The following is a 55,838-nucleotide window of genomic DNA, read 5'->3' on the forward strand; positions in this document are numbered from 1 at the left end:
GCGCCGCGCTGCGCGCGGGCAGGAAGCCGAAGGTGATGCCTATGAGCGAGGAGCAGGCGACGGCCAGCACGATGGAGGCGGCCGAGAACGACAGCTGGAAGCTGGAGCCCGACAGGCTCACTGCCAGGCCCAGGCTCAGCGCCAGAGAGACACCCAGGATGCCGCCCACGATGCAGACCAGCACGGCCTCGATCAGGAACTGCTGAAGGATGTCCGACTGGCGCGCGCCGATGGCCATGCGCACGCCGATCTCGCGCGTGCGCTCGGTCACCGACACCAGCATGATGTTCATCACGCCGATGCCGCCCACCAGCAGCGCGATCATGGCGATGGCCGAGACCAGCAGCGTCAGCGTGGTGCTGGTGCGCGTGATGGCCTGGCGGATCTGGTCGGAGTTCCAGACGAAGAAGTCCTTGGTGCCGTGGCGTTCCGTGAGCAGGCTGGTGGCCGCCTTCAGTGCGATCTCGGCCGGCACCTCGTCCTTGATGCGCAGCGTGATGCTGTCCAGGTGGTACTTGCCGACCAGGCGCGTGGCGGCCGCCGTGTAGGGCACGAAGAAGGTGGGCGTGGAGCCGCCGAAGCTGTTTTGCGCGGGGCGCAGCACGCCCACGATCTCCACGGGCATCTCGCCCAGCATCACCACCTCGCCCAGCGGGCTGGGGTTGCCGGGAAAGAGCGCGGTGGCGGCCTTCTGGTCGATGACCGCGACCTGGGCGTGCAGGTCCACGTCGCGCTGGTCGAAGAACCGCCCTGACGCCAGGCGCAGGCCCTTCACGCGGAAGTGCTCGAAGCCCACGCCCGTCACCTGGGCCATGGCCGCGTTCTCACGGTACAGCGCCGTGACGCTGACCGACACATTGGGCGTGGCGCTGTCCACATAGGGCTGCTCGGCCAGGGCCTGGGCATCGGCGGCGACCAGGGTCTCGATGGCGGCGGCGCGCGTGTCTCCGAAGTCCTTGCCGGGGAAGATGTCCAGCGTGTTCGTGCCCAGCTCGCTGATCTGGTTCATCACCTGCTGCTGCGCACCGCGCCCCAGCGCCACCACCGAGACCACGGCAGAGATGCCGATGATGATGCCCAGCATGGTCAGGAAGGTGCGCAGGCGGTGCGCGTTCATGGCCCGCAGCGCCATGCGCAGCGCTTCGCCGAAGCGGTCGCCGAACATGCGCCAGGAGGCGGCGCGCGGGGCGGCTGTGGCCTCCAGCGGGGGCTTGCTTTCATGCGGGGCGCTGCGCCGGTCCGCGATGATGGCGCCGTCGCTGATCTCGATCACGCGCGAGGCGTGGGCCGCCACGGCCATGTCGTGCGTGACCAGGATGATGGTGTGGCCGTCGGCATGCAGCTCCTGCAGGATGCGCATGACCTGCTCGCCGCTGGCCTTGTCCAGCGCGCCCGTGGGCTCGTCGGCCAGGATGACGGCGCCGCCGTTCATCAGCGCACGGGCGATGGACACGCGCTGCTGCTGCCCGCCCGACAGCTGGCCCGGCCGGTGCTGCATGCGGTCGGCCAGGCCCAGGCGTTCGAGCAGGGCGGCCGAGCGCGCATGGCGGTCCGTGGGCGCCGTGCCGGCGTAGACCGATGGCAGCTCCACATTGCCCTGGGCCGTGAGGTCGGCCAGCAGGTGGTAGCGCTGGAAGATGAAGCCGAAATGCTCGCGCCGCAGCGCGGCCAGCGCATCGGGGCCCAGCTCGCCGGTCTCGCGGCCGGCGATGCGGTAGCTGCCCGAGGTCGGATGGTCCAGGCAGCCGAGGATGTTCATCAGCGTGGACTTGCCCGAGCCCGAGGCGCCGACGATGGCCACCATCTCGCCGGCCTCGATGGTCAGGTCGATGTCCTTGAGCACGGCGACCGTGGTGTCACCGGCGGGGAACTCCCTGCGCAGTCCCCGCATCTGCAGCAATGGCTGGTCCATGCTCACATTCCCATGGGGTCGGCGGCGGGGGCGTTGTTCGGGCCCGCCTCGCCTATCACCACCTGCTCGCCCGCCTCCAGGCCCGACAGCACCTGGGCCTGGGCATTGGTGCGCAGGCCGATGCGCACCTTGCGCTCGGCGACCTTGCCTTCGCCGTCGCGCACGCGCACGGTGTAGCTGTCGTCCTCTGCCCGGCTGCCCAGTGCGGCGGCCGGCACCAGCACGGCCTTGTCGGCCTGGGCCACGCGCACGGTGACCTGGGCGGTCATGGAAGGGCGCAGCTTGCCGTCCGGGTTGGGCACGTCGAACTGGGCGTTGTAGTAGATGGCCTTGGCGGCTGGCGTGGCCGCAGCGGGCGAGGCGCCGCCGCCCGCGTCATTGACGATGGAGGTCGGTGCGGGCTCGATGCGCTCTATCTTCGCCATGTGCTTTTGGCGGTTGCTGCCCAGCGTGGTGAACCATGCGGTCTGGCCGAGCTGGATCTTGTCCACGTCGGCCTCGGCAATCTCGGCACGCACGGTCATCACGTCGAGCTTGGCCAGCATGACGATGGTGGGCGTGGTCTGGAAGGAGTTCAGGGTCTGGCCCTGCTTGGTGACCACGGCCACGATCACGCCGTCCATGGGCGCCACGATGCGGGTGTAGCCCAGGTTGATGCGCTCGGTCTCCACCTGGGTGCGTGCCTGCTCGATCTGGGCCTGCAGGGCGCCGACCTCGGCCTGGGCCGTGTCCAGCGCCGCCTTGGCGGCCTCATGGTCGGCGCGCGAGGTGGCGTCGGCCTGCAGCAGTTCCTGCTGGCGCTGGAAGGTGAGCCGGGCCTGGACGAGGGCCGCGCGCCGCGCGGCCAGCTGCGCCTGCAGCGCGGTGACCGAGGCTTCGGCATTGCGCAGCTTGATGCGCTGCGGCTGGGCATCGACTTCGGCGATCAGGTCGCCGGCCTTGACCTGCTGGCCCAGTTCCACATGCAGGCGCTTGACCTGTCCGGAGACCTGGGCGCCCACGGCGACCAGCTCCTTGGCATGCAGCCGGCCTACGGCCAGCACGGTCTGCTCCAGGTTGCCCACGGTGACGGCGGCCGTCGCGTACCGGGTGGCGGGCTTGGCGCTGGCCTTCCACAGTGCGCCCCCGGCGATGATGCAGGCGCCCACCACGGCGCCAATGGTCCACTTGCGATTGAACTTCATTCTTCCCCTGCCGCGCGGTCGGCCGCAGGGGAAGAAGTTCCTGCCCGGCGCCGCGCCCAATGCTCGAACTTACCAGTCTGGCGCGGTTCGATGTCCCGGCATTGACCAAGGCATGGAGATTCAGTGGAGAAAAGCGAGGGGCGGGAGCGGCCGGGCTGCCCCCCGGCTCACCGCAAGTTCAGCGCCAGTATTGGCACTTGCTCTCTGCCTTCGTCGTCCAGACCTGCTCGGCCGGCAGCTTCTTGACCAGCTTGTAGTAGTCCCAGGTGCCCTTGGATTCGGCGGGGGATTTCACTTCCATCAGGTACATGTCGTGCACGTAGCGGCCGTCCTCGCGCAGGTAGCCGCTGCCGAAGAAGTCATCCATCTTCATGCCGCGCCAGGTGGCCATGACCTTGTCGGCGTCCAGCGTGCCGGCCTTCTCCACGGCCTTGAGCCAGTTCATGGTGGCCGAGTAGTCGGCCGCCTGGATCTCGCTAGGGCGGCGCTGGGTCTTGGCCATGAAGGCATCGGCGAACTTGCGCGAGGCATCGTTCATGTCCCAGTACCAGCTGGTGGTGAACTGCATGCCCTGGGTGTTCTTCAGGCCCAGGCTGTGCACGTCGGTGAAGAACACCAGCAGGCCGGCCAGCTTCATGTCCTTGGTCACGCCGAACTCGCGCGCGGCCTTGATGGAGTTGATGGTGTCGCCACCCGCGTTGGCCAGGCCCAGGATCTGGGCCTTGGAGTTCTGCGCCTGCAGCATGAAGCTGGAGAAGTCGCTGGCGTTCAGCGGCGTCTTGACCGAGCCCAGCACCTTGCCGCCGCGCGCCTCGATGATCTTGGTGGTGTCCGCCTCCAGCGCATGGCCGAAGGCATAGTCGGCGGTCACGAAGTACCAGCTCTTGCCGCCGGCCTCCACCACGGCCGCGCCCGTGCCCTTGGCCAGGGCCACGGTGTCGAAGGCGTAGTGCACGGTGTAGGGGCTGCACTGCTCGTTGGTCAGCGCCGAGCTGCCGGCGCCGTTGTCGATGAAGACCCGCTTTTTCTCCTGCGCCACCTTGGCCATGGACAGGGCCGTGGCCGAGTTCGTGCCGCCAAACACCAAGCTGATGCCCTGCGTGTCTATCCACTCGCGCGCCTTGCTGGCGGCAATGTCGGCCTTGTTCTGGTGGTCGGCCGTCAGCAGCTCGATGGGCTTGCCCAGCAGCTTGCCGCCGTAGTCGTCGATGGCCATCTGTATCGCCACGGCGCCGTTCTTGCCCTCGACATCGGCATAGAGACTGGACATGTCGGTGATGAAGCCGATCCGAACCTTGTCCTGCTGCGCCAGGGCCGGCGTTGCCAGTGCGGCGGCGCACAGTGCCAGGGCCAGCGGTGTCATCAGCGATGTCTTGGGGCGTTGCTGCATGAAGTCTCCTTGCTTTGGATGGAAAAAGCCCGCTGCTGTTGCGCAGGGGCCGGGGTGATTCCATGCTGGCAGGGACAGGGGCCTGCCGCATTGGGGCAAGCACGGGCTTGGTGGCCCCGGTGCGACAGTACAGCCGCTCATTCTTGCAACGTGGCTGGCCCGTTGATTGAGCGCCATGCGCTGCGCATCCCGGCCGTGGCTTGTGCGCGCGTCAGGATCTGCTTTTCCGTTCCGTGACTTGGAGATGCGAAAGCACTGGACTTGAATTAATTTGTCTAGAAAAACAATCAAAAATTCAGGTTTTGCTTAGAATAATGGACAAATGAAAACGCCAGAAAAGTCCACCCTTCTTCAGCGCCAACTGCTTTTGCAGTTCGGTGACCGGCTCAAGCGTCTGCGCAAGGAGCAGGGGCTGGGCACGGTCGAGATGGCCTCGCGCGTAGGCATATCCCGCAGCACGCTCGCTGCGGTCGAGTCCGGCGATCCCGGGCCATCCATGGGCACGTACCTGCGAGTCATGTCGGAACTGGGCATAGGGGGAGAATTGGCATTGCTGGCGGGCGACGCCCTGCAGCCCGCGCCCGCAGGAACTGCCGCAGCCCGTTCGCGCCATGCCAGGCCCGTCGTACAGGTTCTGGTGCGTGCGCAGGATGCGCGCCATGAAGTGCAGGATCTGCAAAGCTTGGCATTGCATGAAGAAGCCGTGCGCCTTGTGCGATCTGACCCGGCATTGCTGCAGCAGGCACAGGACACGTTGGAGAGGTGGTTGAGCCAGGGGGATTCGCATTCCGCCAGCCTGTGGAGGCAGTGGCAGGATGTCTTGCAAAATGGCCGCTGGCGCACCATCCTGGCCCGCACGCGAAGGGCCCAGGAACTGCGCCAGGCCTCGCCCCTGACATCGGTTCTGCCCGAACAGGTGCGCCAGCAGGTACTGGCGCAGGTGGGGGATCTCAAGCGGGGCGTTGCATTGGGAGATACAGGGCGGGCCTATGAACCGAGAGGATCTTGAGCACATCATTCGTGCGAGCGGGGATGTGACGAATGAGTATGAATTCGTCATCGTGGGAAGCCAGGCAATCCTGGGCTCCATCCCGTATCCCGAGCCGGTTTTCAAGATGTCCGCAGAGGCGGACATCTATCCGCTCAACGCTCCGGATCTGGCGGACCGGATCGATGGATCCATTGGCGAAGGCTCTCGCTTCCACGAGTCCAATGGCTACTACGCGCAGGGCGTGGGCCCGGACACGGCAGTGCTTGCCTCAGGCTGGCAAAACCGTCTGCACCGTATCCAGAACGGCAATACCAACGATCGCGTCGGCTATTGCCTTGATGTGCTGGATCTCTTCCTCTCCAAGGCCCAGGCGGGGCGCTATAAGGACCGGGTGTTTTGCATGGCACTGATGGAGCATGGCCATGTACAGGTCGATGCGGCACTGGAACTGGCAAGCGGCATGCCGTTGGGTGATGACGGCAAGCGGCAGTTGCGGGCCCGGATTCAGCGCTGGTTCAAGGGGCTGAAAAAATAAAAAGCAGCCCGCAGGCTGCTTGTCGATTGCCGTGTCCGCGCGCTCAGGCCGCAGGTCGCGCGGTGCGCACTGCGCTCTTGGGGCGGAACGCCTTGCAGACGCTGTCATCCGTTTCCAGATAGGGCCCGCCGATCAGGTCCACGCAATAGGGCACGGCCGCAAAGATGCCGTTGACCGTTTGTGTGCCATCAGGGTTTTGCAGGCCTTGCAGAGTCTCGGCAATCGCCTTGGGCTGGCCCGGCAGGTTGATGATCAGGCTCTTGCCACGGATCACCGCCACCTGGCGCGACAGAATCGCCGTGGGCACAAAGGCCAGGCTGATCTGGCGCATCTGCTCGCCAAAGCCCGGCATTTCCTTGTCGGCCACGGCCAGGGTGGCCTCGGGCGTGACATCGCGCGGGGCGGGGCCGGTGCCGCCCGTGGTCAGCACCAGGGAGCAGCCTGCATCGACCAGTTCGATCAGCGTGGCGCTGATGCCGGCCTGCTCGTCGGGGATCAGGCGCGGCTCGAAAGTGATGGGGTTCCTGAGCGCGCGGGTGAGCCAGTCCTGCAGGGCCGGCAGGCCCTTGTCCTCATAGACGCCGCTGCTGGCACGGTCGCTGATCGAGACGATGCCGATGCGCACAGCGTCATGGACGGGTTCACTCATCGTCAGCTTCCTCGCCAGCGCCGTCACCGTCCTCGGCGGCCTCGCGGCCCGTACCGCCCAACTGCTGGCGAACCAGCTGGAAGAGATCGCGGTAGGCGCGGCCCTTGCGCTGGGCCAGGCCGGTGGATTCCTGCACATTGGCCTCATGGGCGCCCGGCATGTCCTTGCGGGCCTGGCGGATCAGGGCGCGCAGCTGCTGGGTGTCGGTGTCGGGGAAATGGTCCAGCCAGATGGACAGGGCCGATTCCTCGGCAATCAGGCGGTCGCGCCATTGCTCGGCGGCGTGCAGGGCCATCTTCTCGGCGGCCGAGCCGTTGTGCTGCTCGTCCAGCGCCGCGCGCACGGCGGCGATCTCGGTCTCGTCCAGCTTGCGCATGAGCTTGCCGACGAATTGCATCTGGCGGCGCTTGCCTTCGAAATTGGTGATGCGCTTGGCTTCGGCCAGGGCATCGGCCAGCTGGTCGGGCAATTGCAGGCGCTTGAACAGGTCGGAGCGCAGCGTCAGCAAATCCTTGCCGAGGTCCTGCAAGGCGTCGGACTCGCGCTTGAGATCCGTCTTGCTGGAGTCGGGGGTGCCTTTGAGTTCGGCCTTGAGCTGCAGGTCGAGTTCGCTGCCTTCGGCAACGAAGTGACCTTTGACGTAGTAGCCTTTTTTGGGTTTGCGTGACATGGGGTAGGGGACAAATGCAGTGGCGGCGCGGAGAGCGCTGCAGTGGCGGCTATCATAGCCGCCGCTATGAAAAAACCCCGTCCCCGCTCGGCAAGCACCGCCAAACCGCAGGCTGATTCCGGCTTCAGCTACAGCCAACCGTTTTTTGAAGACTTGGTGGACCGTGCCCTGGTCCACGCCAAGAAGCTCGGCGCCACCAACGCCGGGGCCGAGGCTTCCGAGGGCTGCGGCCTGAGCGTGAGCGTGCGCAAGGGGGCTTTGGAGACCGTGGAGCGCAACCGCGACAAGTCGCTGGGCGTGACCGTCTACCTGGGCAACCGCCGTGGCAACGCCAGCACCTCGGACTTCTCGGATGCCGCCATCCAGCAGACCGTGCAGGCCGCCTACGACATCGCACGCTTCACGGCCGAAGATCCCATGGCCGGTCTGCCCGATGCGGCCGACATCGCCCAGCCCGGCACCCACCGCGACCTGCAGCTGTTCCACCCCTGGGACCTCACCAGCGAGGCTGCGGCCGAACTGGCGCTGCAATGCGAGGAAGCCGCGCTGCGCACGCACAAGCGCATCACCAACAGCGAAGGCGCGGGCGTTTCGGCCCAGCAAAGCCATTTCTTCAGTGCCCACACCAATGGTTTCCGTGGCGGCTACGCGAGCTCGCGCCACAGCCTGTCGGTGGCGCCCATCGCCTCGCTGCCCGGCCGCAATGGCGAGATGCAGCGCGACGCCTGGTACAGCTCCATGCGCAACGCGGCCGACCTGGCCTCGCCCGAAGCCGTGGGCCGCTACGCCGCCCAGCGCGCCCTGAGCCGCCTGGGCAGCCGCAAGATCCCGACCACCGAATGCCCGGTGCTGTTCGAGTCCACGCTGGCCGCAGGCCTGCTGGGCAGCTTCGTGCAGGCCGTCAGCGGCGGCGCGCTGTACCGCCGCAGCACCTTCCTGCTCGACTCGCTGGGCAAGCCCGTCTTCCCCAAGCACATCGACATCACGGAAGACCCCTTCATCCTCGGCGGCAAGGGCAGCTCGCCCTTCGACGAGGAAGGCGTGCGCGTGCAGGCTCGCAAGGTGGTGGATGCCGGCCGCGTCGAGGGCTACTTCCTGTCCAGCTACTCGGCCCGCAAGCTGGGCATGAAGACCACCGGCAATGCCGGCGGATCGCACAACCTGGTCATGACCTCGCGCCGCACCAAGGCCGGCGACGACCTGCCCGCCATGCTCAAGAAGCTGGGCACGGGCCTGTTCGTGATCGAGCTCATGGGCCAGGGCGTGAACTACGTGACCGGCGACTACTCGCGCGGCGTCAGCGGTTTCTGGGTGGAAAACGGCGAAATCGCCTTCCCCGTGCATGAGATCACCATCGCCGGCAACCTCAAGGACATGCTCAAGGGCATCGAGGCCGTGGGCGCAGATGCCTACAACTACGGCGCCAAGACCGTGGGCTCGATCCTGATCAACCGGATGAAGGTGGCGGGCAGCTGAGCGCTGGTTCAGCTCAGGAATAAAGCGGCTTTTTGAAGCCGCTTTTTTGTGGATCTACACCACTCGCTGCCTCTGCACCCCCAGCCCCTCGATCCCCAGCTCCATCACATCGCCAGCCTTCAGATAGCGCGGCGGCTTCATGCCCATCCCGACTCCCGGGGGCGTGCCGGTGATGATGAGGTCGCCGGGCTCCAGCGTCATCACGCGGCTGCAGTGGCTGATGAGTTCGGCGCAGCCAAAGATCATGGTGCGCGTGCTGCCGCTCTGGCGGCGCTCCCCGTTCACATCCAGCCATAGCTGCAGGGCCTGCGGGTCGGGCACTTCGTCGCGCGTGACCAGCCAGGGGCCGATGGGGCCGAAGCGGTCGAAGCCCTTGCCCTTGCTCCATTGGCCACCGCTGCGCTCGATCTGGTATTCGCGCTCTGACACATCGTTGGCAAGGCAGTAGCCGGCCACATGCTCCAGCGCATCGGCCACGGACACATTGCGCGCGCGCTCGCCGATGACGATGCCCAGTTCCACCTCCCAGTCCATGCGTGTGCTGCCCTCGGGCAGGGGGATGTCGTCGTCGGGGCCGCAGGCGCAGCTGGGCCATTTGGCGAAGAGGATGGGCTCCTTGGGAATGGGCATGCCGGCTTCCTCGGCATGGTCGCGGTAGTTCAGGCCGATGGCAACGAACTTGGACATGCCGCTCCACGGCATGCCGATGCGTACCGGACCTTGTACCAGGGGCAGCCTGGCGGGGTCGATGGCGGCCAGGGCCCGCAGCGCCTCGCGGCCCAGCAGGCGGGGCGTGTAGTCGTCCAGCAGGGCGGACAGGTCGCGGATCCGGCCTTCGGCATCCAGCAGGCCGGGCTTTTCCTGGCCCTCGGGGCCGAATCTCAGCAGTTTCATGGAGTCTCCTTGGAATGCTCTGGAATGTCTTGAAATGGGCTGGCTGCTTAGTCCACCTGGATGCCTGCCTGCCGGATCAACTGGCTCCAGCGTGCCAGGTCGGCTGCCGTCTGCAGCCGCAGTTCTGCAGCGGTGGGGGCGTAGACGCTGGCGCCCATTTTGCGGAATTTCTCGCGCAGTCCGGGTGATGTCTGGGCCTTGTGCACGGCCTGGCGCATGCGCTGCACTTCCTGCGAGGGTGTGTCCTTGGGTGCGTACAGCGCAATCCACAGGTCGCCAACCAGGCCGGCAACGGTGTCGCGGGCCAGGGGCAGGTCGGGCAGGAACTCGCTGCGCTGGTCGGAGAACACGGCCAGGGCTTTGACGTCGCGGCTTTGCAGGTAGGGCATGGCCGAAGGCAGGGTGCTGATCAGCATCTGTATGCGCCCGGCCATCAGTTCGGTCATGGCCGGGGCCACGCCACGGAAGGGGACATGGGAGGCATCCACCTTTTCGGCGCGCTTGAGGAATTCCATGAGGATGTGCGAGTAGGTGCCGTTACCGGCAGAGCCGAAGAAGTACCTGCCCGGCTCCCTGCGCAGCAAGGCCAGCAGCTCGGGCAGGGTGGACGGCGCAAAGTCCTTGTTGACCAACAGCACATGGGGCACGCTGGCAATGCCGGCCACGGGCACGAAGTCGCGCAGCGTGTCGAAGCCCGGGTTGGCGAACAAGCCGGGGTTCATGGTGACGATGCTGGCAGATGTCAGCAGCCAGATGTTGCTGCCGGCTTCGGCGCGTGCCACGTAGGCTGCGCCGACATTGCCCCCGCCGCCGCCCCGGTTCTCGACCACCACGGGCCGGTCGAGTTCGCCGCGTAGCAGCGGCTCCATGACGCGCGCCACGATGTCGTTGGAGCCGCCCGGCGCGGCAGGAACCACCAGGGTGACCAGTTGCGCAGGGGCCGCGTGGGCTGGCAAAGAGAGCAGGGCGGCGTGGCCCAGGGCTGCCGCCGTGGCGACCCTGGTGAGCAAAGTCCTGAGAAAGGCCATGGTATGTCTCCTTCGTTGTATGGGCTGAGGGTTCATTCGGTCGGGGCAGGGTGATCGCTCCAGGCGCCCGGTGGCACCAGGTGCTGGTGCTCTCCCAGCGCAGGGCCCAGGCTGCGGATGGACCCCGGTGTGCGCGACAGACGCGGAAAGACGTTGTGCATGGGCAGGGGCTGGCCGTCGGCATCGGGGATGCGGGTGATGCAGGCCCTGGCGCGCACATGCTCGTCGGCCAGCAACTGCTCCACGTCAAGCACCGGCCCCACGGTCACCTCCCATTGGCCGAAGTGCAGCAGGTTGTCCTGCAGGCTGCGCTGTGCCACAAAGCCGGCTATCAGCGCGTCCAGCGCATCGACATGTCGCAGCCGTGCCGCGTTGGTGGCGAAGCGGGGATCGCTGCACAGGTCCTTGCGGCCCATGGCCTGGAAAATCCGTTCGGCCATGCGCTGGGTGGAGCCCGACATCACCAGCCAGCGCCCGTCGGCGCACTGGTAGGCATTGCGCGGTGCGGCGATGTCGGCACGGTTGCCCATGCGCCGTGGCCGCCGGCCGGTGCGCTGGAAGATGGCGGGGTCGGGGCCGAGCACGGCCAACATGGGTTCCAGCAGCGACAGGTCCACCACCTGGCCGCGGCCACCATTGGTTTCCACTTCGCGCAGTGCGAACATGGTGGCGCCCACGCCCGCCAGGCCCGCGATCATGTCGGCCAGGCCGAGGTTGGGCAGGGCGGGCGGCTTGTCGGGAAAGCCATTCTTCTGGGCAAAGCCCGAGAAGGCTTCGACCAGGGTGCCAAAGCCGGGCCGTTGCGCATAGGGACCGGTCTGGCCCCAGCCTGAGATGCGCACGATCACCAGGCGGGGATTGCGCTGCAGCAGGACATCGGGTCCCAGTCCGAACTTTTCCAGTGCGCCGTGGCGAAAGCTCTCCACCAGGACCTGTGCCGATTCGGCCAGCTGCAGAAGACTTTGCACATCGGCCCCGTCATGCAGGTCCAGGCAGATGCTTTTCTTGTTGCGCGCGTAGATCTGCCACCACAGCGGCTGGCCGTCGTTCTTCCAGTCGCGCAGGGTATCGCCGCCCGGCGCCTCGACCTTGATCACTTCGGCGCCGAAGTCGGCCAACTGCAGCGTGAGCATGTTGCCTGCAGCCAGGCGCGACAGGTCGAGCACGCGGATGCCGCGCAGGGGCAGGGCGCCTGTGTTGTCCGTGGCGTTCATGCGGCTTCCCCGGTGCTGCGCAGCAACTGGCGTGCGCGCTCTGCAATGGGTGCATCGACCATGCGGCCGTCAACGGCCGCGGCGCCCTGTCCCTGCGCCAGCGCCTGTTCATAGGCCAGCACGGTGTCGCGCGCCTGGCGCAGATCCTCTTGGCTGGCTCCGAAGGCTGCGTGCACGGCCGCCAACTGGGCCGGGTGGATGCAGGCGGCACCTTGCATGCCCAGTGCGCGGGAGATCCGGGCCAGTTCGCCGAACTGCGCAAGATCCGCATAGCCGCCGATGCTGCCTGCCAGCCCCATGGGATGCAGCCCGGCTGACACGGCTGCGATGACCACGGCCTGTGCCGGCATGGCAAGGGCCTGGGGTGTGGGCGCCACGCCCAATGCAGTGGCGAAGTCCTCGCCGCCAAAGGCCAGCGACACCAGCCGGGGCGAGGCCCGGGCAATGTCCTGCAGACGCATCAGCCCGGTGGGCGTCTCCACGATGGCCTGCAGCAGCACCGGCGGGCTGCCGTGGATATCGACCAGGGCTGCGATGCGCTGCACATCGGCGGCAGATTCCACCTTGGGGATGACCAGGCCATCGCAACCAGCCTGCAAGGCGGCCTCGGTATCGGCCTGTGCCAATGCCCTGTCCGCGTTGATGCGCACCAGCACGGGGCACTGCCCGCGCAGGCTGGCGATGGCCGGTTGCAGCATGGCGCGGGCCTGCTGTTTCTGCGCGGGGGCAATGGCGTCTTCCAGGTCCAGCACGAGGGCGTCGGCACCGCGCCGCCCTGCGCTGGCCAGCATGCGTGCGGAGGTTGCAGGAACATATAGCAGGGATCGGGGGTGGAACGGCATGGGGCTTGGGTAGCGGAGTGGCGGTAAGCACAATGTAGGCAGCACCTCGCAGCGCATGGCTGAGGAATTCAGAACCGGCCTTCGTGCAAATCGAACCCCTCTTCGGACCTGACATGGAATTGCGCCAGCTCAGATACCTGATTGCCGTGATCGATGCCCAGAGCATCACCCGCGCCTGTGATGTGCTGCACGTGGTGCCATCCGCCGTGAGCCACCAGCTCAAGCTGCTGGAGCAGGAACTGCAAAGCACGCTGCTGGTACGTGGCGCGCTGGGCGTGCAGCCCACGGCCACGGGCCGGCTGCTGTACGGCCAGGCACAGGCCATCCTGCGGCAGGTGGCCGATGCGCGGGCCTGCGTTCAGGTCGAGGAATCGCAGGTGGCCGGTTCTGTATCGGTGGCCATTGCGGGCAGCATTGCCCAGGTGCTGGCCGTTCCCCTGCTGGCCGCCTGCCGTGAGCGCTGGCCGGCCGTCATCCTGTCCATCCACGAAGGGCTGAGCGGCCATCTGGTGGAGGGCGTGCACAGTGGCCGCTTCGACATGGGGGTGCTCTATGCCTCGGAGGCCACGGCCAAGCTGGAGACGCGGCCCGTGGTACGCGAGCCTTTCTTCTTTGGCTGCGCCCGCGCCCTGGCGCCCGAGGCGGATGGCAAGCCCATGTCGCTGCAGGATCTGGCACGGCATCCACTGCTGCTGCCCAGCCTGCCCAATGCCACACGCGGTGCGCTGGACCGGGCCTTTGCGGCGCTGGACACCGGCTACCAGGTGGCAGGCGAGGTGAACTCCACTGCCACCCAGATCGGTGCGGTGCGCGCAGGGCTGGGCGCCAGTGTGCTGCCGTGGATCAGCCTGCGCATGCTGCGGCCACGGCGCTCCACGGTGATCCGCCCCCTCGATGTCGAGCACCTCTACCGCGACGTGCTCACGGCCACGAAGCCGCAGGCCGTCCGCAGCCGCGCCAGCGCCATGGTGCTGGCGCAGTTGGAGCACCTGCTGCGGGATATCTACGCGCCCCTGGCTTCCCATCGCTGACTGCGGACCGCTGGCAGCCCCATGCCTGCATGTCGGCAAGGCGCTGTCCTACCGGATGAGCAGGGTTTGGGAAGGCGACACGACTGATTCAAATTGTCAAATTTGTTCCTGAATGTGTTTCTTCCGTGCCAGCAGTCTGGCCGGTTTGCGTAGGTGGTTCGAGGGAGAGCGACGTGGGTTTTCTGAGGCGTATGAAGTTGGGAACCATGCTGGGCATGGGTTTTTTCGCGGTGATCGTGGTTTGCGTATGCGTGGCAGCCTTCGGCTGGATGAAGTTGCGTGACCAGGGCGAGCAGCTGCGCGTGCTGGCCGAGGACCGCATGGGCAATCTGGCCCGGCTGCAATCGCTCAAGGACAACGCCAATGCGTCGGCGCGGGTGGTGCGCAATCTGGCGCTGATCACCGATCCGGCGCAGATGACCGAGGAGAGCCGCCGGCTGGATGAGGTGGTTGCCAGGAACGGCCTGGTCATGAAGGAGCTGGACCAGCGCCTGCAGACCGAGCAGGCGCGCCGGCTCTTTGCCGAAATACGTCAGGCGCGCCAGCCTTTCGTGGAGACCATGCGCCAGGCCGGTGACCTGGGCCTGGCCAACCAGGGCGATGCCGCCAGGGATCTGATCATGGGGCGCCTGCGCTCCTTGCAGACGACCTATTTCGATGCGGTCGAGGCACTGGTCGATTACCAGAAGGCACAGACGCAGGCCACGGTGGACGGCTCCCTGCGCCGTGTGGCCGAAGACGGCGTGGCCATGCTGGTGCTGACGCTGCTGGCCGCCGCGCTGGGCGGTCTGGTGGCCTGGATGATCACCAGGACGGTCAAGCAGCAGCTGGGCGGCGAGCCCTCCTATGCCGCCGGGGTGGCGCGCCAGATCGCGCAGGGCGATTTGTCCGTGCGGGTGCAATTGGCGCCCGGAGACACCTCCAGCCTGCTGCGCGCCATGGAGGACATGCGGGCCGGCCTGGCGCGCGTGGTTGCCGATGTGCGGCAAAGCAGCGAATCCATCGCGACCGGCGCCAGCCAGATTGCCTCGGGCAATGCGGACCTGAGCCAGCGCACGGAAGAGCAGGCCAGCAACCTGGAGCAGACCGCCGCCTCCATGGAGGAGATGAACGCCACCGTCAAGCTCAATGCCGATACGGTGCGCACGGCCACCCAGCTGGCCGCGTCGTCGAGCCAGGCCGCCACCGGCGGCGGCAAGATCGTGGACCGCGTTGTGGCGACCATGGAGCAGATCACCGCCAGTTCCCGGAAGATCGAGGACATCATCGGCGTGATCGACTCCATTGCCTTCCAGACCAACATCCTGGCGCTCAATGCCGCCGTGGAGGCGGCGCGGGCGGGCGAGCAGGGGCGAGGCTTTGCGGTGGTGGCATCCGAAGTGCGCAGCCTGGCCCAGCGCAGCGCGGGGGCAGCCAAGGAGATCAAGGCCCTGATAGGCGAGAGCGTGTCCAAGGTGGACGAGGGCTCGGGCCTGGTGGGCGAGACGGGTTCCGCGATGAAGGACATCGTCCAACAGGCGCAGCGCGTTGCCGACCTGATCGGCGAAATAGGCGCGGCCACGGCCGAGCAGGCCGACGGTGTGGCGCAGGTGGGCGATGCCGTCGTACAGCTTGACCAGGTCACGCAGCAGAACGCGGCCCTGGTCGAGGAATCGGCGGCGGCTGCCGCAAGCCTGAACGCGCAGGCTGCCAGGCTGGTCGATCTGGTCAGTCTGTTCAAGCTGGACGGGGTGTCTTCGTCCGTGCCCCTGCCCGCGTCCTCACCGGCCCAGGCGCCAGCGCCGGCCGCCGCAGGCAGCAAGGGCGGCCAGCGGACGACGGCGTCCGCAGCGGCACCCAGGGTTGCTGCAGCGCCTGCCAAGGTCACCCCGCTGCGCAATGCGGTCGAGCGTGTGGACGAGAACTGGGAAGTGTTCTGACCGCGAGCTGGGCAATGCCGCGCTGTGCGCGTGGAACCGGGGGACTTGCCGGCCTCATGCCGTCGGATGGGGTGGGGTCTGCCCAGGTGCATGCCCCGGCGCCTGCCCAGATGCCTGCCCCGGTGCATGGGCCGGCATGTTGCGCACATGCAGGTCCAGCTGCGGGAAGGCCACGGCAATGCCAGCGTCCTTGAGCCGGTCGTTGACGCGGCGGTTGAGGTCGTGGCGCACGGGCAGGCGGTCTTCGACCTTGCCCACGTAGGCGCGCAGCTCGAAGCGCTGGCCGTTGCCTTCCAGCGCCATGAACCAGCAGTTGGGCTCGGGCTCGCGCAGCACCTGGGGGTGTTCCCTGGCAATGCCCAGCAGCATGTCGCGCACTCGCTCGGGGTCATTGCCGTGGGCCACGGGCACGTCGATCACCAGGCGGGTCACGTCGTCGCTCAAGGTCCAGTTCGTCACCTGGCCCGTGATGAAGGTCTTGTTGGGGATGACGATTTCCTTGTTGTCGAAGTCCAGCACCGTGGTGGCCCGCGTGCGGATGCGCGTGACGGTGCCGGTGAGGGTGTCGATGGTGATGACATCGCCCACGCGGAAGGGCCGCTCCACCAGCAGGATCAGGCCCGAGACGAAGTTGGCGAAGATCTCCTGCAGGCCAAAGCCCAGACCCACGGTGAGCGCCGCCACCATCCACTGCAGCTGGCCCCAGCGCAGGCCCAGCAGCGTGAAGGCGCTGACCGTGCCCGCGATGGTGATGGCGTAGCGCGCCAGCGTGGCCAGGGTGTAGCGCGCGGAGCTGCTGATGCGGTTGGAGGCCGACAGCGTCACTTCCAGCAGGCCCGGCAGGTTGCGTGCAAAGCTGAAGGTGAGCAGCAGGATCATCACGCCCAGCAGCGCATCCATCAGGCTCACGGGGGCGGCATGCGCGATGCCGTCGGCGCCGGTGTTGGTGGTGTACCAGAGCACCACGCCTTCGGAGCGCAGCAGCGCAGGCAGCACGGGCAGCCAGGCGTAGACCAGGGTCAGCACGACCAGCACCTGCTGCAGCAGGCCCAGCAGCCGGTGCGCCTGGGCGCCCACGGTGACCAGGGCCATCTGGGTGGCTTCGTCGGTGGGTGCCTTGCCGGTGTCCACGCCCGAGCCGCTCTGCGCCAGCCTGGCGGCTTCGCGCAGCCGGTTCAGCGCCAGGCGCCGTTCGCCCAGCAGCAGCCAGCGCCGCAGCAGGTTGACCACGACCTCGACCGCGCCCAGGAACACGAAGCTGGCCATCAGGGCCTGGATGAATTCGGTGGCCGTGTAGACATAGCCGAGCACGATGCCCACGGCCAGCGCGCTGAGCATGAGCATCAGCACCACGCTGACGATCTGGCCCCAGTGGATGCCGGGCCGCTTTTGCTGCATGACACGGCGAAAGTACAGCCAGGCCATCCAGGCCAGGCCCAGCGACAGCATGAGGATGGAGATGCGCCCCCAGGTGCTGATGGCGTGGTTGTCATGGCTGTAGAAGGCCAGGCCGCCCAGCAGTTCGGCAGGCACGATGAGCCAGGCGGCGCGGCGCACCATCTGGCGCAGCATCTGCACGCGAGCGGCCGGCCAGCCGAAGTGGGCCAGTGCCAGCCCGCCCGGGCAGAACAGGGCGTTGAGCAAGGTGGCCACGAAGATGAAATCGCTGAGCTGGACCAGGGTGGCGCCCAGCGGCTCCAGCGCCGTGCCCACGGTTTCGGGGCCTTGCAGCAGGCTGCCCAGCGCCGCGGCCGCAAAGCTCCAGGGCAGGGTGTAGAGCAGGCTCCAGCCCAGCGCGAGCAGGCTCAGCCCGAAGTTGTCGCGCATGAAGTCGCCCACGCGCACGGAGATGGCCTGCAGCTGGCGCAGCGCATAGCGGCGCAGGCCCAGCAGCAGGGCCACGATCAGGCCGACGGCGCCAAAGGCCCAGGGATCGTTCCAGATGCTGGCGGCCAGGGCGCGCGCGGTTTTCCAGGGGGAGCTGCTGCCTTCGATGTCCTGCTCCAGCGCCTGCCACTCGCTGAGCCAGGTGCGGTCCATGGGGCGGTGGCTGGGGAACCACAGCAGTTCCTTGTCCAGCACCTGGCGCAGTTCGTTGCCGCTGCGCAGGGCGGCGCGCAGGGCTTCATCGGTCTGCTCCAGCACGGCAATGCGGCGCAGCAAAACGGGCTGCAATTGATCGGTGAGCGCCACCTGCCGGGCCAGCAGGGCGGTCTGCTGTGCCGAGGTGGATGCATTGATGGCCGTGGTGGCGCTGGCGGCAGGTTCAGGTGCCGCCACGCCGCCTGCATCCGCAGCGTCGGCCGGGGCCTGTGCCGCCGTGTCCGCGCCGGGGTTCTGGCGCCATTTGCTGGAGTTGAACAGCATCAGCCGCAGTTCGGCCAGCTGGCGCTGCACGGCGCGGTGCCTGGACTGCAAGGTGTTGCCGGAGGACAGCTCCACGCGCTGCTGCCACAGCCACTGGCCCACGGCCGCGCTGCCACCGCCCAGCCGCAGACGTGCCTGGGTGTCGCGCAGCGTGGCGCTCAACTGGTCGCGGACATATTCGTCATTGGCCAGGGTCTTGCGCTCCTGCGCCAGTTCATTGGAGTTCTTGAGGATCTGCGCGGCCAGCGCCGCATTGCGCTGGGCCAGGTCGCGTATGGCGGGATCGGCGGCGGAAGCGTGCTGGGCGGCCAGCTCCATCTCCTGCACCTGCTGCTCCAGTTGCTGGCGGCTGCGCTCGGCAATGCGCTGGGTCAGCCAGGCGGCGCGCGGCATGCGCTCCAGCAGCTCGCGGCGCTGGGCCTGCAACTGGGCGGCCAGCAGGCGCTGACGGGCTTCGATGGTGGACTGCTCTTCCTGGCGCAGCGCCAGCTCCAGCAGGGCGCGGCGGTGCTCTGCGCTGCGCCTTGCCTGGCGGGCCTGGGTGAGGTCGGGGGCTTCGCCGGGCTCGGCGGTCACGGGCTCGGCGTTTTCCTGCGCGCGTTGCTGGAGGATGGACAGATCGATGCGTCCCGGGCCGGGTTGCGAGACCAGGTTGGCCTGGTCGGCCGCGGATTTTTCGATGCCCACCTTGAGTGCGGCGATGGCATCGCGCTCATCGGCCAGCAGGCGCTCCAGCACCTCCTGGCTGGCGTTGGCGGGAACGCGTTCCTTCCAGCGATCGAACAGGCTGCCCAGCTGCTCGTCGCTCAGCGGCGCGGGCAGGGCAGGCACGGGCGTGCGTGCCCTGGCGCGCAGGCGGTCCAGTTCCTGCGCCAGTGCATCGGCTTCCTTTGTCGCCGATGCGGCGGCATCCAGTTGGGCCTGAATGGCGTTGCTTCGTTCCTTGTCGGACGCGGAGCCACCGCCCAGCGTGCCCTGCAAGGCACCCAAAGGGCCTGCTGCCGGTGCGGCCTTGGCCAGGCCCGGTGCCAGCAGGGCGAGCAGCAGGCCGAGCACCAGGCACATGGCCGGCAGCCGGTGCATCGGCGTCACGGCAGCCAGTTTGCGCGATGGGCGACCGGCGGCAAGTATGGGGTTGTCGGCAGGAGACATCGGTTCTGAATTCGGGCCTGTGCCGCTGTGTGAGTGCGGACTATCATTTGTCAAAAGTGGGAGCGTCAGGCGCTGTATTCACGGGCCTTGCTGCAGGCCCGGCTGGCTCAAGCCCCTGTCCCGGCGCCGCAAAAAGCGGGGTAGTCCAGGAACCTGACATTGTGACCTCGCGCGCAATGCAGACATGTGGGACGTATGAGCTATTCAAAGCCGATGCAAGGTGCTACAACAGTTCCACACGGTAGCGAATGCCTTGCAACTTCGCGGCACTGTTCGCCCTCGGGTGCCGCCGGGAGAGGTCGTATGGATGTCATCAGCAACTCGGCTGCACGTTACGTTCGCCTTCGCGAAGAAGAGATGTCGCTGGACGAATTTCTCGCCCTGTGCCAGCGCGATCCCATGGCTTACGAAGGTGCTGCCCAGCGCATGCTGGCAGCCATCGGCGAACCTGAAATGGTGGACACGCGCAATGATCCACGCCAGTCGCGGCTGTTTGCCAACAAGGTCATCCGGCGCTATCCGGCCTTCGCCGAGTTCTACGGCATGGAAGACTCCATCGAACAGGTGGTGAGCTTCTTCCGCCATGCGGCCCAGGGCCTGGAAGAGCGCAAGCAGATCCTCTATCTGCTGGGCCCCGTGGGCGGTGGCAAGAGCTCCATCGCCGAGCGCCTCAAATACCTGATGCAGAAGGTGCCGTTCTACGCCCTCAAGGGCTCGCCCGTGAACGAGTCGCCGCTGGGCCTGTTCGACCCCGTGGAGGACGGGCCGCTGCTGGAGGAGCAGTTCGGCATTCCCCGGCGCTGCCTCAACCATGTGCTTTCGCCCTGGGCCGTCAAGCGCCTGGAGGAGCTGGGCGGCGACATCCGCCAGTTCCGCGTGGTCAAGCGCTATCCCAGCATCTCCAGGCAGGTGGGCATTGCCAAGACCGAGCCCGGCGACGAGAACAACCAGGACATCTCCAGCCTGGTGGGCAAGGTGGACATCCGCAAGCTGGAGAACTTTGCCCAGGACGATACCGACGCCTACAGCTACTCGGGCGGCCTGTGTCTGGCCAACCAGGGCCTGCTGGAGTTCGTGGAAATGTTCAAGGCGCCCATCAAGGTGCTGCACCCGCTGCTGACGGCCACGCAGGAGAGCAACTACAAGGGAACGGAGGGCTTTGGCGCCATTCCCTTCGACGGCATGGTGCTGGCCCACAGCAACGAGAGCGAGTGGAAGGCCTTCCGCAACAACCGCAACAACGAGGCCTTCCTGGACCGGGTCTACATCGTCAAGGTGCCGTACTGCCTGCGCGTGTCGGAGGAGGTGCGCATCTACGAGAAGCTGATCCGCGAGTCGTCCCTGGCCAGCGCCGTGTGCGCGCCCGGCACGCTCAAGATGATGGCGCAGTTCGCCGTGCTCACGCGGCTGAAGGAGCCCGAGAACTCCAGCATCTTCAGCAAGATGCAGGTCTATGACGGCGAAAGCCTCAAGGACACGGACCCGCGCGCCAAGAGCTTCCAGGAGTACCGCGACTATGCGGGCGTGGACGAGGGCATGTCGGGCATTTCCACGCGCTTCGCGTTCAAGATCCTGTCCAAGGTCTTCAACTACGACAGCACCGAGGTGGCGGCCAACCCGGTGCACCTGATGTATGTGCTGGAGCAGCAGATCGAGCGCGAGCAGTTCCCTGCCGAGCTGGAGACCAAGTACACCAGCTACATCAAGGAGTACCTGTCGCCGCACTATGCCGAGTTCATCGGCAAGGAAATCCAGACCGCCTATCTGGAGAGCTACAGCGAGTACGGCCAGAACATCTTCGACCGCTACGTCACCTACGCCGACTACTGGATACAGGACAGCGAGTACCGCGACAACGATACCGGCGAGGCCTTCGACCGCAACGCGCTCAACGCCGAGATGGAGAAGGTCGAGAAGCCCGCGGGCATTGCCAATGCCAAGGACTTCCGCAACGAGATCGTCAACTTCGTGCTGCGCGCGCGGGCCAACAACCAGGGCAAGAACCCCAGCTGGACCAGCTACGAGAAGCTGCGCGTGGTGATCGAGAAGAAGATGTTCTCCAATACCGAGGAGCTGCTGCCCGTGATCAGCTTCAATGCCAAGGCCAGTGCCGAGGACGCGCGCAAGCACGAGGACTTCGTCACCCGCATGGAGGCCAAGGGCTATACGTCCAAGCAGGTGCGCCTGCTGTGCGAGTGGTACCTGCGCGTTCGCAAGAGCAACTGACGGGTGGGTGCGCCGCCCTTCGGCGCGCCCGGGCTGGGGGGAACAGATGGCATTGCAAATCATCGATCGCAGGCTGGCCGGCAAGAACAAGTCGGTGGGCAACCGCGAGCGCTTCGTGCGCCGCTACAAGGCGCAGATCGCCGAGGCGGTGCGCCGCGCGGTGGACAAGCGCGGCATCCGCCACATGGAGGAGTCCGAGAGCGTCTCCATCCCGCGCAAGGACATCCGCGAGCCCGTGTTCCACCACGGGCAGGGCGGCGTCCATGACACGGTGCATCCGGGCAACACCGAGCATGTGCGCGGCGACCGCATTGCCCGGCCGCAGGGCGGCGCAGGCGGCGGCGGCTCCCAGGCCAGCGACAGCGGCGAGGGCGAGGACGACTTCACCTTTACCCTGACCAAGGAAGAGTTCATGGAACTGTTCTTTGAAGACCTGGCCCTGCCGCGTCTGCTGCGCACCCACATCGGCAACACCATGCAGTACAAGACGCGCCGCGCCGGCTACAGCCACGACGGCACGCCGCACAACCTGGCGCTGCTGCGCACCATGCGCGGCGCCCTGGGCCGGCGCATTGCGCTGACCAAGGCGCCGCACCGCGAACTCAAGGCACTGGAGGAGCAGCTGCAAGCGCTGCTGGCGCAGGACGATGGCACCAGCGAGGCGGCGGCCGAGCTGCAGCAGCGCATTGATGCGCTGAAGCTGCGCATGGGCACGGTGGCCTTTCTCGACCCCATCGACCTGCGGTTTCGCAACCGCACGCGCGTGCCTGCGCCCATCAGCCAGGCCGTGATGTTCTGCGTGATGGATGTGTCCGGCTCCATGGACCAGGACCGCAAGGACCTGGCCAAGCGCTTCTTCATCCTGCTGTACCTGTTCCTGACGCGGCACTACGAGAAGATCGACATCGTCTTCATCCGCCACCACACGCAGGCGGCCGAGGTCAGCGAGGACGAGTTCTTCCACTCCCAGGAAAGCGGCGGCACGGTGGTCAGCAGTGCGCTGGTGCTGCTGGACCAGATCATCCGCGCGCGCTATCCGTCCGCGGACTGGAACATCTACGTGGCCCAGGCCAGCGATGGCGACAACTTCGGCGACGACGGCTCCAACTGCCGCAACCTGCTGGTCGAGAAAATCCTGCCGCTGGTGCGCTACTTCGCCTATGTGCAGGTGGTGCAGGAAGAGCAGAGCCTGTGGCAGGAGTACAGCCAGGTGCTGCCGCTGTTCTCGCACTTCGCCATGCGCAAGGTGTCGGACGCCAGCGAGATCTATCCCGTGTTCCGCGACCTGTTCAAGAAAGAGGGGGTATCGGTATGAACCTCTCTCACTATCCCGTGCTGGCGCCCCGCCATGCCACGCCGCAGTGGAAATCCCATCTGGCCAGCGACCGGGCTCAGCGCATCGTGCCCTCCGCGCCGCTGCCGGCGGGGGCGCGGCCGGCCGAGCCTCTGCCCGATCCCAGCGACTGGACCTTCGAGCTCATCGAGCGCTATCACGCAGCGATTGCGGCCACGGCAGAGCGCTACGGCCTGGACACCTATCCCAACCAGCTGGAAGTGATCTCGGCCGAGCAGATGATGGACGCCTACGCCAGCGTGGGCATGCCCGTGGGCTACCGCCACTGGAGCTATGGCAAGGAATACATGGCGACGGAGCGGCGCTACCGGCGCGGCCACATGGGCCTGGCCTACGAGATCGTCATCAACTCCAATCCCTGCATCAGCTATCTGATGGAGGAGAACACCACCGCCATGCAGGCCCTGGTGATCGCCCATGCGGCGTACGGCCACAACAGCTTTTTCAAGAACAACTACCTGTTCGGCATGTGGACGGATGCGGGCAGCATCATCGACTACCTAGTCTATGCGCGCGACTTCATCTCCCAGTGCGAGGAGCGCCACGGCCTGACGACGGTGGAGCAATGGCTGGACTCCTGCCACGCCCTGTCCAACCTGGGCGTGGACCGTTACCGCCGCCCCTCCAAGAAAAGCCTGGCGCGCGAGCGGGCCGAGCGCGAGCAGCGCGAGGCCTATGCCCAGCAGCAGGTCAACGAGCTGTGGCGCACCCTGCCGGCCCGCCCCGGCAAGGACAGCGCGGCGCAGCACAGCGAGCGCTTTCCCAAGGAACCCGAGGAAAACCTGCTGTACTTCATCGAGAAGAACGCCCCGCTGCTGGAGCCCTGGCAGCGCGAGATCGTGCGCATCGTGCGCAAGATCGCCCAGTACTTCTACCCGCAGCGCCAGACCCAGGTGATGAACGAGGGCTGGGCCACGTTCTGGCACTACACCCTGCTCAACACCCTGTACGACGAAGGCTGGCTGACCGACGGCGTGATGATCGAATGGCTGTCCTCCCACACCAACGTCATCTACCAGCCCCCGGCCGGCCACCGCGCCTACAGCGGCATCAATCCCTATGCGCTGGGCTTTGCCATGTACCGCGACATCCGCCGCATCTGCCAGGACCCGACCGAGGAAGACCGCCGCTGGTTCCCCGACCTGGCCGGCACGCCCTGGCTGCCGGCGCTGCACCATGCCATGCAGAACTTCAAGGACGAGAGCTTTGTCGGCCAGTACCTGAGCCCGCAGCTGATGCGCGACATGCGCCTGTTCTCCATCCACGACGATGCCAGCGAACGCGAGCTGCTGGTCAGCGCCATCCACGACGACGACGGCTACCGCACCCTGCGCCAGACCCTGTCGCAGCAGTACGACCTGGGCGCGCGCGAGCCCAATATCCAGGTCTGGAACGTCAATCTGCGCGGCGACCGCTGCCTCACCCTGCGCCACACGCGCTACCAGGGCCGGCCCCTGTCCGACGATGCGCTGGAAGTGCTCAAGCACGCAGCGCGCCTGTGGGGCTTTGGCGTGCAGATGGAAAGCGTCAACGGCGATGGCGACGCGCCCGTGCTGCTGCACTCCGTGCCCGCTCCACCGGCCTGATCAGGCAAGACGCTAGCGCAGCGTGCCCACGTACTTGCGGTTTTCCGCGCGCTGGCGCATCAGCTCGCCGGCGCGCTGCATGAGCGGCGAGCGCTCGGTGGGCCCGGCCAGCGCGGCGTTCCAGGCGGCTTCGAAGCGGTGGGTCCAGTCCACCAGTTCGGGCGTGCTGCGCGCTCCTTCCTGCTCCCGGGCGAAGCGGATGATTTCGGCGGCGTATTCGGCATTGGCCGCCAGCCATTCGGTATCGGTCACGCGGCCGCAGCTTCTGCGCAGCAGCACATGCAGGTGCGCGGCAATGGCCAGGAGTTCGCTTTCGGGCATGTAGTGGGCACTCCTTCGGTTTGACGATCATCGGGCGATCGGGTGCTGGGCCGCTTTGCGGCCCGGCCGTTCATTCACTCAGGCGTTCACGGTGCAGCGCCAGGTCCAGGCCCTGCAGCTCGCTTTCCTCATCCACGCGCAGGCCGATCAGCATGTCCAGCAACCACAGCAGCACGGCCGTGGCCACCAGCGTGAACAAGGCCACGGCCAGCACGCTCACGGCCTGGGTGAGCACGCTGCCCTGCACGCCGCCGATCTGCGGGCTGGCAAACACGCCGGTCAGCAGCGATCCCACGATGCCGCCCACGCCATGCACGCCAAACACATCCAGCGAATCGTCCGCGCCCAGCAGCCGCTTGAGGCCCGTGGCGCCCCAGTAGCAGGCGACACCGGCGATCAGGCCGATGCACAGCGCCGACAGCGGCGTCACGAAGCCCGCTGCCGGCGTGATCGCCACCAGGCCGCCGACCAGCCCCGAGCACAGCCCCAGCAGCGTGGCCTTGCCGCGCACCACATATTCGGCCAGCGACCAGGCCAGGGCGCCCGCGCTGGCGGCAATGTGGGTGACGGCCAGCGCCAGCGCCGCCCGGCTGTCCCCGGCCAGCGATGAGCCGGCGTTGAAGCCGAACCAGCCCATCCACAGCAGGGCCGCGCCCATCATGGTCAGGGCCAGGTTGTAGGGCTCGAAGGGCTCGTGCCCGTAGCCGCGGCGCGGCCGCAGGAACCAGGCGCAGACCAGGCCGGCCACGCCCGCGTTCACATGCACCACGGTGCCTCCGGCAAAGTCCAGCGCGCCCATGCGCGCCAGCCAGCCCCCGGGCTCCCACACCCAGTGCGCCACCGGCGCATACACCAGCAGGCTCCACAGGCCCACGAAGATCAGCATGGCACCGAAGCGCATGCGCTCCACCCAGGCGCCCACCAGCAAGGCGGCGGTGATCACGGCAAAGGCCAGCTGGAACATGGCATAGGCCGCTTCGGGCACATGCGGTGCCAGGTGGCTCACGGCCACCAGGCCCTTGGCGGCGTTGAAATCCAGCCCCGCGAACCAGGCGCGCGAATCACCACCTATCCACGCATTGCCGGGCGTGAAGGCCAGCGAGTAGCCGAGTGCAAACCACAGAATGCTCACCAGGCAGGCAATCGCCACCACGCTGGCCATGGTGTTGAGCACGTTCTTGCGGCGGACCATGCCCGCATAGAACAGCGCAATGCCGGGCAGCGTCATCAGCAGCACCAGCACCGTGGCCGTCATCAGCCAGACCGTGTCCACGGCGCTGATGGATTCCACCGCCACCAGCGACGGCCGCGTGATCGCCTGCTCGGCCGCCTGCGCCGTCTGCGCCGCACCCAGGACCGCGACCCATCCTCCCGCCACCAATGTTCTCAATGCCCGTGCGCACCTGTGCATGCAATGACTCCCTTGTTTGTTGTGGTCATGGGGCCGTCTGCCGTTACCGCCATGGCTGCATTGGCCGGCCTGCAGCGGCCTTGCACAAGTCGTGCCAGCGCACACGGGGCCCTTGGGGCCCGCGCGATGCGGCCGGAACACCAAAACGGGAAAACCGCGAGTCAAAACAGGGCAGCCGGGCAGGCGGTGCACCATCGCCGTGCGGTGGTACAGCTCTTAAACTGCCTGCATGAATCGAAGAAATCTGATGTGCGCCGCGCTGCTCGCCTGTCTGTCACAGGCGGCGCTGGCGGCTGCCGAACTGCAGGACAAGCCCGAGTGGGCCCGCTTCTTTGCCGATGCCAAGGTCGATGGCAGCATCGTCGTGGTCGATGCCAGAGGCCAGGCCGAAGCCGTCTACATCCACAACCGTGACCGCGCGGCGCGGCGCTACTCGCCCGCTTCCACCTTCAAGATCCCGCACAGCCTGTTCGCGCTGGACGCCGGGCTGCTGCGCGATGAATTCCAGCGCATTCCCTGGGACGGCGTGAAGCGCCAGTTGCCGGCCTGGAATGCCGATCAGGACCTGCGCTCGGCCATGCGCAACTCCACCCTGTGGGTGTACGAAGGCTTTGCCAGGGAGCTTGGCAGCGCGCGTGAGGCTGCCTACATGCGCAAGATCGACTACGGCAATGCGCTGGCCACGGGCGAGGCGCCTTTCTGGGTGGAAGGCGACCTGGCCATTTCGGCGCTGGAGCAGGTGGCCTTCCTGCAGCGGCTGTACCGCAATCGGCTGCCATTGCCGGCGGAGCACCAGCGGCTGGTGAAGGACGTGATGATCAACGAGGCGGGCCCGGACTGGATACTGCGCGCCAAAACCGGCTGGACGGGCCGTATCGGCTGGTGGGTGGGCTGGGTGGAATGGCCGGCCGGCCCCGTGTTCTTCGCCATGAACATGGACACGCCCCACCGGCTGGCCGACCTGCCCAAGCGCCAGGGCATCACGCGCGACATCCTGCGCTCCATCAACGCGTTGCCCAAGGCGCCGTAGCGCGCGGGACAAGGGCTATGCGTCAGCCCGTCAGCCCATCAGCCCATCAGCCCATCAGCCCATCAGCCCATCAGCCCATCAGCCCATCAGCCCTGGAGGCCGCTTGTCGGCCTTGCGCTCCACCGGATTGGCGGTGAGCCAGTTGGACGGGTACTGGCGCATGAACTCGCGCGCCTTTTCCACGCGCGCGTTGAGCCAGGCGTCGTAGGCGCCTTCGTTGAGAATCGCCGGCATGCGCTTTTCCGCGCCGGGCTGCTGGTAGCGGTGCAGCAGCGCATGGCTGTTGGCGTTGACCGTGAGCAGGGCGTAGCTCAGCAGCACCTCGCCGTCGGGGCCCGTCCACTGCGCCCACACGCCGGCCACGCCCATGGGCTTGCCGTCGATGCGCGAGATGCGCGTGGGCAGGGCCTTGCCGTTGCGGTAGTCATCCTCGAAAAAGGCGGCCATGGGCACGATGCAGCGCTGGCCATTGAGCCAGGCATCGCGGAAGGCCTGGGCCGTGGAGACGGTCTCCGAACGCGCATTCACCAGCTTGAGCGCGCGCAGCCGGCCGTCCGAAGCCGACTTCACCCAGTGCGGCACAAGGCCCCATTGGGCGGCAACCAGCTCGCGTGCGGGAGTGGTGGGTGCTGCAGGCGGTGTGTCGGGAGCTGCAGGTTCTGCCTGTTCAGCGGCTGCCTCTGCAGCCACGGCGACGCTGCGGATGAAAAAGCCGGACTTGCGCGGCGTCATGTTGCGCTCGCTGGCCGCGGGCGCTTCCACGTCGAAGGCGTCGCGGTAGGCGTCGGCTTGCGACAGGGATTCGTAGTGGGTACTCATGCGCGGATGGTACCTGCGTGTCTCGGGGGTATCGGCAAGGCGAGAGACTATTCCCTGCGCATTGCGAGCCCGGCGCCGCGGCCGGGTCGATACACTGCCGCGGATTCCATGGCCTCTGGAAAGGAAGCGTGAATGCGGATATGGGTACTGGGCCTTGCAGGCCTGTTGAGCGGCTGCGCAATCTCTGCAGGCATGTGCGATGCCTTGGGCCCAGGCACAACCGCGTCGCTGGTCCTGCCCCAAGGCGCTTCGGTCGAACAGGCCTTCGCCTGCCTTGACGAAACCATGGGCGACGAAGAGGGGGCCTACCACCTTGGCAACGGCCATTCCATCCGCGACACCCGGGAGGGCGTGCTGGAGACGGCCGACTACGGCGCGCCCAACGTGGCGGGCTTTCGGTTGAGGGCCGAGGTTTCCAGGAGCAAGCCTGCCACTCTGGATCTGTCACTGCGCGGGGCGGGCGCCTATTGCGCCGACCTGGGCGTGGACAGGGAAATGGCCCGCTTGATCGATGGCGCCGGCCGCTGCCTGCGGCGCTGATGCGCCTTCCGCGTCGGCTCCATCGGGACGGGCTGGGTGTCAGACGGTGATCGTCCCGGTCAGGTAACGCGCGCAGTGGCCAGCCACCTCGACGCTGGCATCCGTCACTTCGCAAAACAGCGTGCCCATGCGGCGAGAGGCCTGGTGGCCGATCAGACGGTTCTTGCCCAGCCTGCCCGCCCAGTAAGGCGCAAGCGCCGCATGGATGGAGCCGGTGACGGGATCTTCCTCGCCGCCATTGGCGGGCCAGAAGTAGCGGCTGACGAAGTCATACGAGGCGCCCGCATCCGCAGGCGCCGTCACCACCACATCCAGCGGCCCCAGCGACTTCAGGCGTTCCAGATCCGGCTTGACGGCCAGCACATCGGCCTCGGCGGCGTAGACCGCCACGTAGGCCTGCTGGTTCACAAGATAGGCCGTGGGCGCAGGCGTCAGGCCCTCGCGCAGCGCGGCCGGCACCTCATCCAGCGGCTTGGCATCGCGGCGCGGGAAGGTCATGACGATGCGTCCGCCATCCTCCTGCGTGGCGGTGACCTTGCCCACGGCAGCGGCCCAGAACGTGATGCTGCGCAGCGCGGGGTCGGCCTCGAACAGCACGAAGGCGCTTGCCAGCGTGGCATGGCCGCAGAACGCGATCTCCGTGAGCGGGGAGAACCAGCGGATCTCGAAGGCGTCGCGCTCGGCACTCCAGACCAGGAACGAGGTTTCCGAGAGATTGTTCTCTGCGGCAATGGCCTGCAGCGTGGAATCGGCAAGCCATGCATCCAGGGGAATGACGGCGGCCTGATTGCCCTTGAATCGTTCCGATGTGAATGCGTCGATGACGTGGATGGGGAGTTGCATTTGCAAAAGGCCTTTGGGTCGGATTCGTGTGCAGCCCGTCATTGTTGTCTCGGTCTCCAATGGCTGCGCGCGGATTCTACGGTCCCGCAGGGCAATGGCCGGGAATGGGCCAGGCATTGCGGCTGATGCACTGGGTACCGTCTTTTCTGGAAAACCCTGGTGTAGTTTGCAAGTGCTTGTGAAAATAGAATGAAGATTCGTTCTACTATCGGTTCTCATGCAAGACGAGGCCTGGACCTTCTTTCCGCACGCGGGATCGCGCCATGTGCAGACGCTGCGCGTGGCGCTCAGGCTGTTCGTGGAGCGGGGCTTCTTCAATACCTCGATACAGGACCTGTGCGCCGAGGCCGGCGTGTCCATCGGTTTCTTCTACAACCACTTTGCCGACAAGGAAGGCATTGCGCGCGAGCTGTACCGGCATTTGCTGGCGCGCATGAATGTGCTGCTCGACGATATCGAGGAGCGGCACGCGGGCAGCGCCCAGCGCTGCCGCGAGGTGCTGCGCATGCTGTTCGGGCTGGCCGAGGCCGAGCCCGAGGCCATGGGCTTCGTGGTCAATGCGCGCCACCGCGAGTTTCTGCCCGACGAGCAGGCCATCTGCTCGGCCTCGGCCTTCGTGCGCATGCGCGGCTTCGTGTTCGCCGGCATGACCGATGGCGAGATCCGCCAGATGGAGCCCATGGTGGCGGCCAGCCTGATGTACGGCAGCGCGATCCGCATGATCTGCCTGCGGCTGGACGGCATCATCGACACGCCCATAGAGCCCCTGTTCGACGCGCTCTGGGACGGGGTGTGGCGATCGCTCAAGCCTGACTGAGCGGCGCATTTTCCGGCGCTGGCGCCGTGCGGCGCCAGCGGTTGTTCCACTGAGGCGAAAGCACAAGGAGTAGCAGGGATGGCGCATCACATCTTGATCATCGGAGGGGGCATTGGCGGCACCATGACCGCCAACCACCTGGTCAGCAAGCTGTATCCGGAGGTGGTCACAGGCAAGGTGCGCATCACCATGCTGTCGAACTCGCCCTGGCACTACTACAAGCCGGCCTTCATGTACGTGGCCTTCAATGCCTTCTTCCGCGACGAGCTGCGGCGCAGGCAGCGCGGCCTGCTGCGGCCCGAGATCGACTTCCAGGTGGAAGAGGTGGAGCGTTTCGACTTCGCGCTGCAGGCCGTGCACTGCAAGAGCGGCAAGCGCTTCGGCTACGACCATCTGGTGATCTCCACGGGCTGCGTGCCCTCGCCCGAGCGCATCGAAGGCCTGGCCGAGGCCGGCGACCACTTCTACCAGCACGCGCCCGCGCGGCAGCTGGCCGACAAGCTGGCGCGCATAGAAAAGGGCCGCATCTTCGTCACCGTCACCTTTCCCAAGACGCCCAATGTGCCGCACCAGTGCGGCATCGCGCCCATAGAGACCACGCTGATGCTGGACGACCTGCTGCGCCGGCGCGGCGTGCGCGACAAGGTGGAGATCGTCTACACCTATCCCACGGTCTCGCAGCTGCTGCGCAACTGCCTGTTCCTGCAGAAGGACACCTGCGAGATTCTTCCCACGGTGTTCGAGCAGCGCGGCATTCGCCACCAGCGCGGCTTCACGCTGGCGCGCGTGGACCCCGAGGCCAAGGTGGCCCACTCGGAAGAGGGCCAGGCCGAGGACTTCGACATCCTCATGGCCACGCCGCCCATACGCGCCGTGCAGGCCGTGCGCGACTGCGGCCTGTCGCAGGCGCAGGATGGCGAAGGCTGGCTGCCCACCGACCACGAGACCATGCAGGTGCTGGGCCAGAGCCATGTCTATGTGCTGGGCGATACGGTGGACCTGCCGGTGAGCAAGGCCGGCGGCGCCTGTCACAACCAGTCGCCCGTGGTGGTGAACAACATCGCCTCGCAGATCCGCTTCGGCCGCACCAGCGATGCCTACGACGGGCGCGTGGTGGCCATCGCCCAGATGGGCCTGGACGGCGGCATGCCGCTTTGGTACGACTACCAGGTCGACGTCAAGCCCACGCCGCCGACCAAGGTCGGCTCGATGATGCGCAAGGGCTTCAACCGCGGCATGTACTGGGCCGTGGCCCGCGCCCTGGTCTGAGGCCAGGGCCTTTGCATTGTCATTCCAAGCACGAAGACAAGGAGCACCGAGATGAACATCGCTTCCGACATTCCCGTGGCGCAGCCCGCCGCCGGCGGCCTGCTGCAGGACGACGCCGCGCTGCAGGGGCTGGCCGAACTGATGGGCAAGCTGGAGCCGCTGCTGGCGGGCCGGCGCCTGAACCGCGTGGTCGATCTGCTGTCGGCCACGGCGGACCTGGTGGACATGGCAGACGACTACATGGTCGAGAAGGTCGCCAAGGCCTTCGAGGATGGCGTGGGCGGGGCCTGGGCCGCGGGCAATGCCGCGCGCATGGCGGCGGCCCAGGTGCAGGCCATGGAGGAAACGCCCACCCTGATCGGCCTGATGCGCATGGCACGCGAGCCCGATGTGCGGCGCGGCCTGGCCTTCATGCTGGCCATGGCCGGCGCGCTGGGGCGCCAGCATGCCCACGATCCCATCGACTACGCGGCGGACTGAAACGCAGGGCCGAGCCACGTCCGCCCGGCAGCGCACGGGCTGCGGTGGTACAAACGCCGGGGGCGGATGTGATCCGCCCCTTTTCTTTTTGCCCATTGCCCGCCATGCCTTCTTCCTGTTCCTTGCCGGTGCTGCCGGCCGCTGTCCCTGACCATTGCAGGCCCCGCTGCACCGAGGGCAGGGCATGACCGCGCAGCACCTGAGCCGTGGCGACTGGGCGCGTGCGCTGCTGGTCATCCTGATCTGGGGCACCAACTTCGTGGCCATGAAGTTCGGTCTGCTGACGCTGTCGCCCATGCTGCTGAGCGCGCTGCGCTTTGTGGTGGCGTCGCTGCCCTTTTTGCTGTTCGTGCGCCCGCCCAAGTCGGTGGGCTGGCGCTATCTGGCCGCCTATGGGCTGGTGCAGGGCGTGGGCCAGTTCGGCATGCTGTTCCTGGGCCTGAAGCTGGGCATGCCGGCCGGCATGGCCTCGGTGGTGCTGCAGACGCAGGCCTTCGTCACGCTGCTGCTGGCCGCCTTCCTGCTGGGCGAGCCCGCGCGCCTGTGGCATTGGCTGGGCCTGGTGGTGTCGCTGGGCGGGCTGGTTGCCATTGGCAGCGCCCATGGCGAAGGCGACAACGCCATGACGCTGGCCGGCTTTTTGCTGACCGTGGGCGCGGCCTGCATGTGGGCCGTGTCCAACATGATCACGCGCTATGCGGCGCGCAGCGGCCCCTACGAGCCTTTCCCCTTCATCGTCTGGAGCAGCATCTTTCCCATTGCGCCGCTGATGGCCCTGGCCGTCTGGACCGATGGCGCGGATACGGTCGTGCAGCAACTGGCGGGGATCGACCTGACCGCCGTGGCCTCCATCCTGTACCTGGCGCTGCTGGCCACGCTGCTGGGCTATGGCCTGTGGACGCGCCTGCTGCAGCGCTATGCGGCCGGCACGGTGGCGCCGCTGTCTCTGATGGTGCCCGTGGTGGGCCTGGTCTCGGCCATGCTGCTGCTGGGCGAGCGGCCCACCCTGATGCAGTGGATGGGCACGCTGGCCGTGCTGGCGGGCATGGTGATCAACCAGTTCGGCGGGCGCTGGCTGGCGGGGCGGGCGCGATAGGGGAACAGGCGCCAGGGAGATGGTCGGGGCCGGTGGCAGGAGGCCGGCTTTGCATTTCTTTAAATGACTCGGGTAATAAAAATCATTATCATTCCCGCTCTTTGAAAGGCGGCGTGCTTCAGGCGCGCGGCCAACGCCCGGCGCCGCACAGACCTTGAACTGTTGTGGCGCCTTTGTCCGTCCGGGCCTGCGCTGCGGCCGCGGCGTCCATGACGGGCAACGATCCGCAAGAAAGGTCATCCCCATGCAAGCCTCGACCCCGGGAGGGTCCTCTCCATCCTTGCTGCGCTACCGCGTGGCCGTGGCCTCGCGCGCCTTGGCGGCGATCGGCGGCGGCTATCTGCTGTCGGCCGCCTGCGCCGCCACGGGCGCGCGCGCCATGGTCTGGCTGGGCGTGGAACGGGCCGATGCGGCGCTGGGCTCGACGCTGCTGGCCTTCATCATCTACGCCGTGGCGGCCATGTGGGCCTTCGGCTGCGCCAGCGCCTGGCGCGCCTGGGCCGTGATCGGCCTGCCGGGCGCGGGTCTGGGACTTCTGGCCTGGGTGCTGTCGAACGGAGCCGCAGCATGAGGGCAGACGGCAAACCCGAGGGACTGCGCCAGTCCATGTCCTGGCTGCACACCTGGAGCGGCCTGCTGCTGGGCTGGCTGCTCTACGCGGTGTTCTTCACGGGCACCCTGAGCTATTTCCGCGACGAGATCAACGACTGGATGCGGCCGGAGCTGCACGGCTCGGTGCAGGACGCCGACACCGCGCAGCGCGCACTGGAGGCCATGCAGCGCATCGCGCCGGAGGCCACGACCTGGACGCTGAGCCTGCCCGGCCCGCGCCAGGTGGCGGTGGCCGCATCCTGGCGAGAGCCCGGCGCCGCCACGGGCCGCGCAGGCACCAAGCGCGCCGAGATCGACGCCGCCACGGGCGAGAAGCTGGAGCCGCGCGAGACACGCGCCGGCAACTTCTTCTACCGCTTCCACTTCGAGCTGCACGCCATGCCGCGCATCTGGGGCCGCTGGATCGTGGGCTTCGCCACCATGCTGATGTTCGTGGCCATCATCACGGGCGTGATCACGCACAAGAAGATCTTCACGGACTTCTTCACCTTCCGCCCGCGCAAGGGCCAGCGCTCCTGGCTGGACGCGCACAACGCCACGGCCGTGCTGGCATTGCCGTTTCACATCGTCATCACCTTCAGCGGCCTGGTGCTGCTGATGTTCATGCTCATGCCCTGGGGCATACAGGCGGCCTACAACGGCGACACCAATGCCTACTTCGCCGATGTGCGGGGTGCGCGCGGTCAGGCGGCCAACCAGGGCCCGGGCGCGCGCGGTGGCAAACAAGAGCGCCAGGCCGCCGCGCTGGCCGATATCGCGCCCATGATGGCCGAGGGCGCGCGCCGCTGGCCCGAGCACGGCGTGGGCAGCATTACCGTCAACGCGCCCGGCACCTCGCGCGCGGTGGTCGAGCTGCGCGAAGGCGGTGGCATGAGCCTCATCAACCGGGGCCAGTCCGAGACCCTGCGCTTCGACGGCGTGACCGGCCAGTTGCAGGCCAGCCCCGAGGCGCCCGCCATCTCCTGGGTGCGCGCCACCAGCAACGTGATCACCGGCGTGCACCTGGGCCGCTTTGCAGAGCCCGCCACGCGCTGGCTGCTGCTGCTCAGCGGCGTGGTCGGCACCTTCATGGCCGCGTCGGGCATGGTGCTGTGGGTGGTCAAGCGCATGCCCGAGCGCCGCAAGTTGGGCCGCACGCCCTTCGGCCACCGTCTGGTGGAGGTGCTCAACGTGGGCTCCATCGCGGGCCTGTCGGTGGCCGTGGCCGGCTTCTTCTGGCTCAACCGCCTGCTGCCCGTGCCCATGCAGGCACGCAGTGATTGGGAGATCAACGGCTTCTTCATCATCTGGCTGCTGTGCCTGCTGCATCCGCTGCTGGTCTCGCACCGCAATGCCTGGCTGCAGCAGATGGCGCTGGCCGCCGTGCTGTATGCGCTGCTGCCCCTGCTCAACCTGCTGACGGGCGGCGCATCGCTGGTGCAGACCCTGGCCAACGGGCAGTGGAGCATCGCCAGCTTCGAGCTGCTGATGCTGGGCCTGGCCGCCATCCACGGCGTGGTGGCCTGGTGGCTGCTGCGCGGCAAGCCGGCAGCGGCTGCAGTGCCCCGCACGCAAGCCCGTGCCGCCAGCCATGCCCCCACGCTGGAGCGCGCGTCATGATGATTCTTGCCGCCTTTTTTCTGGCCTTTGCAGGCTTTGCCGTCATCGCCGCTTCCATGGACCGGCACCAGGACCAGCTGGGCACCGAAGGCCTGGCGCCCGCGCGCCTGAAGGCCTGGCGGCTGGCCGGCTACGCGCTGCTGGCCCTATCGCTGGCGCCCTGCCTGCTGCGCTGGAATGCCTCGGTGGCCGTGGCCGCCTGGCTGGGCCTGCTGACCTTTGCGGCCCTGGCCCTGGGCCTGCTGCTGACCTATGCGCCGCAGTTCGCGCGGCGTGTGGCGATTGTGGCTGCTGCCGCAGGATTGGGGACTTGGCTGCTGCTGGGCTGAGCGGGCAGGTCTTTCCCTTCGCTTTTCCCTGTTTTCCTTTGAGTGAATCACACGGCGGGGCCCCTTGCGGGCCCCGCCCCATTGCTGAGCATGCAAATGGTGCGGACCTCCTATTAATTGTGATTTATCAATAACAATCACATATTTGTGCGCAGAGATCGCTGCGTGATTGAATATCAATAGTCAGCATCTGATTTCAATCCATCAGTCAGAAACAAGTTCGATTCGTGTTGTCAAACTGTGGTTCTTTGGCAGGAGAATGCGTATGACTGTTCCGGCATTTTATTTCCCTCTGGTTTTGACTGGCGGCTTGATGCTTGCCTCCAGTATGGCTCAGGCAGGACCCATGCAGGATATAGGGACTGCCTCGGGTCCGCAGTGCGCAGGCCTGGATGTCAATAATTCCGGATATGTGGTGGGCGCCTGTGCAGAGGCCAATGGATCTGCCTCGGGCTTTGTTGCCCTGGCGCCCGGCAGCGCGGTGGATCTGGCACATCTGGTCGATGGTCGCAATTGCGTGGCAGGCGCCATCACCAATGTGGGCCGTCTGGTCGGGTGGTGCATGAACAGCAATTCGCTGCCAACGGGCGTGGTCTGGAATGCCACGGCCCCCACCACGGTACAGGCTTTGCAGGCGTTGGCGGGCGGTGTGCGCACCAAGGTGACCGCGCTCAGCCAGAGTGGCGCGGTCGCGGGTGTCAGCCTCAATGCCGACAACACGGCCTTGCCGGTGATGTGGCGCAACAACGAAACCACGGCACGCACGCTGCCGGCCGGCCTGCTGGGCCTGGTTGCCACGAACTGCGTGCCCGCCGATGTGGACGACCATTCCGTGAATCCGACGATGCCCAATATCGTCGGCAACTGTCCCGGCTCCAGCGGCCGGCCCCAGCCCGTGCTGTGGTCCCCGGGGCTGCTGGGAACCTACGCCTCCGCCGCGCTGCCGCTGCCTGCCGATGCGCTGCACTGCCGCGCTTCCCAGGTGGTGAACTCGCGCATCCTGGGCCATTGTGATTTTGGTGCACAGGGCGGTCATGCCGTGCTGTGGAGCAATCCGGCTTCGGCGCCGCTGGTGTTGTCCACTGGCGCGCAGCGCAGCAGTGCCAAGACGCTGAACGCCAATGGCCGGGTCATCGGCAAGTACAGCAACACCAACGGCGATCCCGTTCCCTTCCACTGGGACACCACGACCAATGTGCGCACCGACATCCCCGCGCCAACCGGTGGCATGCATGCCTCGGTGTCTGACATAGGCGACAACGGCAATGTGGTGGGCAGCAGCGAGATGGGCGACGGTACGCGCCATGCGTTCAAGTGGACCCTGGCCGGAGGATCGGTGGACCTGGGTACGCTGCCGGGTGGCAAGAACAGCGGCGCCATTGCGCTCAGCCAGGATGGCTGCTATCTGACGGGCGGCAGCGAGACGGGCTCGGGGCAGGATACGCATGCGTTTGTGCAGAACCTGTGTGCGCCTTGAATGAATATGCCTCTTTTCATATTTTCAATGAATGGAGTGTTTCATGAATAAATCCAATGGAGCAATTGGTGGCTGGGCTGCCTTGATGCGGGAAATAAGCATTGTTGCACAGGTCAGATATACGGTATTTCTGCCTTTTGCTTGTGCAATGATGGTGTTGCCCGTTCCTGGTGACGCCAAAGATCTTCGGGAAGCGTACCGTCTTTATGACAAAAATGGCGTTGCCTTCACTCCTATTACAGACTTGAGGAAAGTTTTAGGGGACCAACTCACGGAGGAGGAGCTTGACGAGCTGATTGCGGAGATTGACTCGGATGGCTCAGGCCCCGTGGATCACGATGGATTCATGAAAATCATGACAGGCGAGTGACCCGCGCCTGTGCCGCCCCATGTTCTCAATACGCAGCCCCGAGGCGCTGCACAGGCTCGGCCACTGGCGAATCATCGAACTGCCCCCGCAGCCTGCGCGCCGCATTCGCAAACAGCAGCACATCCACGCCCACGGCCACGAAGCTGCAGCCCAGATCCAGGTAGCGGCGGGCCAGGGCGGGGTCCGAGGTCAGGGTGCCGGCCGCCTTGCCGCTGGCGATGATGGTCTTCATGGCGCCCTCGATGGCGGCCTGCACCTCGGGGTGGCCGGGGTTGCCGCGGTGGCCCATGGAGGCGGCCAGGTCGGCGGGGCCGATGAAGACGCCGTGCACGCCGTCCACCGCGCAAATGGCTTCAAGGTTGTGCAGGGCGGCCACGGTCTCGGCCTGCACCAGCAGGCAGACCTCTTCGTCGGCCACCTGCAGGTAGTCGGCGCGTGCGCTCCACTGCGATGCGCGGCCCACGGCGCTGCCCACGCCGCGCACGCCCAGCGGCGGGTAGCGCGTGGCGGACACCACGGCGCGCGCCTGTTCGGCCGTGTCCACCATGGGCACGAGCAGCGTTTGGGCGCCGATGTCCAGCATCTGCTTGATCAGGGCCGTGCTGCCTTCGACCACGCGCACCACGGCCTGTGCCGGGTGCGGGGCCACGGCCTGCAGCGCGGCCAGGGTGCTGCGCACGTCGTTGGGGGCGTGCTCGCCGTCGATCAGCAGCCAGTCGTAGCCGCAGGTGGCGGCAGCCTCGGCCAGGTAGGGGTCGGCCATGGACAGCCACAGGCCGATGCGGGGCTGGCCTGCGGCCAGGGCGGTCTTGAAGGGGTTGTGGGCTGGCATGGTGTCCGGTGATTTCGTTGAGGGAAAGATTCAGTCCAGCAGGCCCTGGCAGACGTACTTGGTGTGCAGGTAGTCGTCCAGGCCGTGGGTGGAGCCCTCGCGGCCGTAGCCCGACTCCTTGACGCCGCCGAAGGGCGCTGCCTCGGCGGCCAGTGCGCCTTCGTTGATGCCGACGATGCCGGTCTCCAACGCATCGGCCATGCGCCAGATGCGGCGTGCGTCGTTGCTGTAGAAGTAGGCGGCCAGGCCGAAGGGCGTGTCGTTGGCTGCGGCGATGACCTCGTCCTCGCTGTCGAAGACGGTGAGCGGCGCCACGGGGCCGAAGGTTTCCTCGCAGGCGCAGGCCATGGAGGCATCGGCGCCCGTGAGCACGGTGGGCGCGTAGTAGTTGGCGCCCAGGGCATCCAGGCGCCTGCCGCCCGTGAGCACCCTGGCGCCGCGCGCCACGGCGTCCTGCACATGGCGCTCGATCTTTTCCACGGCGCGCGCATTGATCATGGGGCCGATCTGCGAGGCCGGGTCGCTGGCCGGGCCCACGTGCAGCGCGGCCACGCGCGCGGCCAGCTTCTGTGCAAACACGTCGTGCACGCTGCGGTGCACGAAGACGCGGTTGGGGCACACGCAGGTCTGGCCGCCATTGCGGAACTTGGCGGCCATGAAGCCGTCGACGGCGGCATCGATGTCGGCGTCCTCGAAGACGATGAAGGGCGCATTGCCGCCCAGCTCCAGCGAGAGCTTCTTGAGCGTGTCGGCGCTGCGCCGCGCCAGGTGCTTGCCCACGGGCGTGGAGCCCGTGAAGGTGATCTTGCGCACGCGCGCGTCGTCCAGCCAGACATCCACCACCTCGGGCGTCTTCTCGCGCGAGGCCGTGACGATGTTGAGTACGCCGGTCGGCACGCCTGCCTCCTGGGCCAGCAGCACCAGGGCCAGCGAGGTCAGCGGCGTGTCTTCGGCGGGCTTGCAGACCACGGTGCAGCCGGCGGCCAGCGCGGGCGCGATCTTGCGGGCGATCATGGCGGCAGGAAAGTTCCAGGGCGTGATGGCGGCCACCACGCCCACGGGCTCGCGCAGCGCAAACATGCGCCGGCCCGGCACGGGCGCGGGAATGATCTCGCCGTTCATGCGCGTGGCCTCTTCGGCGAACCATTCGATGTAGCTGGCCGCATAGGCGACCTCGCCCTTGCCCTCGGCCAGGGGCTTGCCCTGCTCGCGGCTGATGAGGCGGCCCAGGTCGTCCTGGTGGGCCAGCACCAGGTCGTTCCAGCGCTTGATGATGGCGGCGCGCTGTTTGGCGGGCGTCTTGCGCCAGGCGGGAAAGGCGGCATGCGCGGCGTCCAGCGCGGCGCGGGCCTCGGCGGCGCCGGAGTCGGGCACCTCGGTGATCAGTGCGCCCGTGGCGGGGTCGGTCACGGCCAGGCGTGGGGCAGGTGCGGCGGGCGTGGCCGTCGCGGTCGCCCATTGGCCGGCGATGAAGTTGGCGCTGCGCAGCAGCTCGGGGCGGGTCAGGGTCAGGGTCAGTGGCATGGAATCGTTGGATGCAGGTGTTGTAAGGGGCGGCTCAGCTCACGATGCCCAGGTGCCAGGGCACGAACTCATGGTCGCCCAGGCCCAGGGCCTCGCTCTTGGTGGGCTCGCCGCTGGCGTGGCGCAGGATCTGCGCGAAGATGCGCTGCCCCATCTCGGGTACGCCGCATTCGCCGTCCACGATCAGGCCGCAGTTGATGTCCATGTCTTCCTCCAGGCGCCGGTACATGGGCGTGTTGCTGGCCAGCTTGATAGTGGGTGCAGGCTTGCTGCCGAACATGGAGCCGCGCCCCGTGGTGAAGCAGATCAGGTGCGCGCCGCTGGCAATCTGGCCCGTGGAGGCTACGGGGTCGTAGCCCGGCGAATCCATGAAGACGAAGCCCGGCTCGGTGATGGGCTCGGCGTATTCGTAGACGGCGCGCAGCGGCGTGGTGCCGCCCTTCATGGCCGAGCCCAGCGATTTCTCGAAGATGTTGGCCAGGCCGCCGGCCTGGTTGCCGTGGCCGACCACGCCGTTGAACTGCGCGTTCTGGCCGGCCGCGTAGCGCTCCCACCAGGCCAGGCGGTCCAGCAGCTTCTGCCCCACGGCCGGCGTGATGGCGCGGCGCGTGAGCATGAATTCCACGCCATGGATCTCGGGCGTTTCCGACAGGATGGCCGTGCCGCCGTGGCGCACCAGGATGTCCATGGCCGCGCCCAGGGCCGGGTTGGCCGTGATGCCCGAAAACCCGTCCGAGCCGCCGCACTCCAGCCCGATCTTCAGGTGGCTGGCACTGACCGTGCTGCGCCGCGCGGCATCGGCTTCGGGCAGCATCTCTTCGATGGCGCGGATGCCTGCCTCTATGGTCACGCGCGTGCCGCCGACCTCCTGCATCACCAGGGTGCGCATGAGCCGGCCTTCGCTCAGGCCCTGCGACTCCACCAGGGCATCGACCTGGTTGCGCTCGCAGCCCAGGCCCACGATGAGCACGCCGGCCAGGTTGGGGTGGCGCGCATAGCCGGCCAGCGTGCGGCGCAGCACGTCGAAATGCTCGCTGGGCGAGGACATGCCGCAGCCGCTGGTCTGGGCGAAGGCCACCACGCCGTCCACGTTGGGGAATGCCGCCATGCGCTCGGCCGTGAAATGCGCGGCAATGCGCTTGATCACCGTGGCCGAGCAGTTCACCGACGACAGGATGCCGATGAAATTGCGCGTGCCCACGCCGCCGCCGGCGCGCACAAAGCCCTGGAAGCTGGCGCGCTGCGCCTCGGGTACATAGTCCACGGGCCGCACGTCGGCGCCGAAGGCCGGGTCGCGGTAGTAGTCCACGATGCGCAGGTTGTGGCTGTGCACATAGTCGCCAGCCTCCAGCTCGCGCATGGCCACGCCGATCACGGTGTCGTACTTCTTCACCTGCTCGCCCTCTGCGATGCGGCGCGCGGCGATCTTGTGGCCCGCAGGCACCTGGGCGCGGGCGCGCACGCCCAGTTCGGGAATCTCCTGGCCCAGCGACAGAGCGGTCTTGGCGACCAGCACGTTGTCGTTGGGATGCAGGTGCAGCAGGGGGCTATCGGTGCGGGACATGCGTGGCTTTCATCGGTGTGGGTTCGCGGGCTGTCAGCCCTTCATCAATTCGCGCAGCTTGAGCTTGTCGATCAAAACGGTCTCTTTTTGATAGACCGTGTTGACGTATTTCTCGTAGTCCGGGCCGTCCAGGTACAGCAGCGGTGCATCCAGCTTCTCGGCCACGGACTTGAACTCGGGGCTGGCCACGGCGGCGCGGAAGGCCTCGCGCAGCCTGGCCGCCACGGCCGGGTCCAGGCCACGCGGCGCGCCAATGCCGTTGGGCGCATCGACCACCACGTCGTAGCCGCATTCGCGCAGCGTGGGCACGTCCTTGAAGCGCGCCGTGCGCTGCTCGCCCCAGGTCGCCAGCAGGCGCAGCTTGCCGGCCTCCACATGCGGAGCCCAGGAGCTGGAGTCGGCCAGCGCATCCACATGGCCGCCCAGCACGCCCTGCAATGCCTCGGCACCGCCCTTGTAGGGCACATGGTTGAGCTGTATGCCGGCCACGCCCGCAAACTCCTCCATGCCTACATGCGTGGCACCGCCCACGCCTGCATGGGCATAGGTCACCTGGCCGGGCCTCGCCTTGGCGGCGGCCACGAAGTCCTTGAGCGTCTTGAACGGCGAATGGGCGGGCACGGCAATGCCGAAGGTCTGGCCCGAGGTGCGCGCGATGTAGGTGTAGTCCTTGCGCGGATCGGCCTGCAGGCTGCCCAGTTGCGAAAAGCGCGTGACCGAGATGGGAATCTGGCCGATGGTGTAGCCGTCCGCCCTGGCCGAGGCCAGCGCCTTGGCGCCGATCATTCCCGATGCGCCCGCGCGGTTCTCCACCGCGATCGGCTGGCCCAGCAGCTTGCCGGCCACCGTGCACAGCGCGCGCATGGACTGGTCGGCCGTGCCGCCCGCAGGCCAGGGGCAGATGAAGGTGATGGGGCGTTCGGGCCAGTTCTGGGCGAAAAGAGGTCCGGTGGCGGCCAGGGCGCTGGCGCCGAGGGTGGCGAGCACGAATTCGCGCCGGCTTGCATGGCGTGTGCGTGGGGTGTTCATCGCTTGTCTCCTGTATTGGCTTTTTGCAGCCCTGTGATCCGGGCCTTGGGCTGACTGGCGCGATTGTTCAGCGCCTGATCATGACAATCCAATGAAAAGATAGACTGGCTTCATAACCTCAAAGCTATGAAGATCCCATGAGCAAGATAGACCGCGTGCTGCGCTCCAACCTCAAGCTGCGCCACCTGCAGCTGCTGGTGGCCCTGGACCAGTTCCGCCACCTGGGCCGTGCCGCCGAGTTCCTGGCCGTGACCCAGCCCGCCGTCTCCAAGACCCTGGCCGAGATCGAGCGCATGCTGGACATGACGCTGTTCGAGCGCTCCACGCGCGGCACCGAGCCCACGGCGGCCGGGGTCAGCATGGTGCGCTTTGCGCGCTCGGTGCTGGCGGGCTTCGAGCGCACGCGTGATGAAATGGCGGCCGAGGCCAGCGGCACGCGCGGGCGCACCAGCGTGGGTGCCATGGTCGTGGCCACGCCCGTGCTGCTGGCGCGGGCCGTCGAGCAGTTGAAGGCGCGATCGGCCCAGACCACGGTGCTGGTCGAGGAGGGCGATCTCACGCGGCTGCTGCCCAAGCTGCGCATGGGCGAGCTGGACCTGTTCGTGGGCCGGCTCGAACCCGGCTATGCCTCGCCCGACCTGGAAACCGAAGCCCTGTACGACGAGCCCATGGTCGCCGTCGTGCGCCCCGGCCATGCGTTGCTGGCGCAGCCTGCGAGCTGGCAGGCGCTGGCCGACATGCCCTGCGTCATGCCCCCGCCCTGGGCATCGCTGCGCGTGAAGCTGGAGCAGCAGTTCTTCGCCCACGGCCTGCATCCGCCGGCCGATCTGGTGGAGTCCGCCTCATTCCTGTCGCAGATCAGCTTCCTGCACCAGCGCGGCGCCGTGGCCTTCATGGCGCGCGGCGTGGCGCAGCATTTCGCGCAGCAGGGGCTGGTCGCCGTGCTGGACCTGCCCGTGCCCATTGACCTGCCGGCCGTGGGCCTGATCACCCTGCGCGGCCAGCCGATGACGGCGACGACGCGGTTGCTGGTGGAGTGTTTGCGGGCGGTGGGGAACGGCCTGGCGTCGCGCTGAAATCGTCTTGGGAAGAGGAAGCGGAAGCGGAAGTGAGCCTGGGGCCGGCCGGATGCCGCGTCAGCTCTGCGCCACCGGCATGCCCACCACCAGCCCATTCAGCTGTGGCGATACCGTGATCTGGCAGGCCAGCCGCGAGTCGCCGCGCACGTCGAGGGCGAAGTCCAGCATCTCCCTTTCGCCGCCCTGGGCCGGGCCCACGCGGTCCAGCCACTCCGGTTGTATGTAGACATGGCAGGTGGCGCAGGCACAGGCGCCGCCGCATTCGGCATCGATGCCCGGCACGCCGTTGGAGACGGCGGCGCGCATGAGGCTCTGGCCGTCCGTGGCCTGTACCACGTGCTCGCGGCCGCTGTGTTCTATGAAGGTGATGGTGGTCATGGCGTGGGTGGGGCTTTTGGGGGGAGGGGCGGGAAACCGGGGTCGGCGCAGTGCGTGGCGGCGATGGCCTTGCGCGCTGCCATGAATTCGCCCGGTGAGTTCACGCATTCGGCGGCGCACAGCTGGCCACCGCGCAGGTGCAGGACGGCGAACCTGCCGCTGGCCGGGTCGCCGCGCAGCACGGTCTGATCACCCTGGCCGGGCAGGCCGGCGATCTGCAGCTTGGTGTCGTACTGATCGGACCAGAACCAGGGCGCTTCATGGGCGGGCAGTGCGCGGCCCGTGATGGCGCAGGCTGCGCGCCGGGCCTGTTCGAGCGCGCTGGGCACGCTTTCGAGCCGGTGCAGCCCGGGGTAGCCGGCCAGCGGGCGGCGCGTGGCATCGCCTATGGCGTAGATGCCGGCCATGGCGGTACGGCCTTCGCCGTCCACGGCAATGCCGCCCGCGCAGTCCAGGCCGAGGGACTGCGCCAGCTCCACGCTGGGCGCTGCGCCCACGCCGATGAGCACGGCATCGCACTCGAGGCGGGAGCCATCGGCCATCCTCAGGCCCGTGATGCCGGTGGGGCTGTCGCCCTGGATGGCGGTGACCGAGGCGTTGAAATGCACCTCCACGCCCTGGCCTGCATGCAGGCCGTGCAGATGTGCGGCCATCTGCGACGAGGCGCTGCGCGACAGCAGCCTGCCTTCGCGCTCGATGACCCGGACCTGCACCCCCAGCTTGCGGGCCGTGGACGCGACTTCGAGACCCACATAGCCGCCGCCGATGATGGCCAGGCAGCGGGCGGTCTGCAGGTGGCCCCGCAGCGCCTGCGCGTCTTCCATGGTGCGCAGGTAGGTCACGCCGGGCCGCTCACCCCCGGGCAGGGCCAGCCAGCGCGGTGCGGCGCCTGTGGCAATGACCAGGTGGTCGTAGTGCAGTGCCGACCCGTCGTTCAGCGCTACCTGCCGCGAGCCCGGCTCTATGGCCATGGCGCGCACGCCCAGGCGCAGGGCAATGGCCTGGTCGGCATAGGCGCTGGCGGGCCGCAGCAGCAGATCGTCCGGGCCCATGGCCTGCTGCAGCCAGGCCTTGGACAGCGGCGGGCGCTGGTAGGGCGGCAGGTCTTCGCCGCCGACCAGGGTGATGGGACCCGGGTGGCCGTACTGGCGCAGCAGGGCGGCCAGGGTGCCGCCGGCATGCCCGGCGCCGATGATGACGGCGTGGCCTTGGGGGTGTTGTGCGGGGGTCATGATGCACCTTTGCACGAGGCCTGGACTGCGGGGCGGGCGCAGATCTCGTCCCAGGCTTGCCGCATGAAGCGTGCGGCCGCCACGTTCTGCGCCAGCAGGTCATAGCGTGCGCCCAGGCCGTAGTCGGGCAGGTTGATGAATTCGGTGGTGAGGTGGCGCAGCGGGCTGTGCGGGTGCGCGTGGTGGTAGGCCAGCACCTTGCGGATGGCCTCTTTGGAGGGCTCCAGCAGATAGGCGTGCCAGGGCGAATGCCATTCGCCGGGGCCGGGCCGCAGCATGGGGTACTGGATGCCCCGGCCCGGGCTGCCGTCCTCGTTGCGGTGCCACAGGTTCAGGGGCTGGTTGGGACCGGCTGCGCGCAGCTGGGCCCAGCGCACGATGCCCATGTCCAGCCATTGTTCGCACAGCGAGCCGGGCTCGAAGGGGTCCAGCACCAGTTCGCCGCTCTCGACCAGCTCGCGCACGCCCGACAGTTCCTGCTCGGCCGGGTTGCCGATCTTGAAGTTCACATGGCTGTAGTCCAGCGTGAAGTGGAAGGGCACGCCATGCGCCTGCACGCGCCGGGCCACCTCGCGTACGCGCAGGAAATCCTCGGTCCACATGTTGACGTGCAGCTCGAAGCTGGGCTCCACGCCGAGAGACATGGCGTCGTCGTAGACGCGCAGGTAGTGGTCGGTGATCTCGGCATCGTCCAGCACATGGCCGTCGCGGTGGTGCTTGAAGGTCATGATGTTGTGGCAGCGCGCGCCTATGGCCTGGCAGATGCGCAGGTTGTGGGCCAGCAGGGCCTCGTCCTCGCCCAGGCGGTAGAACCAGCTGGCCGTGTGCACGGGCAGGTTGAACTCGGCGATGGCGGCCTCGTACTCGGCCATTTGCGTGCGCAGAGGCAGGCGGTCGAAGCAGTCGAAGGCGCCGGTTTCACTGACCAGGCGGAACTGCTCGCGTATGGGCAGCTCCTGAAGGCCGATGGGCTGGTGGCGCGAGGAGCGCTGCACGCCACGGCCGTTGCAGCCGATGGGCGGGAGGGTGGGGTGGGTGTCGTCGTGCATGGCCCGCTCCTCAGCCGCCCGTGGGCGCGCCCTCGATCATGCGGTCCACCATGCGGCGCATGCGCCGGGGGGCCGCATCGATGGCGATCTTGATGGTCTTGCGCGTGGCAAAGCGCTTTTCGTTGCGCTCTATGGCTTCGAGGATGGCCTTGTCCTCGGCGAAGGCGACGCGGAAGTCGGCGGAGAGGGCCGCATTGGTGTCGGCATCGGCCGTGAAGTTCTTGACGTGCAGCCAGTGGTCGATGGAGGTGTCCCGGTCCACGGGCGTCATGAAGTGGCAGGCATAGATCTGCATGCAGTTGTCGCGCCGGCCCTCGGGTGCGCCCGTGCCCGTGGCGGCACTGCCGAAGTCGATGATGGCGATGCTGGGCGCGTGGTAGTGGTAGTAATGCCAGCGGTCCACGTTGCCGCTGAAATTGCCGTACTTGGCGAACAGCGGAATGGCCGGCGCATCGATGATCCAGCGCCAGGTGACGATGCGGCCGTCCAGCTCCTCGTGGTGCACGGGGATGTCCTCGCTGGCCGCGTTGCCCAGCGTGCTCAGGTGCACGAAGCTCACATGGGCCGGGTCGCAGAGGTTGTCGGCCAGGTTCAGGTAGTTGGCCTGGATGCGCAGCGCATCGCCTTCGACGGCGCTCCACGCCGGGTCGTGGTACTGGGGCAGGTCGAACACCGGCACGCTGTCGGCGCGCGAGGGATCGCCCATCCAGATCCAGACCAGGCCCATGTTCTCCTTGACCGGATAGGAGGTCACCACGGCGTTGCCCGGGATCATGTCCTGGCCCGGCACGCGCGTGCAGCGGCCGCTGCAGTCGAAGGTCAGGCCGTGGTAGCCGCATTCGATGGCATCGCCCTTGAGCTTGCCCATGGACAGCGGCAGCAGGCGGTGGGGGCAGGCGTCCTCCATGGCCACGACGGCGCCGGCCTCGGTGCGGTAGAGCACCACGTCGCGTTCGACGATGCGGTGCGCCGACAGCTGGCAGCCCACGTTGCGCGACCAGGTCAGCGGGTACCAGGTATCGAGTACATAGGTTTCCATGGGGCCTCTCCTTGTTGAGTGTTCACTCAATTTTGTTTGAGTGAACACTCAATTTCAATATGGCGTTTTTCCCTAGAATGGCCGACGCAACGCCCCCTTCACCTGACGCCGTGCCCATGACCACTGATCCCGAGGAAGTTCCCGCCACCCCGAAGCGCAAGGCTGCGCCCGCCAGGAAAGCCGCTGCGAAGTCGGCCCCTGCCAAGGCGTCTGCGGGGCGCAAGCGGACTGCCAAGACCGGCAAGACGACCAAGGAGGCCATCTTGCTGGCGGCCGAGATCGAGTTCGCCAGAAGTGGCTACGACGGCGCCAGCGTGCAGCGCATCGGCAAGCAGGCCAAGTGCTACGAGAGCCTTCTCTACTACCACTACGGCAGCAAGGACAAGCTGTTCGCCGCCGTGCTGGAGAACGCCTACCGCAAGCTGGTGGAGGCCGAGGCGAAGCTGCTGGTGGACTTCGACGATCCGCGCGCGGCGCTGGAGGCCGTGGTGCGCTTCATGTGGCGCTACTACCAGGAGCACCCGGAGCTGATCTTCCTGCTCAACACCGAAAACCTGCTCAAGGGCAAGCACCTGAAGAAGGCCTCGGGCATACGCGACTTCTTTCCCAACGCCATCACGCTGCTGCGCAAGGCCGTGGAATCGGGAATGGCCCAGGGCCTGTTCCGTCCCGATGTGCACATCGACGATCTCTACATCACGGTCATGGGACTGGGCTACTTCTACCTGTCCAACCGCTACACGCTGAGCGCCTTCTTCGACAAGGAGCTGCTGCAGCAGGCCGAGCTGCAGCGCTGGGGCGACCACATGGTGGAGACGGTGTTGCGCGTGGTGCAGCAGCCACCGGCCCAGCCCCAGCCCAGGACTCAGAAATAGTGGCGCAGGCCCAGGCCCCAGGTCTGGCCGCTGCCGGCGCCCGTGCCCGTGATGCGGTCGTGCAGGCTGTTGAGGTAGATGTCCGTGCGCTTGGACAGGGGGTGGTCATAGCCCACGGCCCAGGTGTTGCGCCTGGCCTCTTCGGCGCCCGAGGTGCGCGCATGGCCATATGAAGCCAGCACGGCGCCCGGGCCTGCGGGAATGGACAGGCCGAACTGGCCGCTGTTCCTGCGGCGGTCCGCGCCGGCCACGGTGTCGGCCAGCCGCTGGTACTGGGCGAACAGCTTGACCATGCCCAGATCGTAGGAGCCGCCCAGCAGCCAGGCGCTCTGGCGGTCAAAGCCGGTGGCGGTAGCGGTGGTGGCGGCATTGGGATAGGCCACGCTCTGGTAGGCGAGGGCGGCGGCGAATGCGCCGCCCGCATAGCTGAGGCTGGCGCCGTACTTGTCCGCATCGCGGCGCTGGGATGCGGGCGTGCCGGCCGGCGGCTCGAACGAATACTGCAGCCGTGCCGTGAATCCGCCCCAGGACGGGCTGGTGTAGAGCAGGCTGTCGCTCCAGCCCGAGTCGCCCCGCAGCGGCGCGGCGGCCGTGCCGTTGGGCCCGAAGCTGTGCAGCACCGCGGGTGAGAACGAAAAGGACCCTGCATACGGGTTGAAGGCGATGGTGGCCAGCCAGTAGGGGGTGGTGTTGCGCCCCAGTTGCAGCGTGCCCCAGCCGCTGCTCAGGCCCACATAGGCGCTGCGCGCAAAGAAGGCGTCATTGGCAAAACGCCCTTCGGCGCCGCTGTCCGCGCGGTAGAAGGCCTCCAGTGCAAACACGGCCTTCAATCCAGAACCCAGGTCCTCCGTTCCGCGCAAGGCCCAGAAATTCGTCTGCATGCCGCCTGGTGTGAGCACGCCCGTGCCCTTGTCCGCGCCCAGCGGGCGCGAGAACCCCGCGAAGGCATCGATCTGACCCTGCAGCGTGACCTGCGCGCCCGCCGGCAGCGGTGCGATGGCATGGAGCAGGGCAAGTGCCGGGGCGGCCAGGGCAATGGCTTGTCCTGTCCTTGAATGCAGTCTGGGCATGGGGTGTCTCCTTGGTTCTGATCACGGATGTCATTCCGCGGATTCGGGGTTTTGAAGCGTATGCACTTGAATTGAGTCGGGTTCACTACAAAGGAGCACCAAGGCATTGCGTGAGTTGACGCCCCTTGTTTCCTTTGCGTACAGGGATTTTTGTGCGAATTGATCGATGATTGCTATCGGGAAACTACTTGATTTGTTTTTGACTATCGTGCGTAGCATTGAGCGTAGGCACTTGAAATTTCCACTGCAGACAGATGTTTCCGCCGGATCCGGCTGCAGTGCGCCAACGCGGCGACGCAGGGCCATGAACGGTGGCAATGGTCAACACAGCAAGGAGCTGAAATGTCAGTTCACAGCAATGCAGGCATTGGCGGTATGCAGGGGCAGGGGGTCCATTTGCGGGAGCAGGAGAAGGAGCGGCGGCAGCTGTACGGGCGCGTGACGTGGCGGCTCGTGCCCTTCTTCTGCCTGTGCTACCTGGCCGCCTATCTGGACCGCATCAACGTGGGGCTGGCCAAGCTGCAGATGCAGCAGGACCTGGGCTTCAGCGAGACGGTCTACGGCCTGGGTGCGGGCCTTTTCTTCGTGGGCTACATCCTCTTCGAGGTGCCCAGCAACCTGGTGCTGGCGCGCATGGGCGCGCGGCTGTGGATCGCGCGGATCATGATCACCTGGGGCCTGATCTCGGGCGCGACCATGTTCGTGAGCACGCCCATGCAGTTCTATGTGCTGCGCTTTCTGCTGGGTGTGGCCGAGGCGGGGTTCTTTCCCGGCGTCATGCTGTACCTGACCTACTGGTATCCCACGCGCATGCGCAGCAAAATCATGGCGCTGTTCCTGATCGGCCTGCCGCTGGCCAGCCTGGTCGGGGCGCCGCTGTCGGGCTGGATCATGACGGCCTTTGCCGGCGTGCGTGGCCATGCGGGCTGGCAGTGGCTATTCTTCCTGGAGGCGATTCCCTCGGTGGTGCTGGGCCTGCTGGTCTTCGTCTACCTGCCCAACAGCATCGAGTCGGCCCAATGGCTGTCGCCGCGCGACAAGGGCGTGCTGCGCGCCAACCTCGACAGCGACAGGCTGGCCGAGTCCCACCATTCGCTGTGGGCGGCGCTGTCAAGCGGCCGGGTCTGGCTGCTGGGCCTGATCGACCTGAGCCTGATGATGTCCACCTATGCCATCAGCTTCTGGCTGCCCACCATCATCCGCGAGGCCGGGGTCAGGAGCACGGCCGAGATCGGCCTGCTCACGGCCGTTCCCAATGCCTTTGCCATCGCTGCGCTGCTGCTCAACGGCATCAGCTCCGACCGGCGCCGCGAGCGGCGCTGGCACATCGTGCTGCCGGCACTGGCGGGCGCGGCCGCCATGGCGCTGAGCACGCTGTACACCGGCCATGTGTTCGCCACCGTGCTGCTGTTCTCTCTGGCGACGGCGGGCATCATGGCAGCCTTTCCCGTGTTCTGGTGCCTGCCCGCCACGTTCCTGACGGGGCCGGCGGCGGCCGCAGGCATTGCGCTGATCGCCTCCATTGCCAACCTGGGAGGCTTTGCGGCCACCTATTTGCTGGGCTGGCTCAAGGATCTCACGCACTCGTCGAGCGCAGGCCTGCTGCTGTTCGCCGCCTGCCTGGTGGCCGGCAGCCTCTTGACGCTGGCCCTGCCCAAGGCCGTGGTCAACCGCTGAGGTCAGGCTGTGCGCCTGTTCAGCGCATGGTCACGAACTCCTCGGCCGCCGTGGGGTGGATGGCCACGGTGTCATCGAAGTCGCGCTTGGTGGCGCCCATCTTCAGGGCCACGGCAAAGCCCTGCAGCATCTCGTCCATCCCCAGGCCGATGCCGTGTATGCCCACGATGCGTTCCTCTGGGCCCACGCAGACCAGCTTCATGCGCGCGGGCTGGCGGTGGCGCGTGACGGCCGTGTACATGGCGGTGAAGGCCGATTGGTAGACCTTGACCTGATCGTCGCCAAAGCGCTCGCGTGCCTGCGGCTCGGTCAGGCCCACGGTGCCGATGGGCGGGTGGCTGAAGACCACGGTGGGTACGTTGTCGTAGTCCAGGTGCTCGCCCGTCTTGCCGTTGAACAGGCGCTCGGACAGGCGCCGGCCGGCGGCCACGGCCACGGGCGTGAGTTCGATGCGGCCCGTGATGTCGCCCACGGCGTGGATGCCGGGCACATTGGTGTCCTGGAACTTGTCCACCGCGATGTGGCCGCTGTCCTGCAGCGCCACGCCCGCGGCCTCCAGGTTCAGGCCCGAGGTGTCGGGTCGGCGGCCCACGGCCCAGACCACGCAGTCCACGGTGTGGCTGCTGCCGTCCTGCAGTTGCAGGTCCAGGCTGCCGTCTGCGTTGCGGACCACGGCCTTCGGGGTGGCCTGGCGGTGCACGGCGGGGCCTTCGGCCTCCATGATCTCCATCAGGGTCTGGCTCAGCAGCGGATCGAACCCGCGCAGTGCCGAGTTCTGGCGCAGGAACAGATGGGTCTGCGATCCCAGCGCGTGCAGCACGCCGGCAATCTCCACGGCGATATAGCCGGCACCGACCACGGCAGTGCGCGCAGGCAGGGCCTTGAGGGCGAAGAAGCCGTCCGAGTCGATGCCCAGCTCGGCGCCCGGAATGTCGGGCCGTGCCGGGCGCGTGCCCGTGGCGATGAGGATGTGATCGGCACTGAGCCGCTGGCCGCCCACCTCCACGGTGCGCGCATCCACGAAGCGGCCAAAGCCCTGGATCAGCTCGACCTTGTTGCGCGCCAGGCCGCTTTCATACGAGGCATGGATGCGGTCGATGTAGGCGCTGCGGCTGTCCAGCAGGCGCTGCCAGTCCAGGCGGTTGACGGTGGCATCCCAGCCGTAGTCGGGGCCGTAGCGGTGCATGGCCTCGCCGATCTGGGCCGCATGCCACATGACCTTCTTGGGCACGCAGCCCACGTTGACGCAGGTGCCGCCGATCTCGCCGGCTTCGATCAGCACGCAGTGGCGCCCGTGCATGGCGGCGCGGTTGGCCGATGCAATGCCGCCGCTGCCGCCGCCGATGACGATGTAGTCGTAGTGCTTCATGGAGATTCCGTGCTGTGTCTGAGCGGCCCGAATGCCGCAGCCGGCCATCTTGCCCTGTTCGCCGGCCAGGGGCCTGCGGCGGGGGCAATGCCGTGATCTCCTGTCGGCAGGCTCAGCTGCGCTGCGGCTGCAGCGTCTTCGTGTACAGCGCCTTGCCGTCCAGGTCCTTGAGCACCACGGTCAGCGCCTGGCTGCGGGGGTCTATGTCGAGCTGGCCGAAGAACTGGAAGCCTTCGCTGGGCGCCGAGTTGGCGTGGCCTGCGCTTTTCTGGAAAACGACTTCGCCGCCAAAGGTCTTGTCCATCTCGTTGGGGCCGAAGCCGCCCGCGTTCAGCGGGCCGGAGACGAATTCCCAGAACGGGTCGAAGTCCTGGAAGCTGGCGCGCTCGGGGCTGAAATGGTGGGCGGCCGTGTAGTGCACGTCGGCCGTGAGCCAGACCACGTTGCGGATGCCCGCGTCCTTGATGCCCTTGAGCAGGCGCGCCATCTCCAGCTCGCGGCCCCGGGGTGCGCCATGCTCGCCATTGGCCACGGCCTCCCACTGGGCGCGGCCCTCGGCGTCCTTGCCATCGGGCACGAAGAGGCTGATGGGCATGTCGCTGGCGATCAGCTTCCAGGTGGCGTGGCTGCGCTTGAGGCCGTCCAGCAGCCACTGCACCTGGGGGCGGCCCAGCATGTCGGTGTCCGGGCCTTCGGCCGCCTGCAGGTTGTGGCTGTTGGGGCCGCGGTGGCTGCGCATGTCGATCACGAAGATGTCGGCCAGCGGGCCCTGGGGCAGGCGGCGGTACAGGCGCTGGTGCATGGCCGCGCCGAAGGGACGCATGGGCGCGTATTCCATGAAGGCGCGCTGGCCGCGCGCCGCCAGCAGCTGCACGTTCTTTTCGGTGTAGCGCGCGTCGTTGGCCACGCTCTTGCTGTCCGAGTAGTTGTTGGTGACCTCGTGGTCGTCCCACTGCCAGATCTGGGCGACCTCGCTGCCCAGCGCGCGCACGTTGGCGTCCATGAGGTTGTAGCGGTGGCGGCCCCGGAATTCGTCCAGCGTCTCGGCCACCTTGGCGACCTCGGGCGTGACCAGGTTCTTCCACAGCGTGCCGTCGCGCAGCTTCATCTGCGCGGCGATGGGGCCGTCGGCATAGATGGTGTCGCCGCTGTGCAGGAACACGTCGGGGTCGGTCCTGCGCATGGCCTCGTAGATGCGCATGCCGCCAAAGGCCTCGTTGATGCCGAAGCCCTGGCCTGCGGTGTCTCCGCTCCACACCAGGCGCAGCGGCCGCGTGGCGGGCATGCCCGCCGCCAGCGGCGTGCGAAAGTGCCCCTGCACGGCGGGCGAGCGCACATTGGCGCTGGCAAAGTCCTCCAGCACCACGCGGTAGAAGATGTCCTGGCCCGCAGGCAGGCCCTGCAGGTCGATGCGGCCCGTGCCGTCGCTGCTGTCCATCAGCAGATCAGGCCCGCGCACGCGCGTGGGGTTGGCAAAGCCGGAGGTGGTGGACCATTCGATCCACATGCGCGCATCGCGGCTGGCGCGCGCCCAGACGATGGCGCGGTCGGCCAGCACATCGCCGCTTTGCAGGCCCGAGGGCAGCAGCGGCCGCGCCGCGTCGCGCGTGATGGCGGCGGGGGCCACCTGGGCCTGGAGGATGGAGGGCAGCAGCGAGCCGCCAGCGGCGGACAGCAGAAGATGGCGGCGGAGCATCATGGCGGGGGAGTGGGTGTGGCAGAGCGTTTGGCAGGGCGTTTGGCGACCCAGCCTAGCGCCCACCGATGACCGGGCCGTGACCGTGCGTTGGCCCGGGATGAATTGCAGGCACAGCCGTGCCGCACACGATGGATGGGATGGGCATGGATTCTCTGATCACGGCGGCGGCCCGTGCGCTCGCGGTTGGCGACCCCCTTGGCGCGCTGAACCGGGTGGCGCTGCGCGACGATGCGCCCGCGCTGGCACTGCGTGGCATCGCCATGGCGCAACTGGGCGATCTGGTGCGGGCCAGGGCCTTGCTGCGCAGCGCTGCGCGCGCCTTCGGCCCCCATGAGGCAGTGGCCCGGGCCCGCTGCGTAGTGGCCGAGGCCGAGATTGCACTGGCCCTGCGCGAGCTGGCATGGCCGGCCCGCAGGTTGGTTGCGGCGCGGGCGGTGCTGCAGGCGCATGGCGATCCTGTGAACGCCGCGCATGCAGGCTATCTGGAAATACGCCGTTGCCTGCTGCTGGGCCGATTGGGCGAGGCCGAGGGTCTGCTGGGTGGACTGCGGCCCGCGCTGCTGCCTGCCGCCTTGCAGGCGTTCCATGCCCTGGCCCTGGCGGGTATCGCCATGCGCCGATTGGACATCCGTGCGGCGCACAGTGCGCTGGCCGATGCCGCGCAGGCGGCCGGCGCCGCCGGCATTGCAGCACTGGCCGCCGAGGTGGGGCAGGCAGCCCAGGCCCTGCACGCGCCTGCTGCGGTGCTGCTGGAGCGGGAGCCGGCCGGACCGCAGGCTCAGAAGCTGCTGTCGCTGGATGAGGCCGGGACCCTGCTGGCCTCGGGCGCGCTGGTGGTGGATGCCTGCCGCCATGCGGTGCGCGCCGGAGCGGTGGCGGTCTCGCTGGCGGGGCGCCCGGTGCTGTTTGCGCTGGCGCGCGCGCTGGGCGAGGCCTGGCCCGGCGATGTCTCACGCGAGGCGCTGGTGGCGCAGGTATTCCGCGCCCGGCAGGCCGATGACTCGTACCGTGCGCGTCTGCGTGTCGAGATCGGCCGCCTGCGCCGCCTGCTGCGGCCGCTGGCCGAAGTTCACGCCACGCCCCTGGGATTTGTGCTGGCGCCCCGGCAGGCCCGGGTGGCCGTGCTGGCACGGCCCGTGGAAGGTGCGCCGGGCGTGCTGTGCGGGCCGGTGCTGGCGCTGCTCTCCGATGGCGAGGCCTGGGCCAGTTCAGCGCTGGCCCTGGCACTGGGCGCGAGCCAGCGCAGCGTCCAGAGGACCCTGGAGGCGCTGGAGCGCGACGCGCTGGCGCAGCCCGTGGGCCGGGGGCGCGCCCGCCGCTGGGTGGCCCGGCCTGCGCCGGGATTCACGACGACTTTGTTACTCCCCGCTGTGCTGCCGGCTGGCTAGCATGGGCCGACCAACGCAACCAGGAGTTCCGCATGAAGACAGAAGCTGCAGAAATCATCCGCGAGTACGGTCCCTTTCCCGGCATCGATTGCGTGCACGGGGTGTCCTACGACGGCAGCCAGGTCTGGTTCGCCACCGGCACCCAATTGCAGGCGCTGGACCCCGACAGCGGCCGGATCGTGCGCAGCATCCCTGTGCCGGGCGATGCCGGCACGGCCTTCGATGGCCGGCATCTGTTCCAGATCGCCAATGACCGTATCCAGAAGATCGACCTGTCCACCGGCCATGTGCTGGCCACCATTCCTGCACCCGGGGGCGGCGGCGATGCCGGCGATTCGGGAATGGCCTGGGCCGAGGGCTCGCTGTGGGTGGGTCAGTACCACGGCCGCAAGATCCATCAGATCGACCCCGACACTGGGGCGGTGCTGCGCACCCTGGAATCCAACCGCTTCGTCACCGGCGTCTCCTGGGTGGACGGCCAGTTGTGGCACGGCACCTGGGAAGAGGGCCAGAGCGATCTGCGGCGCCTGGACCCGGACAGCGGTGCCGTGCTGCAGCGGCTGGAGATGCCGGCCGGCACGGGCGTGTCGGGGCTGGAATC

The 55,838-nt window shown here is 67.4% G+C and carries 49 protein-coding genes (1 of these 49 running past the window's edge); 24 read left to right on the top strand and 25 right to left on the bottom strand.

Features of this window, described 5'->3' with window-relative positions:
* The 3 genes from ACM14_RS13900 to ACM14_RS13910 form a co-directional block, all read right to left on the bottom strand.
* A partial coding sequence (locus ACM14_RS13900) for a MacB family efflux pump subunit (RefSeq protein WP_065346462.1) occupies positions 1-1,912 on the bottom strand: 1,912 nt, incomplete at its 3' end.
* A 2-nt stretch (positions 1,913-1,914) separates the two neighbouring features.
* Positions 1,915-3,096 carry an efflux RND transporter periplasmic adaptor subunit gene (locus tag ACM14_RS13905; RefSeq protein WP_013803516.1) on the bottom strand — a complete coding sequence of 394 codons (1,182 nt, stop codon included), beginning with the start codon at positions 3,094-3,096 and terminating at the stop codon, positions 1,915-1,917.
* 178 nt (positions 3,097-3,274) lie between these two features.
* Entirely contained in the window at positions 3,275-4,486 is a 1,212-nt protein-coding gene (locus ACM14_RS13910) for an ABC transporter substrate-binding protein (RefSeq protein ID WP_012204238.1), read from the bottom strand.
* Between the two features lie 322 nt (positions 4,487-4,808).
* On the opposite strand from ACM14_RS13910, the gene ACM14_RS13915 reads away from it, so the two are divergent.
* Together ACM14_RS13915 and ACM14_RS13920 are read left to right on the top strand one after the other, a co-directional pair.
* The gene (locus tag ACM14_RS13915; protein WP_047325806.1) at positions 4,809-5,495 is read left to right on the top strand and encodes a helix-turn-helix transcriptional regulator; all 687 of its coding nucleotides are present in this window, start codon (positions 4,809-4,811) and stop codon (positions 5,493-5,495) included.
* Positions 5,476-6,012 (top strand): DUF6036 family nucleotidyltransferase, encoded by a 537-nt coding sequence (locus ACM14_RS13920; protein WP_065346463.1) that lies wholly within the window; start codon positions 5,476-5,478, stop codon positions 6,010-6,012. The genes ACM14_RS13915 and ACM14_RS13920 overlap by 20 nt, the downstream gene beginning before the upstream one ends.
* 43 nt (positions 6,013-6,055) lie before the next feature.
* Here the strand turns inward: ACM14_RS13920 and mog are convergent, their stop codons facing one another.
* Together mog and yjgA are read right to left on the bottom strand one after the other, a co-directional pair.
* Entirely contained in the window at positions 6,056-6,661 is a 606-nt protein-coding gene (mog, locus tag ACM14_RS13925) for a molybdopterin adenylyltransferase (RefSeq protein ID WP_065346464.1), read from the bottom strand.
* On the bottom strand, positions 6,654-7,331 hold the full coding sequence (gene yjgA, locus ACM14_RS13930) for a ribosome biogenesis factor YjgA (RefSeq protein ID WP_034391380.1): 678 nt from the start codon (positions 7,329-7,331) through the stop codon (positions 6,654-6,656). Before yjgA ends, mog begins: the two co-directional genes overlap by 8 nt.
* Positions 7,332-7,397: 66 nt before the next feature.
* Here yjgA and pmbA point away from each other — a divergent pair, with 66 nt between their 5' ends.
* Complete coding sequence (gene pmbA, locus ACM14_RS13935; RefSeq protein WP_012204243.1) at positions 7,398-8,807, top strand: metalloprotease PmbA; 1,410 nt, start codon at positions 7,398-7,400, stop codon at positions 8,805-8,807.
* A gap of 54 nt (positions 8,808-8,861) precedes the next feature.
* Here the strand turns inward: pmbA and ACM14_RS13940 are convergent, their stop codons facing one another.
* The 4 genes from ACM14_RS13940 to ACM14_RS13955 are packed head-to-tail and all read right to left on the bottom strand — an operon-like array spanning position 8,862 to position 12,842.
* The gene (locus ACM14_RS13940; RefSeq protein ID WP_065346465.1) at positions 8,862-9,701 is read right to left on the bottom strand and encodes a fumarylacetoacetate hydrolase family protein; all 840 of its coding nucleotides are present in this window, start codon (positions 9,699-9,701) and stop codon (positions 8,862-8,864) included.
* 47 nt (positions 9,702-9,748) lie between these two features.
* On the bottom strand, positions 9,749-10,729 hold the full coding sequence (locus tag ACM14_RS13945; RefSeq protein ID WP_065346466.1) for a tripartite tricarboxylate transporter substrate binding protein: 981 nt from the start codon (positions 10,727-10,729) through the stop codon (positions 9,749-9,751).
* Between the two features lie 32 nt (positions 10,730-10,761).
* Entirely contained in the window at positions 10,762-11,943 is a 1,182-nt protein-coding gene (locus ACM14_RS13950) for a CaiB/BaiF CoA-transferase family protein (protein WP_065346467.1), read from the bottom strand.
* Positions 11,940-12,842, bottom strand: coding sequence for a CoA ester lyase (locus tag ACM14_RS13955; RefSeq protein WP_065346468.1), 903 nt, complete (start codon positions 12,840-12,842; stop codon positions 11,940-11,942). The genes ACM14_RS13950 and ACM14_RS13955 overlap by 4 nt, the downstream gene beginning before the upstream one ends.
* Positions 12,843-12,898: 56 nt before the next feature.
* On the opposite strand from ACM14_RS13955, the gene ACM14_RS13960 reads away from it, so the two are divergent.
* Positions 12,899-13,816 carry a LysR substrate-binding domain-containing protein gene (locus ACM14_RS13960; protein WP_052155357.1) on the top strand — a complete coding sequence of 306 codons (918 nt, stop codon included), beginning with the start codon at positions 12,899-12,901 and terminating at the stop codon, positions 13,814-13,816.
* Between the two features lie 191 nt (positions 13,817-14,007).
* Positions 14,008-15,735 (top strand): methyl-accepting chemotaxis protein, encoded by a 1,728-nt coding sequence (locus ACM14_RS13965; protein WP_065346469.1) that lies wholly within the window; start codon positions 14,008-14,010, stop codon positions 15,733-15,735.
* Between the two features lie 54 nt (positions 15,736-15,789).
* Here ACM14_RS13965 and ACM14_RS13970 read toward each other — a convergent pair whose 3' ends face one another.
* A complete protein-coding gene (locus ACM14_RS13970) occupies positions 15,790-19,185 on the bottom strand; it encodes a mechanosensitive ion channel domain-containing protein (RefSeq protein ID WP_065346510.1) in 3,396 nt (1,131 codons plus the stop codon).
* A 372-nt stretch (positions 19,186-19,557) separates the two neighbouring features.
* Between ACM14_RS13970 and ACM14_RS13975 the strand changes: the two genes are divergently transcribed.
* From ACM14_RS13975 to ACM14_RS13985, 3 genes are read left to right on the top strand one after another with little or no spacing between them, the layout of a single operon-like run.
* Complete coding sequence (locus ACM14_RS13975; protein WP_012204247.1) at positions 19,558-21,480, top strand: PrkA family serine protein kinase; 1,923 nt, start codon at positions 19,558-19,560, stop codon at positions 21,478-21,480.
* Between the two features lie 46 nt (positions 21,481-21,526).
* A complete protein-coding gene (locus ACM14_RS13980; protein WP_065346470.1) occupies positions 21,527-22,795 on the top strand; it encodes a YeaH/YhbH family protein in 1,269 nt (422 codons plus the stop codon).
* Positions 22,792-24,420 (top strand): SpoVR family protein, encoded by a 1,629-nt coding sequence (locus ACM14_RS13985; protein WP_065346471.1) that lies wholly within the window; start codon positions 22,792-22,794, stop codon positions 24,418-24,420. The genes ACM14_RS13980 and ACM14_RS13985 overlap by 4 nt, the downstream gene beginning before the upstream one ends.
* 12 nt (positions 24,421-24,432) lie before the next feature.
* Here ACM14_RS13985 and ACM14_RS13990 read toward each other — a convergent pair whose 3' ends face one another.
* Together ACM14_RS13990 and ACM14_RS13995 are read right to left on the bottom strand one after the other, a co-directional pair.
* Positions 24,433-24,741, bottom strand: coding sequence for a hypothetical protein (locus tag ACM14_RS13990; protein ID WP_065346472.1), 309 nt, complete (start codon positions 24,739-24,741; stop codon positions 24,433-24,435).
* Positions 24,742-24,811: 70 nt separating this feature from the next.
* The gene (locus ACM14_RS13995; RefSeq protein WP_065346473.1) at positions 24,812-26,152 is read right to left on the bottom strand and encodes an ammonium transporter; all 1,341 of its coding nucleotides are present in this window, start codon (positions 26,150-26,152) and stop codon (positions 24,812-24,814) included.
* Between the two features lie 229 nt (positions 26,153-26,381).
* Between ACM14_RS13995 and blaOXA the strand changes: the two genes are divergently transcribed.
* Positions 26,382-27,182 carry a class D beta-lactamase gene (gene blaOXA / locus ACM14_RS14000; RefSeq protein WP_254662056.1) on the top strand — a complete coding sequence of 267 codons (801 nt, stop codon included), beginning with the start codon at positions 26,382-26,384 and terminating at the stop codon, positions 27,180-27,182.
* A gap of 78 nt (positions 27,183-27,260) precedes the next feature.
* Here the strand turns inward: blaOXA and ACM14_RS14005 are convergent, their stop codons facing one another.
* Complete coding sequence (locus tag ACM14_RS14005; protein ID WP_013803506.1) at positions 27,261-28,001, bottom strand: SOS response-associated peptidase; 741 nt, start codon at positions 27,999-28,001, stop codon at positions 27,261-27,263.
* Positions 28,002-28,205: 204 nt separating this feature from the next.
* On the opposite strand from ACM14_RS14005, the gene ACM14_RS14010 reads away from it, so the two are divergent.
* The gene (locus ACM14_RS14010; protein WP_254662057.1) at positions 28,206-28,541 is read left to right on the top strand and encodes a hypothetical protein; all 336 of its coding nucleotides are present in this window, start codon (positions 28,206-28,208) and stop codon (positions 28,539-28,541) included.
* A 39-nt stretch (positions 28,542-28,580) separates the two neighbouring features.
* Here ACM14_RS14010 and ACM14_RS14015 read toward each other — a convergent pair whose 3' ends face one another.
* Positions 28,581-29,384 (bottom strand): PhzF family phenazine biosynthesis protein, encoded by an 804-nt coding sequence (locus ACM14_RS14015; protein WP_065346476.1) that lies wholly within the window; start codon positions 29,382-29,384, stop codon positions 28,581-28,583.
* A gap of 217 nt (positions 29,385-29,601) precedes the next feature.
* On the opposite strand from ACM14_RS14015, the gene ACM14_RS14020 reads away from it, so the two are divergent.
* The 9 genes from ACM14_RS14020 (at position 29,602) to ACM14_RS14060 (ending at position 37,433) form a co-directional block, all read left to right on the top strand.
* A complete protein-coding gene (locus tag ACM14_RS14020; RefSeq protein ID WP_012204257.1) occupies positions 29,602-30,201 on the top strand; it encodes a TetR/AcrR family transcriptional regulator in 600 nt (199 codons plus the stop codon).
* A 78-nt stretch (positions 30,202-30,279) separates the two neighbouring features.
* Positions 30,280-31,470, top strand: coding sequence for an FAD/NAD(P)-binding oxidoreductase (locus tag ACM14_RS14025; protein WP_013803503.1), 1,191 nt, complete (start codon positions 30,280-30,282; stop codon positions 31,468-31,470).
* Between the two features lie 51 nt (positions 31,471-31,521).
* Positions 31,522-31,950, top strand: a complete 429-nt coding sequence (locus ACM14_RS14030) for a DUF1641 domain-containing protein (RefSeq protein ID WP_012204259.1) — start codon at positions 31,522-31,524, stop codon at positions 31,948-31,950.
* Positions 31,951-32,134: 184 nt separating this feature from the next.
* A complete protein-coding gene (locus tag ACM14_RS14035) occupies positions 32,135-33,046 on the top strand; it encodes an O-acetylserine/cysteine exporter (RefSeq protein ID WP_012204260.1) in 912 nt (303 codons plus the stop codon).
* A gap of 244 nt (positions 33,047-33,290) precedes the next feature.
* Positions 33,291-33,617, top strand: coding sequence for a DUF3649 domain-containing protein (locus ACM14_RS14040; RefSeq protein WP_016449744.1), 327 nt, complete (start codon positions 33,291-33,293; stop codon positions 33,615-33,617).
* Positions 33,614-35,257 (top strand): PepSY domain-containing protein, encoded by a 1,644-nt coding sequence (locus ACM14_RS14045; protein WP_065346477.1) that lies wholly within the window; start codon positions 33,614-33,616, stop codon positions 35,255-35,257. The genes ACM14_RS14040 and ACM14_RS14045 overlap by 4 nt, the downstream gene beginning before the upstream one ends.
* Positions 35,254-35,586, top strand: coding sequence for a DUF3325 family protein (locus ACM14_RS14050; RefSeq protein WP_065346478.1), 333 nt, complete (start codon positions 35,254-35,256; stop codon positions 35,584-35,586). The genes ACM14_RS14045 and ACM14_RS14050 overlap by 4 nt, the downstream gene beginning before the upstream one ends.
* Before the next feature lie 415 nt (positions 35,587-36,001).
* Positions 36,002-37,063, top strand: coding sequence for an HAF repeat-containing protein (locus ACM14_RS14055; RefSeq protein ID WP_254662058.1), 1,062 nt, complete (start codon positions 36,002-36,004; stop codon positions 37,061-37,063).
* A gap of 43 nt (positions 37,064-37,106) precedes the next feature.
* A complete protein-coding gene (locus ACM14_RS14060) occupies positions 37,107-37,433 on the top strand; it encodes an EF-hand domain-containing protein (protein WP_139093428.1) in 327 nt (108 codons plus the stop codon).
* Positions 37,434-37,458: 25 nt separating this feature from the next.
* Here the strand turns inward: ACM14_RS14060 and hpaI are convergent, their stop codons facing one another.
* From hpaI to ACM14_RS14080, 4 genes are read right to left on the bottom strand one after another with little or no spacing between them, the layout of a single operon-like run.
* Complete coding sequence (gene hpaI / locus ACM14_RS14065) at positions 37,459-38,265, bottom strand: 4-hydroxy-2-oxoheptanedioate aldolase (protein WP_065346481.1); 807 nt, start codon at positions 38,263-38,265, stop codon at positions 37,459-37,461.
* Positions 38,266-38,295: 30 nt separating this feature from the next.
* The gene (locus tag ACM14_RS14070) at positions 38,296-39,789 is read right to left on the bottom strand and encodes an NAD-dependent succinate-semialdehyde dehydrogenase (RefSeq protein ID WP_065346482.1); all 1,494 of its coding nucleotides are present in this window, start codon (positions 39,787-39,789) and stop codon (positions 38,296-38,298) included.
* A 34-nt stretch (positions 39,790-39,823) separates the two neighbouring features.
* Positions 39,824-41,353: a UxaA family hydrolase gene (locus ACM14_RS14075; RefSeq protein ID WP_034398286.1), complete on the bottom strand. Its 1,530-nt coding sequence runs from the start codon at positions 41,351-41,353 to the stop codon at positions 39,824-39,826.
* A gap of 33 nt (positions 41,354-41,386) precedes the next feature.
* Positions 41,387-42,382, bottom strand: a complete 996-nt coding sequence (locus tag ACM14_RS14080; RefSeq protein WP_016453812.1) for a tripartite tricarboxylate transporter substrate binding protein — start codon at positions 42,380-42,382, stop codon at positions 41,387-41,389.
* 137 nt (positions 42,383-42,519) lie between these two features.
* Here ACM14_RS14080 and ACM14_RS14085 point away from each other — a divergent pair, with 137 nt between their 5' ends.
* On the top strand, positions 42,520-43,458 hold the full coding sequence (locus ACM14_RS14085) for a LysR substrate-binding domain-containing protein (protein WP_065346483.1): 939 nt from the start codon (positions 42,520-42,522) through the stop codon (positions 43,456-43,458).
* Positions 43,459-43,518: 60 nt separating this feature from the next.
* On the opposite strand, the gene ACM14_RS14090 is transcribed toward ACM14_RS14085, so the two are convergent.
* Genes ACM14_RS14090 through ACM14_RS14105 form a run of 4 tightly spaced genes read right to left on the bottom strand, consistent with a single transcriptional unit; the run spans position 43,519 to position 47,159 of the window.
* Positions 43,519-43,839: a 2Fe-2S iron-sulfur cluster-binding protein gene (locus tag ACM14_RS14090; protein WP_034391415.1), complete on the bottom strand. Its 321-nt coding sequence runs from the start codon at positions 43,837-43,839 to the stop codon at positions 43,519-43,521.
* Positions 43,836-45,071 (bottom strand): NAD(P)/FAD-dependent oxidoreductase, encoded by a 1,236-nt coding sequence (locus ACM14_RS14095; RefSeq protein WP_065346484.1) that lies wholly within the window; start codon positions 45,069-45,071, stop codon positions 43,836-43,838. Before ACM14_RS14095 ends, ACM14_RS14090 begins: the two co-directional genes overlap by 4 nt.
* Positions 45,068-46,120 carry a xylose isomerase gene (locus tag ACM14_RS14100; protein ID WP_065346485.1) on the bottom strand — a complete coding sequence of 351 codons (1,053 nt, stop codon included), beginning with the start codon at positions 46,118-46,120 and terminating at the stop codon, positions 45,068-45,070. The genes ACM14_RS14095 and ACM14_RS14100 overlap by 4 nt, the downstream gene beginning before the upstream one ends.
* 10 nt (positions 46,121-46,130) lie before the next feature.
* On the bottom strand, positions 46,131-47,159 hold the full coding sequence (locus ACM14_RS14105; protein ID WP_065346486.1) for an aromatic ring-hydroxylating dioxygenase subunit alpha: 1,029 nt from the start codon (positions 47,157-47,159) through the stop codon (positions 46,131-46,133).
* Positions 47,160-47,275: 116 nt separating this feature from the next.
* Between ACM14_RS14105 and ACM14_RS14110 the strand changes: the two genes are divergently transcribed.
* Entirely contained in the window at positions 47,276-48,034 is a 759-nt protein-coding gene (locus ACM14_RS14110) for a TetR/AcrR family transcriptional regulator (RefSeq protein ID WP_065346487.1), read from the top strand.
* Here the strand turns inward: ACM14_RS14110 and ACM14_RS14115 are convergent.
* Positions 48,025-49,104, bottom strand: coding sequence for a porin (locus tag ACM14_RS14115; RefSeq protein ID WP_065346488.1), 1,080 nt, complete (start codon positions 49,102-49,104; stop codon positions 48,025-48,027). The two genes, ACM14_RS14110 and ACM14_RS14115, sit on opposite strands and share 10 nt — an antisense overlap.
* 375 nt (positions 49,105-49,479) lie before the next feature.
* Between ACM14_RS14115 and ACM14_RS14120 the strand changes: the two genes are divergently transcribed.
* On the top strand, positions 49,480-50,781 hold the full coding sequence (locus ACM14_RS14120; protein WP_052155318.1) for an MFS transporter: 1,302 nt from the start codon (positions 49,480-49,482) through the stop codon (positions 50,779-50,781).
* 19 nt (positions 50,782-50,800) lie between these two features.
* Here the strand turns inward: ACM14_RS14120 and gorA are convergent, their stop codons facing one another.
* Positions 50,801-52,150 carry a glutathione-disulfide reductase gene (gene gorA / locus ACM14_RS14125; RefSeq protein WP_065346489.1) on the bottom strand — a complete coding sequence of 450 codons (1,350 nt, stop codon included), beginning with the start codon at positions 52,148-52,150 and terminating at the stop codon, positions 50,801-50,803.
* A gap of 112 nt (positions 52,151-52,262) precedes the next feature.
* Positions 52,263-53,849, bottom strand: coding sequence for an alkaline phosphatase (locus ACM14_RS14130; RefSeq protein WP_065346490.1), 1,587 nt, complete (start codon positions 53,847-53,849; stop codon positions 52,263-52,265).
* 143 nt (positions 53,850-53,992) lie between these two features.
* On the opposite strand from ACM14_RS14130, the gene ACM14_RS14135 reads away from it, so the two are divergent.
* Together ACM14_RS14135 and ACM14_RS14140 are read left to right on the top strand one after the other, a co-directional pair.
* Positions 53,993-55,237: a DNA-binding protein gene (locus tag ACM14_RS14135; protein ID WP_065346511.1), complete on the top strand. Its 1,245-nt coding sequence runs from the start codon at positions 53,993-53,995 to the stop codon at positions 55,235-55,237.
* A 32-nt stretch (positions 55,238-55,269) separates the two neighbouring features.
* A protein-coding gene (locus ACM14_RS14140) for a glutaminyl-peptide cyclotransferase (RefSeq protein ID WP_065346491.1) crosses the window boundary here: on the top strand, positions 55,270-55,838 show its 5' portion. The gene runs 88 nt beyond the window's last position; only the first 569 of its 657 coding nucleotides appear in the window; its start codon is at positions 55,270-55,272; its stop codon lies off the right edge, out of view.

It is taken from the genome of Delftia sp. JD2, assembly GCF_001682645.1.
Lineage (GTDB): Bacteria > Pseudomonadota > Gammaproteobacteria > Burkholderiales > Burkholderiaceae_C > Comamonas > Comamonas acidovorans.

Excerpts from the sequence above, each read along its gene's own strand:
- ACM14_RS13965 (WP_065346469.1), top strand. The coding sequence starts at position 14,008 with ATGAAGTTGGGAACCATGCTGGGCATGGGTTTTTTCGCGGTGATCGTG.
- ACM14_RS14070 (WP_065346482.1), bottom strand. The coding sequence starts at position 39,789 with ATGCCACTGACCCTGACCCTGACCCGCCCCGAGCTGCTGCGCAGCGCC.
- ACM14_RS13945 (WP_065346466.1), bottom strand. The coding sequence starts at position 10,729 with ATGGCCTTTCTCAGGACTTTGCTCACCAGGGTCGCCACGGCGGCAGCC.
- ACM14_RS14020 (WP_012204257.1), top strand. The coding sequence starts at position 29,602 with ATGCAAGACGAGGCCTGGACCTTCTTTCCGCACGCGGGATCGCGCCAT.
- ACM14_RS13920 (WP_065346463.1), top strand. The coding sequence starts at position 5,476 with ATGAACCGAGAGGATCTTGAGCACATCATTCGTGCGAGCGGGGATGTG.
- ACM14_RS13970 (WP_065346510.1), bottom strand. The coding sequence starts at position 19,185 with ATGCACCGGCTGCCGGCCATGTGCCTGGTGCTCGGCCTGCTGCTCGCC.
- ACM14_RS14120 (WP_052155318.1), top strand. The coding sequence starts at position 49,480 with ATGCAGGGGCAGGGGGTCCATTTGCGGGAGCAGGAGAAGGAGCGGCGG.
- ACM14_RS13940 (WP_065346465.1), bottom strand. The coding sequence starts at position 9,701 with ATGAAACTGCTGAGATTCGGCCCCGAGGGCCAGGAAAAGCCCGGCCTG.
- ACM14_RS13980 (WP_065346470.1), top strand. The coding sequence starts at position 21,527 with ATGGCATTGCAAATCATCGATCGCAGGCTGGCCGGCAAGAACAAGTCG.
- ACM14_RS13915 (WP_047325806.1), top strand. The coding sequence starts at position 4,809 with ATGAAAACGCCAGAAAAGTCCACCCTTCTTCAGCGCCAACTGCTTTTG.
- ACM14_RS14135 (WP_065346511.1), top strand. The coding sequence starts at position 53,993 with ATGGATTCTCTGATCACGGCGGCGGCCCGTGCGCTCGCGGTTGGCGAC.
- ACM14_RS14095 (WP_065346484.1), bottom strand. The coding sequence starts at position 45,071 with ATGACCCCCGCACAACACCCCCAAGGCCACGCCGTCATCATCGGCGCC.
- mog (WP_065346464.1), bottom strand. The coding sequence starts at position 6,661 with ATGAGTGAACCCGTCCATGACGCTGTGCGCATCGGCATCGTCTCGATC.
- ACM14_RS13985 (WP_065346471.1), top strand. The coding sequence starts at position 22,792 with ATGAACCTCTCTCACTATCCCGTGCTGGCGCCCCGCCATGCCACGCCG.
- ACM14_RS13975 (WP_012204247.1), top strand. The coding sequence starts at position 19,558 with ATGGATGTCATCAGCAACTCGGCTGCACGTTACGTTCGCCTTCGCGAA.
- ACM14_RS14030 (WP_012204259.1), top strand. The coding sequence starts at position 31,522 with ATGAACATCGCTTCCGACATTCCCGTGGCGCAGCCCGCCGCCGGCGGC.
- ACM14_RS14005 (WP_013803506.1), bottom strand. The coding sequence starts at position 28,001 with ATGAGTACCCACTACGAATCCCTGTCGCAAGCCGACGCCTACCGCGAC.
- ACM14_RS14090 (WP_034391415.1), bottom strand. The coding sequence starts at position 43,839 with ATGACCACCATCACCTTCATAGAACACAGCGGCCGCGAGCACGTGGTA.
- ACM14_RS14045 (WP_065346477.1), top strand. The coding sequence starts at position 33,614 with ATGAGGGCAGACGGCAAACCCGAGGGACTGCGCCAGTCCATGTCCTGG.
- gorA (WP_065346489.1), bottom strand. The coding sequence starts at position 52,150 with ATGAAGCACTACGACTACATCGTCATCGGCGGCGGCAGCGGCGGCATT.
- pmbA (WP_012204243.1), top strand. The coding sequence starts at position 7,398 with ATGAAAAAACCCCGTCCCCGCTCGGCAAGCACCGCCAAACCGCAGGCT.
- ACM14_RS13960 (WP_052155357.1), top strand. The coding sequence starts at position 12,899 with ATGGAATTGCGCCAGCTCAGATACCTGATTGCCGTGATCGATGCCCAG.
- ACM14_RS14075 (WP_034398286.1), bottom strand. The coding sequence starts at position 41,353 with ATGTCCCGCACCGATAGCCCCCTGCTGCACCTGCATCCCAACGACAAC.
- ACM14_RS14105 (WP_065346486.1), bottom strand. The coding sequence starts at position 47,159 with ATGGAAACCTATGTACTCGATACCTGGTACCCGCTGACCTGGTCGCGC.
- blaOXA (WP_254662056.1), top strand. The coding sequence starts at position 26,382 with ATGAATCGAAGAAATCTGATGTGCGCCGCGCTGCTCGCCTGTCTGTCA.
- yjgA (WP_034391380.1), bottom strand. The coding sequence starts at position 7,331 with ATGTCACGCAAACCCAAAAAAGGCTACTACGTCAAAGGTCACTTCGTT.
- ACM14_RS14035 (WP_012204260.1), top strand. The coding sequence starts at position 32,135 with ATGACCGCGCAGCACCTGAGCCGTGGCGACTGGGCGCGTGCGCTGCTG.
- ACM14_RS14100 (WP_065346485.1), bottom strand. The coding sequence starts at position 46,120 with ATGCACGACGACACCCACCCCACCCTCCCGCCCATCGGCTGCAACGGC.
- hpaI (WP_065346481.1), bottom strand. The coding sequence starts at position 38,265 with ATGCCAGCCCACAACCCCTTCAAGACCGCCCTGGCCGCAGGCCAGCCC.
- ACM14_RS14015 (WP_065346476.1), bottom strand. The coding sequence starts at position 29,384 with ATGCAACTCCCCATCCACGTCATCGACGCATTCACATCGGAACGATTC.
- ACM14_RS14060 (WP_139093428.1), top strand. The coding sequence starts at position 37,107 with ATGAATAAATCCAATGGAGCAATTGGTGGCTGGGCTGCCTTGATGCGG.
- ACM14_RS13990 (WP_065346472.1), bottom strand. The coding sequence starts at position 24,741 with ATGCCCGAAAGCGAACTCCTGGCCATTGCCGCGCACCTGCATGTGCTG.
- ACM14_RS13955 (WP_065346468.1), bottom strand. The coding sequence starts at position 12,842 with ATGCGCTGCGAGGTGCTGCCTACATTGTGCTTACCGCCACTCCGCTAC.
- ACM14_RS14110 (WP_065346487.1), top strand. The coding sequence starts at position 47,276 with ATGACCACTGATCCCGAGGAAGTTCCCGCCACCCCGAAGCGCAAGGCT.
- ACM14_RS14085 (WP_065346483.1), top strand. The coding sequence starts at position 42,520 with ATGAGCAAGATAGACCGCGTGCTGCGCTCCAACCTCAAGCTGCGCCAC.
- ACM14_RS14025 (WP_013803503.1), top strand. The coding sequence starts at position 30,280 with ATGGCGCATCACATCTTGATCATCGGAGGGGGCATTGGCGGCACCATG.
- ACM14_RS13910 (WP_012204238.1), bottom strand. The coding sequence starts at position 4,486 with ATGCAGCAACGCCCCAAGACATCGCTGATGACACCGCTGGCCCTGGCA.
- ACM14_RS14050 (WP_065346478.1), top strand. The coding sequence starts at position 35,254 with ATGATGATTCTTGCCGCCTTTTTTCTGGCCTTTGCAGGCTTTGCCGTC.
- ACM14_RS13905 (WP_013803516.1), bottom strand. The coding sequence starts at position 3,096 with ATGAAGTTCAATCGCAAGTGGACCATTGGCGCCGTGGTGGGCGCCTGC.
- ACM14_RS13995 (WP_065346473.1), bottom strand. The coding sequence starts at position 26,152 with ATGCACAGGTGCGCACGGGCATTGAGAACATTGGTGGCGGGAGGATGG.
- ACM14_RS13950 (WP_065346467.1), bottom strand. The coding sequence starts at position 11,943 with ATGAACGCCACGGACAACACAGGCGCCCTGCCCCTGCGCGGCATCCGC.
- ACM14_RS14115 (WP_065346488.1), bottom strand. The coding sequence starts at position 49,104 with ATGCCCAGACTGCATTCAAGGACAGGACAAGCCATTGCCCTGGCCGCC.
- ACM14_RS14080 (WP_016453812.1), bottom strand. The coding sequence starts at position 42,382 with ATGAACACCCCACGCACACGCCATGCAAGCCGGCGCGAATTCGTGCTC.
- ACM14_RS14130 (WP_065346490.1), bottom strand. The coding sequence starts at position 53,849 with ATGATGCTCCGCCGCCATCTTCTGCTGTCCGCCGCTGGCGGCTCGCTG.
- ACM14_RS14040 (WP_016449744.1), top strand. The coding sequence starts at position 33,291 with ATGCAAGCCTCGACCCCGGGAGGGTCCTCTCCATCCTTGCTGCGCTAC.